Annotated in this window: 50 protein-coding genes and 1 pseudogene (1 of these 51 running past the window's edge); 13 read left to right on the plus strand and 38 right to left on the minus strand. The window is 59.0% G+C overall.

From position 1 onward, the window contains the following. Positions 1–18: 18 nt before the first annotated feature. Entirely contained in the window at positions 19–1,035 is a 1,017-nt protein-coding gene (locus EN990_RS12215) for a sugar ABC transporter substrate-binding protein (RefSeq protein ID WP_024503693.1), read from the minus strand. 228 nt (positions 1,036–1,263) lie between these two features. On the opposite strand from EN990_RS12215, the gene EN990_RS12220 reads away from it, so the two are divergent. The 4 genes from EN990_RS12220 (at position 1,264) to EN990_RS12235 (ending at position 5,246) form a co-directional block, all read left to right on the plus strand. Further along, entirely contained in the window at positions 1,264–2,490 is a 1,227-nt protein-coding gene (locus EN990_RS12220) for an ROK family protein (protein WP_024503692.1), read from the plus strand. Beyond that, positions 2,490–2,936, plus strand: a complete 447-nt coding sequence (locus EN990_RS12225; protein WP_013532706.1) for an RbsD/FucU domain-containing protein — start codon at positions 2,490–2,492, stop codon at positions 2,934–2,936. Before EN990_RS12220 ends, EN990_RS12225 begins: the two co-directional genes overlap by 1 nt. Further along, entirely contained in the window at positions 2,933–3,856 is a 924-nt protein-coding gene (locus EN990_RS12230; RefSeq protein WP_127369947.1) for a carbohydrate kinase, read from the plus strand. The genes EN990_RS12225 and EN990_RS12230 overlap by 4 nt, the downstream gene beginning before the upstream one ends. Before the next feature lie 247 nt (positions 3,857–4,103). Further along, positions 4,104–5,246, plus strand: coding sequence for a DegT/DnrJ/EryC1/StrS aminotransferase family protein (locus EN990_RS12235; protein WP_024503690.1), 1,143 nt, complete (start codon positions 4,104–4,106; stop codon positions 5,244–5,246). A 14-nt stretch (positions 5,247–5,260) separates the two neighbouring features. On the opposite strand, the gene cysQ is transcribed toward EN990_RS12235, so the two are convergent. From cysQ to cysD, 3 genes are read right to left on the minus strand one after another with little or no spacing between them, the layout of a single operon-like run. Beyond that, entirely contained in the window at positions 5,261–6,052 is a 792-nt protein-coding gene (gene cysQ, locus EN990_RS12240) for a 3'(2'),5'-bisphosphate nucleotidase CysQ (protein ID WP_024503689.1), read from the minus strand. A 10-nt stretch (positions 6,053–6,062) separates the two neighbouring features. Continuing rightward, the gene (cysN, locus tag EN990_RS12245) at positions 6,063–8,000 is read right to left on the minus strand and encodes a sulfate adenylyltransferase subunit CysN (protein WP_164766110.1); all 1,938 of its coding nucleotides are present in this window, start codon (positions 7,998–8,000) and stop codon (positions 6,063–6,065) included. Between the two features lie 2 nt (positions 8,001–8,002). Continuing rightward, the gene (gene cysD / locus EN990_RS12250) at positions 8,003–8,908 is read right to left on the minus strand and encodes a sulfate adenylyltransferase subunit CysD (protein WP_013532711.1); all 906 of its coding nucleotides are present in this window, start codon (positions 8,906–8,908) and stop codon (positions 8,003–8,005) included. A 484-nt stretch (positions 8,909–9,392) separates the two neighbouring features. Here cysD and EN990_RS12255 point away from each other — a divergent pair, with 484 nt between their 5' ends. Further along, positions 9,393–10,691 (plus strand): O-antigen ligase, encoded by a 1,299-nt coding sequence (locus EN990_RS12255; protein ID WP_127368213.1) that lies wholly within the window; start codon positions 9,393–9,395, stop codon positions 10,689–10,691. Further along, a complete protein-coding gene (locus EN990_RS12260) occupies positions 10,688–11,623 on the plus strand; it encodes an NAD-dependent epimerase/dehydratase family protein (RefSeq protein WP_127368214.1) in 936 nt (311 codons plus the stop codon). The genes EN990_RS12255 and EN990_RS12260 overlap by 4 nt, the downstream gene beginning before the upstream one ends. Before the next feature lie 35 nt (positions 11,624–11,658). Here the strand turns inward: EN990_RS12260 and EN990_RS12265 are convergent, their stop codons facing one another. The 3 genes from EN990_RS12265 to EN990_RS12275 all read right to left on the minus strand — a co-directional run bounded on the left by EN990_RS12265 (position 11,659) and on the right by EN990_RS12275 (position 15,332). After that, positions 11,659–12,195, minus strand: coding sequence for a sugar transferase (locus tag EN990_RS12265; RefSeq protein ID WP_013532714.1), 537 nt, complete (start codon positions 12,193–12,195; stop codon positions 11,659–11,661). Positions 12,196–12,317: 122 nt separating this feature from the next. Then, positions 12,318–13,253 carry a glycosyltransferase family 2 protein gene (locus EN990_RS12270; protein ID WP_127368215.1) on the minus strand — a complete coding sequence of 312 codons (936 nt, stop codon included), beginning with the start codon at positions 13,251–13,253 and terminating at the stop codon, positions 12,318–12,320. Between the two features lie 93 nt (positions 13,254–13,346). Beyond that, positions 13,347–15,332, minus strand: coding sequence for a nucleoside-diphosphate sugar epimerase/dehydratase (locus EN990_RS12275; protein ID WP_164766111.1), 1,986 nt, complete (start codon positions 15,330–15,332; stop codon positions 13,347–13,349). A 248-nt stretch (positions 15,333–15,580) separates the two neighbouring features. Between EN990_RS12275 and EN990_RS12280 the strand changes: the two genes are divergently transcribed. Together EN990_RS12280 and EN990_RS12285 are read left to right on the plus strand one after the other, a co-directional pair. Next, positions 15,581–16,465, plus strand: a complete 885-nt coding sequence (locus EN990_RS12280; protein WP_127368216.1) for an SAM-dependent methyltransferase — start codon at positions 15,581–15,583, stop codon at positions 16,463–16,465. A gap of 46 nt (positions 16,466–16,511) precedes the next feature. Then, positions 16,512–18,119 (plus strand): polysaccharide pyruvyl transferase family protein, encoded by a 1,608-nt coding sequence (locus EN990_RS12285; protein WP_127368217.1) that lies wholly within the window; start codon positions 16,512–16,514, stop codon positions 18,117–18,119. Here the strand turns inward: EN990_RS12285 and EN990_RS12290 are convergent. The 25 genes from EN990_RS12290 to EN990_RS12410 all read right to left on the minus strand — a co-directional run bounded on the left by EN990_RS12290 (position 18,114) and on the right by EN990_RS12410 (position 47,697). Next, complete coding sequence (locus EN990_RS12290; RefSeq protein ID WP_127368218.1) at positions 18,114–19,568, minus strand: ABC transporter ATP-binding protein; 1,455 nt, start codon at positions 19,566–19,568, stop codon at positions 18,114–18,116. The two genes, EN990_RS12285 and EN990_RS12290, sit on opposite strands and share 6 nt — an antisense overlap. Next, the gene (locus EN990_RS12295) at positions 19,558–20,346 is read right to left on the minus strand and encodes an ABC transporter permease (protein ID WP_127368219.1); all 789 of its coding nucleotides are present in this window, start codon (positions 20,344–20,346) and stop codon (positions 19,558–19,560) included. The genes EN990_RS12290 and EN990_RS12295 overlap by 11 nt, the downstream gene beginning before the upstream one ends. Further along, positions 20,343–21,257: an NAD-dependent epimerase/dehydratase family protein gene (locus EN990_RS12300; protein WP_127368220.1), complete on the minus strand. Its 915-nt coding sequence runs from the start codon at positions 21,255–21,257 to the stop codon at positions 20,343–20,345. Before EN990_RS12300 ends, EN990_RS12295 begins: the two co-directional genes overlap by 4 nt. Positions 21,258–21,360: 103 nt before the next feature. After that, complete coding sequence (locus EN990_RS12305) at positions 21,361–25,659, minus strand: glycosyltransferase (RefSeq protein ID WP_127388306.1); 4,299 nt, start codon at positions 25,657–25,659, stop codon at positions 21,361–21,363. Next, entirely contained in the window at positions 25,656–26,558 is a 903-nt protein-coding gene (rfbD, locus tag EN990_RS12310) for a dTDP-4-dehydrorhamnose reductase (protein WP_127369848.1), read from the minus strand. The genes EN990_RS12305 and rfbD overlap by 4 nt, the downstream gene beginning before the upstream one ends. Beyond that, on the minus strand, positions 26,555–27,625 hold the full coding sequence (gene rfbB, locus EN990_RS12315; RefSeq protein WP_024503667.1) for a dTDP-glucose 4,6-dehydratase: 1,071 nt from the start codon (positions 27,623–27,625) through the stop codon (positions 26,555–26,557). Before rfbB ends, rfbD begins: the two co-directional genes overlap by 4 nt. 22 nt (positions 27,626–27,647) lie before the next feature. Further along, positions 27,648–28,202, minus strand: coding sequence for a dTDP-4-dehydrorhamnose 3,5-epimerase (rfbC, locus tag EN990_RS12320; protein WP_024503666.1), 555 nt, complete (start codon positions 28,200–28,202; stop codon positions 27,648–27,650). Next, a complete protein-coding gene (rfbA, locus tag EN990_RS12325; RefSeq protein ID WP_013532727.1) occupies positions 28,203–29,084 on the minus strand; it encodes a glucose-1-phosphate thymidylyltransferase RfbA in 882 nt (293 codons plus the stop codon). It lies immediately after the preceding gene. Positions 29,085–29,227: 143 nt separating this feature from the next. Further along, a complete protein-coding gene (locus EN990_RS12330; RefSeq protein WP_127388307.1) occupies positions 29,228–30,559 on the minus strand; it encodes an O-antigen ligase family protein in 1,332 nt (443 codons plus the stop codon). After that, entirely contained in the window at positions 30,556–31,815 is a 1,260-nt protein-coding gene (locus EN990_RS12335) for a hypothetical protein (RefSeq protein ID WP_127384805.1), read from the minus strand. The genes EN990_RS12330 and EN990_RS12335 overlap by 4 nt, the downstream gene beginning before the upstream one ends. Next, positions 31,703–34,081, minus strand: a complete 2,379-nt coding sequence (locus EN990_RS12340; RefSeq protein WP_127369994.1) for a polysaccharide biosynthesis tyrosine autokinase — start codon at positions 34,079–34,081, stop codon at positions 31,703–31,705. Before EN990_RS12340 ends, EN990_RS12335 begins: the two co-directional genes overlap by 113 nt. Before the next feature lie 29 nt (positions 34,082–34,110). After that, positions 34,111–34,893 carry a polysaccharide biosynthesis/export family protein gene (locus EN990_RS12345; protein ID WP_024503662.1) on the minus strand — a complete coding sequence of 261 codons (783 nt, stop codon included), beginning with the start codon at positions 34,891–34,893 and terminating at the stop codon, positions 34,111–34,113. After that, on the minus strand, positions 34,893–35,702 hold the full coding sequence (locus EN990_RS12350; RefSeq protein ID WP_127369838.1) for a CpsB/CapC family capsule biosynthesis tyrosine phosphatase: 810 nt from the start codon (positions 35,700–35,702) through the stop codon (positions 34,893–34,895). Before EN990_RS12350 ends, EN990_RS12345 begins: the two co-directional genes overlap by 1 nt. Positions 35,703–35,822: 120 nt before the next feature. After that, positions 35,823–36,143 carry a hypothetical protein gene (locus tag EN990_RS12355; protein ID WP_127369837.1) on the minus strand — a complete coding sequence of 107 codons (321 nt, stop codon included), beginning with the start codon at positions 36,141–36,143 and terminating at the stop codon, positions 35,823–35,825. Positions 36,144–36,474: 331 nt separating this feature from the next. Continuing rightward, a complete protein-coding gene (locus tag EN990_RS12360) occupies positions 36,475–36,960 on the minus strand; it encodes a hypothetical protein (RefSeq protein WP_127365509.1) in 486 nt (161 codons plus the stop codon). A 573-nt stretch (positions 36,961–37,533) separates the two neighbouring features. Beyond that, the gene (locus tag EN990_RS12365) at positions 37,534–37,968 is read right to left on the minus strand and encodes a hypothetical protein (protein ID WP_127365510.1); all 435 of its coding nucleotides are present in this window, start codon (positions 37,966–37,968) and stop codon (positions 37,534–37,536) included. Positions 37,969–38,025: 57 nt separating this feature from the next. Continuing rightward, a complete protein-coding gene (locus EN990_RS12370) occupies positions 38,026–39,168 on the minus strand; it encodes a glycosyltransferase family 4 protein (protein ID WP_127384807.1) in 1,143 nt (380 codons plus the stop codon). Then, positions 39,165–40,322, minus strand: a complete 1,158-nt coding sequence (locus tag EN990_RS12375) for a glycosyltransferase (protein ID WP_164753572.1) — start codon at positions 40,320–40,322, stop codon at positions 39,165–39,167. Before EN990_RS12375 ends, EN990_RS12370 begins: the two co-directional genes overlap by 4 nt. Further along, positions 40,300–41,109 (minus strand): methyltransferase domain-containing protein, encoded by an 810-nt coding sequence (locus tag EN990_RS12380; protein WP_081714306.1) that lies wholly within the window; start codon positions 41,107–41,109, stop codon positions 40,300–40,302. Before EN990_RS12380 ends, EN990_RS12375 begins: the two co-directional genes overlap by 23 nt. 5 nt (positions 41,110–41,114) lie before the next feature. After that, positions 41,115–41,891: a class I SAM-dependent methyltransferase gene (locus tag EN990_RS12385; protein ID WP_164753574.1), complete on the minus strand. Its 777-nt coding sequence runs from the start codon at positions 41,889–41,891 to the stop codon at positions 41,115–41,117. Then, the gene (locus EN990_RS12390; RefSeq protein ID WP_127365514.1) at positions 41,884–43,152 is read right to left on the minus strand and encodes a hypothetical protein; all 1,269 of its coding nucleotides are present in this window, start codon (positions 43,150–43,152) and stop codon (positions 41,884–41,886) included. The genes EN990_RS12385 and EN990_RS12390 overlap by 8 nt, the downstream gene beginning before the upstream one ends. Beyond that, entirely contained in the window at positions 43,149–43,979 is an 831-nt protein-coding gene (locus EN990_RS12395; RefSeq protein ID WP_164753576.1) for a glycosyltransferase, read from the minus strand. The genes EN990_RS12390 and EN990_RS12395 overlap by 4 nt, the downstream gene beginning before the upstream one ends. A gap of 97 nt (positions 43,980–44,076) precedes the next feature. Further along, positions 44,077–45,102: an NAD-dependent epimerase gene (locus EN990_RS12400; RefSeq protein WP_127384809.1), complete on the minus strand. Its 1,026-nt coding sequence runs from the start codon at positions 45,100–45,102 to the stop codon at positions 44,077–44,079. Next, positions 45,102–46,376 carry a nucleotide sugar dehydrogenase gene (locus EN990_RS12405; RefSeq protein WP_127368583.1) on the minus strand — a complete coding sequence of 425 codons (1,275 nt, stop codon included), beginning with the start codon at positions 46,374–46,376 and terminating at the stop codon, positions 45,102–45,104. The genes EN990_RS12400 and EN990_RS12405 overlap by 1 nt, the downstream gene beginning before the upstream one ends. Positions 46,377–46,419: 43 nt before the next feature. Then, entirely contained in the window at positions 46,420–47,697 is a 1,278-nt protein-coding gene (locus EN990_RS12410) for a sugar transferase (RefSeq protein WP_024503648.1), read from the minus strand. A 548-nt stretch (positions 47,698–48,245) separates the two neighbouring features. On the opposite strand from EN990_RS12410, the pseudogene EN990_RS36640 reads away from it, so the two are divergent. Continuing rightward, a pseudogene (locus tag EN990_RS36640) lies at positions 48,246–48,299 on the plus strand (Fic family protein); the annotation flags it as partial. A 6-nt stretch (positions 48,300–48,305) separates the two neighbouring features. Continuing rightward, positions 48,306–48,818 (plus strand): hypothetical protein, encoded by a 513-nt coding sequence (locus EN990_RS12415; RefSeq protein WP_245460925.1) that lies wholly within the window; start codon positions 48,306–48,308, stop codon positions 48,816–48,818. Positions 48,819–48,910: 92 nt separating this feature from the next. Here the strand turns inward: EN990_RS12415 and EN990_RS12420 are convergent, their stop codons facing one another. After that, a complete protein-coding gene (locus tag EN990_RS12420; RefSeq protein WP_027164125.1) occupies positions 48,911–49,501 on the minus strand; it encodes a biotin transporter BioY in 591 nt (196 codons plus the stop codon). A 117-nt stretch (positions 49,502–49,618) separates the two neighbouring features. On the opposite strand from EN990_RS12420, the gene EN990_RS12425 reads away from it, so the two are divergent. After that, positions 49,619–50,527, plus strand: a complete 909-nt coding sequence (locus EN990_RS12425) for an MBL fold metallo-hydrolase (RefSeq protein ID WP_127368584.1) — start codon at positions 49,619–49,621, stop codon at positions 50,525–50,527. Positions 50,528–50,558: 31 nt separating this feature from the next. Here EN990_RS12425 and EN990_RS12430 read toward each other — a convergent pair whose 3' ends face one another. Together EN990_RS12430 and EN990_RS12435 are read right to left on the minus strand one after the other, a co-directional pair. Beyond that, on the minus strand, positions 50,559–51,344 hold the full coding sequence (locus tag EN990_RS12430) for a DUF1499 domain-containing protein (RefSeq protein ID WP_024503644.1): 786 nt from the start codon (positions 51,342–51,344) through the stop codon (positions 50,559–50,561). Positions 51,345–51,424: 80 nt separating this feature from the next. Then, positions 51,425–53,053, minus strand: coding sequence for a fatty-acid--CoA ligase (locus EN990_RS12435; RefSeq protein WP_127368585.1), 1,629 nt, complete (start codon positions 53,051–53,053; stop codon positions 51,425–51,427). Positions 53,054–53,235: 182 nt separating this feature from the next. Between EN990_RS12435 and EN990_RS12440 the strand changes: the two genes are divergently transcribed. Beyond that, positions 53,236–53,592 carry a hypothetical protein gene (locus EN990_RS12440; RefSeq protein ID WP_013532740.1) on the plus strand — a complete coding sequence of 119 codons (357 nt, stop codon included), beginning with the start codon at positions 53,236–53,238 and terminating at the stop codon, positions 53,590–53,592. A gap of 147 nt (positions 53,593–53,739) precedes the next feature. Further along, positions 53,740–54,129 carry a DUF427 domain-containing protein gene (locus EN990_RS12445; RefSeq protein WP_013532741.1) on the plus strand — a complete coding sequence of 130 codons (390 nt, stop codon included), beginning with the start codon at positions 53,740–53,742 and terminating at the stop codon, positions 54,127–54,129. Positions 54,130–54,168: 39 nt separating this feature from the next. Here the strand turns inward: EN990_RS12445 and EN990_RS12450 are convergent, their stop codons facing one another. From EN990_RS12450 to ppdK, 3 genes are all read right to left on the minus strand, one after another. Continuing rightward, positions 54,169–54,909 carry a polysaccharide deacetylase family protein gene (locus tag EN990_RS12450; RefSeq protein WP_127384811.1) on the minus strand — a complete coding sequence of 247 codons (741 nt, stop codon included), beginning with the start codon at positions 54,907–54,909 and terminating at the stop codon, positions 54,169–54,171. A gap of 167 nt (positions 54,910–55,076) precedes the next feature. Beyond that, entirely contained in the window at positions 55,077–56,180 is a 1,104-nt protein-coding gene (locus EN990_RS12455; protein ID WP_127384812.1) for a glycosyltransferase family 9 protein, read from the minus strand. A gap of 118 nt (positions 56,181–56,298) precedes the next feature. Then, positions 56,299–57,671, minus strand: the 3' portion of a protein-coding gene (gene ppdK, locus EN990_RS12460) for a pyruvate, phosphate dikinase (protein ID WP_127384813.1). The gene runs 1,306 nt beyond the window's last position; only the last 1,373 of its 2,679 coding nucleotides appear in the window; the start codon falls outside the window, past its right edge — the gene reads right to left on this strand; its stop codon occupies positions 56,299–56,301.

A 57,671-nucleotide genomic window follows, 5' to 3' on the forward strand; every position in this document is an offset into this window, starting at 1 on the left:
ATGCCGGTCAGAACGGCATCAGCCCCAGCACTTGGCGAGGCCTTCCTTGGTGTCGATGGACTTGACGCCGGTGGCCGGCTTGTCGGTCACCAGGTTGACGCCGGTGTCGAAGAAGTTCTTGCCTTCGGTCGGCTTCGGCTTGGTTCCGTCCTTGGCAAAAGCGGCGATCGCCTCGATGCCGAGTGCAGCCATCTGCAGCGGGTATTGCTGCGAAGTGGCGCCGATGACACCTTCGGCCACCGACTTCACGCCGGGGCAGCCGCCGTCGACGGAAACGATCAGCACCTGGCTTTCGAGGCCGACAGCCTTGAGCGCCTGGTAGGCGCCGACAGCGGCGGGCTCGTTGATGGTGTGGATGACGTTGATGGTGTTGTCCTTCTGCAGGAGGTTCTCCATCGCCTTGCGGCCGCCCTCTTCGTTGCCGTTGGTGACGTCATGGCCGACGATGCGCGGATCGGTCTCGTCGCCGATCTTGTTGGGATCTTTTACATCGATGCCGTAGCCCATCATGAAGCCCTGGTCGCGCAGCACGTCGACAGTCGGCTGCGAAGGCGTCAGGTCAAGGAAGCCGATCTTGGCGTCCTTGGCCTTGTCGCCGAGCGTGGCGGCGGCCCAGGCCCCGATCAGCTTGCCTGCTTCGAGATTGTCCGTCGCGAAGGTCGCATCGGCGGCGTCGATCGGATCGAGCGGCGTGTCGAGCGCGATCACCAGCAGGCCGGCATCACGCGCTTTCTTCACGGTCGGCACGATGCCCTTGGTGTCGGATGCGGTGATCAGGATACCCTTGGCGCCATCGGCGATGCAGCTTTCGATCGCCGCGACCTGGCTCTCGCTGTCGCCGTCGATCTTGCCGGCATAGGTCTTGAGGTCGACGCCGAGTTCCTTGGCCTTCGCGGTCGCGCCTTCCTTCATCTTGACGAAGAAGGGATTGGTGTCGGTCTTGGTGATCAGGCAGGCGCCGACACCGGCCGCGGATGCGGACGAGGCAAACGCCATCAGCCCCAGAGCCGCGGCGGCAAACACGGTCGATTTCAACAATTTTGTATTGGTCACGATTTTCCTCCCAGTGGAACCATTCCGATGCCGGCCAACCGGCACCTGCAGCGCATCCAACGAAATTCTCCCAGCGTGGACGCTGCCTTAACAGACACCAGGCCGAAGCCCGTGTCAATAATTAAATCACTCTTATTTATTATTGACAGCATTGCTTCGTTCACCCATTCTGGCCCAAAAGCATTGAGGGGAAACGACGGGAGGAACAGGGTGGAAACGGCCATTGCGAGGCACGGTTCGCCCGAGGTGAATGACAGCCTCATTCACCGCGGCACCAACCAGAGCGGCATGCGCGACCACAATGAGCGGTTGGTGCTGTCGCTGGTGCGTCAACACGGCAGCCTGGCAAAATCCGACATCGCCCGCATGACCGGACTTTCGGCGCAGACGGTTTCGGTCATCATGCGCGAGTTGGAGGAAGAAAGCCTCCTGCTGCGTCAGGCGCCGTTGCGCGGCAAGATCGGCCAGCCTTCCATCCCGATGGCGCTCAATCCCGAAGGCGCTTTCTTCATCGGCCTGAAGATCGGCCGCCGCAGCGCTGAACTGGTGTTGATCGACTTCCTTGGCAATGTCCGTTCGATGCTGCAGCATTCCTATCGCTACCCGGCGCCGCGCGAGACGGTGGACTTCGTCAGCAACGGCATGCGGCAGATGCGCGGCGAGCTCACGCCCGCGCAAGACAAGCGCATCGCCGGGCTGGGCATCGCCATGCCGTTCGAATTGTGGAACTGGGCCGATACCGCCGGCGCCCCGCGCGACGTGATGGACGAATGGCGTCACCGCGACATCAGGGCCGACATCCAGGCGCAATGCGATTTTCCGGTCTATTTGCAGAACGACGCCACGTCGGCCTGCGGCGCCGAACTCGTCTTCGGGCAGGCGGGCGCTGCGCGTGACTTCGTCTATTTCTATATCGGCGCCTTTGCCGGTGGCGGCATCGTGCTGAACGGCCGGCTTTTTGGCGGCCCGACCGGCAATGCCGGAGCGCTCGGCTCCATGCCCGTGCCCGGGCCGGACGGCAAGCCGACCCAACTGATCGATGTCGCTTCCATCGCCATGCTCGAAAAGGCGCTCAATGCGCGCGGCATCGAGGCCTCGCATCTGTGGACCTCGCCGGAAGACTGGGGCGAGATCGGACCCGAACTCGACGGCTGGATCGCCAGCGCCTCAAGGGCGCTCGCTTACGCCATCGTCGCCGCATCCTCGATCATCGATTTCGAAGCGGCGGTGATCGACGGCTGGATGCCGAAGGCGGTGCGCCGCCAGCTGGTCGACGCCATCATTGCGGCAATCGCCACGATCGACGGCGAAGGCTTGAAGCTGCCCGCCATTCGCGAGGGAACCGTCGGTATCCATGCCCGGGCGCTCGGCGGCGCCAGCCTGCCACTTTCCGAACGCTTCCTGATCGGCTCGACGACGATTTCCAGGAGCGCCTGATGCTGATCGGAATCCCGGCGCTGCTCGGTCCGGAGCTTCTGGCGATCCTGCGCGGCATGGGCCATGGCGACGAAATCGCCCTTGTCGACGGAAACTATCCGGCGGAACAGCAGGCAACCCGACTGGTACGCGCCGATGGCCACCCTCTTATCCCGGTACTCGACGCGATATTGAGTGTCCTGCCTGTCGATGACGCCGTGCCGGAGGCGCTGTTTCGCGCCTCGGTCCGAGGCGATCCCTCGCTTGCCGATCCTGTCCATCATGAGATCGAAGCGATCTGCGCCAAACGGGCGCCAGGCCGCAAGGTGGTTGCGCTGGCCGGCGCCGACTTCTATGCACGGGTCAAATCGGCGCATGCCATCGTCGCGACAAGCGAGCCGCGGCTCTACGCCAACATCATCATACGCAAGGGCGTGATCTATCCGCCGGAGACCAAGAAGCCATGATCCTCTGCTGCGGCGAAGCCCTGATCGACATGCTGCCGCGCACGACGACAGCGGGCGAGCCGGCCTTTGCGCCTTATGTCGGCGGCGCCGTGTTCAACACGGCAATCGCACTTGGCCGGCTCGGCGCGCCGGCCGGCTTCTTTTCCGGCCTGTCGTCGGATCTGTTCGGCGGCCAATTCCGGGATGCGCTTGGGGCGAGCAAGGTCAGTTCCACCTATGCACACACCTCGCCACGGCCAACCACGCTGGCCTTCGTCAAGCTCACCAACGGCCAGGCGACGTACACTTTCTATGACGAGAACACCGCCGGACGCATGCTGACGATCGACGATTTGCCGCAGCTCGGCAACGAGATCGAAGCCATGCTGTTCGGCGCCATCAGCCTGATTTCCGAGCCCGCCGGCAGTGCCTATGAAGAGTTCATGCGGCGCGAGCATGAAAGCCGCGTCATGATGCTCGACCCCAACATCCGGCCGAACTTCATCCCGGACAAGGCCAAGCACCTCAAGCGCATTCGCACCATGATGGCGATGGCCGACATCGTGAAACTGTCGGACGAAGACCTGAACTGGTTCGGCGAAGCCGGCTCGCATGAGGATGTCATCCGCAATTGGCTGGACCGCGGCCCGAAGCTGATCGTCGTCACCCATGGCGGCGAAGGCGCGGTCGGCTATACCAGGGAACATGCGGTTGCCGTCGTGCCCGAAAGGGTCGAGGTGGTCGACACGGTCGGCGCCGGCGACACGTTCAACGCCGGCATCCTCGCCTCGCTGCACGAGCAAGGCCTGCTGACGAAAGCGGCGATTTCCGGACTGTCGGTAGACGCCATCCATAAGGCGCTGGCGCTCGGCGCGAAGGCGGCGGCAGTGACCGTGTCGCGGGCCGGCGCCAATCCACCCTGGCGACATGAAATCGCCTGAGCAACGCTCAACATAAGTTGAGCCCAATCGATCACTTTATGTTTCGCAGGGGCTCTTTCCAAGGCTATAAGGGCGGGATGGCGCCCGACGAAGCCCGGATTTCCGGCATCTGACTGACATTCGCCGGGAAAACTGGTAACGGACTGCGACACTTCCGCAATTTAGGGCTCCGCCTGCCCGGCTTTCTCGGCAAGCGCAACTCTGGTACCAGCGGCCGATTATCTGGCTAACCCATTTTGAGGCCGACATGCAGTTCATCGATCTAGGCGCGCAGCGCGAACGAATCCGCGACCGGCTGAAGGCCGCGATCGACCGTGTCGTCGACGAGGGCCGCTATATTCTTGGCCCGCAAGTCACCGAATTCGAGAACAAGCTTGCCGCCTATATCGGTACCAAGCATGTCGTGGCCTGCGCCAACGGCACCGACGCGCTGCTGTTGCCGCTGTTTGCAGCCGGCGTCGGCCCGGGTGACGCGGTGTTCGTGCCGAGCTTCACGTTCGCCGCCACCGCCGAAGTGGTGGCGCTGGCCAAGGCCGAGCCGGTGTTCGTCGATGTCGACCCGCACAGCTACAACATCGACATTGCCAGCCTCGAAGCGGCCATTGCCATGATCAAGAAGGAAGGAAGGCTGAAGCCGAAGGCAATCATTCCCGTCGATCTGTTTGGCCTTGCCGCCGATTACGAGGCGATCATGGCGATCGCCAACCGCGAAGGCCTGATGGTGATCGAGGATGCCGCCCAGTCGATGGGCGGTTCGCTCGACGGCAAGATGTGCGGCTCCTTCGGTGCGGTCGGCTCGACCAGCTTCTATCCGGCAAAACCGCTTGGCTGCTACGGCGACGGCGGCGCGATGTTCACCAATGACGATGCGCTGGCCGAACAGCTTCGCTCGTTCGCCTTTCATGGCAAGGGCGAGACGCAGTACGACAATGTCCGCGTCGGCATCAATTCGCGGCTCGACACGATACAGGCGGCGATCCTCATCGAGAAGCTGGCCATTCTCGAAGACGAGATGGTCGCCCGGCAGGTCGTGGCAAAGCGCTATGCCGATGGGCTTGGCGACGTCGTTACCGCCGCCCGCAATCTGGACGGCAGCCGTTCGGCCTGGGCGCAATACGCCATCGAGACGCCGAAGCGCGACGGGCTGAGGGCGCATCTCGGCGAAAAGGGCATTCCGTCTGTCATCTACTATGTGAAGCCGCTGCATGCCCAGGTCGCTTATCGCGATTATCCGCGCACGCCGACCGGCCTTGCCGTTTCGGAAGACCTGCCGAAGCGGATCCTGTGCCTGCCGATGCACCCTTATCTCAGCGAAGCCGACCAGGACCGCATCATCGAGACGATCCGCAACTATATAGGCTCGAATTCGGCGCAGGCAGCGGCCGAGTAAGCTACCGGGCCTTCTCAGGCGGGGCTGACCCCTGCCCCGCCGCTGGCAATGAAATGCGGATTGGCGAAATCCTCGTCGTCGCTTTGCCGGCGCTTCCCATAGACCAGAGGCTGGCCATCGAGCGTGCGCGTCATGCCACCGGCGGCGCGCAGGATGGCGTCGCCTGCCGCCGTGTCCCATTCCATGGTGCGGCCGAAGCGCGGATAGACATCAGCCTCGGCACTGGCGAGAAGGCAGAATTTCAAGGACGAACCGACCGAGACGATTTCGGCGGCACCAAGGTCGCGAATATAGGCCTCGGTTTCCGGCGTGTTGTGGGAACGGCTGGCGACGACGGCCAGCGGCGCCACGGCCGTTCTCACCGAGATCGGCCGGCGGCCGACGATCTGGTAGCCGCCATCGATCTCGAGAGATTCCGCCCTTCCCGGCAGGCCGGAAAAGAAGCGGCCCGTGCAGGGCGCAAAGACGACGCCGACCTCCGGCACACCATCGCGAACCAGCGCTATGTTGACGGTGAAATCGGTGCGGCGGTTGACGAATTCCTTGGTGCCGTCGAGCGGATCGATCAGGAAGAAAGCCCCATTTAGGTCGGGCGGCACGATACCGGCGGAAGCTTCTTCCTCGGCCACGCAGGGGATATCGGGAAATGCGGCACGCAGTCCGGCGAGAATGATCTTTTCGCTCTCGCGGTCCGCCTCGGTCACCGGCGAGGCGTCGGACTTGCGGTCAACCGCACAGCCGGCGTGGAACACGCGCATCACCTCGCGCCCGGCCGACAAGGCCAGGCGCTCGAAGATTTCAAGCATCAGCCTGTCGTCAGATGCCGCCGCCGCTATCGTATTGGTCTTCGGCAATGTCGCGCTCGTTCAGCCAGTGTTCCAGGGCGTCGACCATCTCTTCGGCCGATTTGCCGAGTGTCTGCAGATGGATCTCCGGGGTTTCCGGCGCTTCATAAGGGGAATCGACGCCGGTGAAATTCTTGATCTCGCCATTCAGCGCGCGCGCATAGAGGCCCTTCGGATCACGCCTGGCGCATTCCTCGAAGGGCGTATCGACGAACACCTCGACGAATTCTCCGTCGGCCATCAATTCACGTGCCATGCGCCGCTCGGCGCTGAACGGCGAAATGAACGAAACAATGACGATCAACCCGGCATCGGCCATCAAACGCGCCACCTCGGCGACGCGGCGGATGTTCTCGACGCGATCGGCATCGGTAAAGCCAAGATCGCGATTGAGACCGTGACGGACGTTGTCGCCGTCGAGGATATAAGTATGACGGCCGGTGGCGAACAGCTTCTTTTCGAACAGGTTGGCGATGGTCGACTTGCCGGATCCCGACAGCCCGGTGAACCAGAACACGGCGGGCCGCTGGTTCTTCATGTCGGCGCGCACGCGCTTGCCGACATCGAGCGACTGCCAATGGATGTTTTCGGCGCGGCGCAGAGAGTGCAGGATCATGCCGGCGCCGACCGTGGCGTTGGAGATGCGGTCGATCAGGATGAAGGCGCCGGTTGTGCGGTTTTCGGCGAAGGGATCAAAGGCGATCGGCGTCCGCGTCGAGATGTTGCAGATGCCGACTTCGTTCATTTCGAGCGACTTGGCCGCTTCATGGGCAAAGTCGTTGACGTTGATCCGGTATTTCAGATCGGTGACGGTGGCGCTGGTCTGGTCGGTCTCGGTGCGCAGGATGTAGGAGCGGCCCGGCAGCAGCGCATGCTCGTCGAACCAGACGATGTTGGCGGCGAACTGGTCGGCGACCTGCGGCCGTGCGGCAGGCGAAACCAGCATGTTGCCGCGCGAGATTTCGACTTCGTCGTCGAGGACGAGCGTGACGGCCTGTCCGGCAGCCGCCTGGGCGAGATCGCCGCCATACGAGACGATCCGCTTGACGCGCGAGGATTTGCCCGACTTGGCGACAACGACCTCGTCGCCGGGCGCAACCGAGCCGGAAGCGACCGTGCCGGCAAAGCCGCGAAAGTCGAGATTGGGACGATTGACATACTGGACCGGGAAACGGAACGGCAGTTCGACCATCGCTTGGTCGACTGACACGGTTTCGAGATGCTCGATCAGCGTTGGGCCGGAATACCATTCCATGCTTTCCGACCGACGGCTGACATTATCGCCATAACGGGCCGACATCGGGATCGGCGCAATGGTCTGGAAGCCGAGATCGCGCGAGAATTGCCCGTAGTCTTCGACGATCCGGTCGAAAACCGTCTGATCGAAATCGACAAGATCGATCTTGTTGACGGCCAGCACGACGTGGCGGATGCCGAGCAGCGAGGCGATGATCGAATGTCGCCTGGTCTGTCGAAGCACACCCTGCCGGGCATCGATCAGCACGATCGCCAGGTCGGCGGTCGAGGCGCCGGTGGCCATGTTGCGGGTGTATTGCTCGTGGCCAGGTGTGTCGGCGACGATGAATTTGCGCTTCGGCGTGGCAAAGAAACGGTAGGCGACGTCGATGGTGATGCCTTGCTCACGCTCGGCCTCGAGGCCGTCGACCAGCAGTGCGAAATCGATGTCGTCACCCGTCGTGCCATGCTTGCGCGAATCGCGTTCGAGCGCGGCGAGCTGATCCTCGAAAATCTGCTTGGTGTCGGACAGCAGGCGCCCGATCAGCGTCGACTTGCCGTCATCGACCGAGCCGCAGGTCAGGAAGCGCAGCAGCGACTTCTTCTCCTGCGCCGCCAGATAGTCGCGAACGCCGTCGGTGGGGGCGAGGCTCTTTGCCATGATGTGGCGCATGGTCAAAAGTACCCCTCGCGCTTCTTCTTTTCCATCGAGCCGGCTTCATCGCGGTCGATCAGGCGACCCTGCCGTTCGGATGTCCGTGCCGTCAGCATTTCGCCGACGATGGCTTCCAGCGTGTCGGCCTCCGATTCGATGGCGCCAGTCAGCGGATAGCAGCCAAGCGTGCGGAACCGCACGAGCCGGTTCTCCACTGTCTCGTCGGGGCGGAGTTTCATGCGCTCGTCGTCCCGCAGGATCAGCATGCCGTCGCGTTCCACCACCGGCCGTTCCTTGGCGAAATAGAGCGGCACGATCGGGATACTTTCCTGCAGGATGTACTGCCAGATATCCAGCTCGGTCCAGTTCGACAGCGGAAAGACGCGGATCGATTCACCCGATGCGATGCGGGTGTTGAATATCTTCCACATTTCGGGGCGCTGGTTCTTCGGATCCCACACATGCTGGGCATTGCGGAAGGAAAAGATGCGCTCCTTGGCGCGCGATTTCTCCTCGTCGCGACGTGCGCCGCCAAAGGCCGCGTCGAAGCCGTATTTGTCGAGCGCCTGGCGCAGCGCCACGGTCTTCATGACATGGGTGTGGGTGTTCGAACCATGGTCGAACGGATTGATGTTGTCGCGCACGCCGTCTTCGTTGACATGAACCAGGAGATCGAAGCCGAGTTTCTGCGCCATCTGATCGCGAAAGGCGATCATCTCGCGGAACTTCCACGTCGTGTCGACGTGAAGAAAGGGAAATGGCGGCTTGGCGGGATAAAACGCCTTCATCGCCAGATGCATCAACACGGATGAATCCTTGCCGACCGAATAGAGCATGACCGGCTTGGCAAAGGCGGCCGCAACCTCGCGGAATATATGGATGGACTCGGCCTCAAGCCGCTGAAGATGCGTAAGCGCTGTTGTCATGGACCGTGGGCGTTCTTTCGTATTTCCAACAGAAGACCTTGCCTCAAATCATCGAGCTTTTGCGCCCGGTTCGAGCCTTGTTTCTGGACAATCTTCCTCGTGCCGGCGTTCTAGCAGATCGCCGTTGTCAAGAACAATGCAAGACTGGCCCGGCCGCACATGGTTCGAGAATGAATTTTCCACAGATACCATCAAACCCGGAAATTCCTGCCCGCAAGCTCAACAACCGAGAAAACGCGGGGAAAATATTGCTTGAATGACCGGCTACGGCTTTCAAGCGACTTCCCTTGGCCGACCGTCGCCTGCCGCCGATTTTCGGTGGCAATCCACCAGATACACTATCGAAAACGGGGGGCGGCCGCTATACCAGCTTCGGCAGCGGGCAAGCGCGTTATGAGGCCTGGGCAATTTCGAGGCGAGCGCATTCAACTTCGCTAAACAAGATCCGCCGCATGACACTTGCCGAAAACAGCGAGCCCGAAAATTGAGCCGGCTTTCATCCCTCACACAGCAATTCTCGCCTTCGCGGATCAACAACTACTTCTCCATCCTTTGCTTCTTTTTTCCACCGGTTCTGGGGTCGGTGGTCAGCTTTGTGTTCAATGGCGGAGGCCTTTCGTCCGCCCTGCTGATTGCTTTAGGGAAAAGGCGCTTCAACGCCGACCGGCCCATGATCTGGATGACGGTCGCGATCTATGCCTACTGCGCCGCCAATCTCCTGGCGTCCATCGTCAACAACTCGTTTGTCCGGGATGCGCCGCATCTTATCCCGCTCGTCACCTTCCTGTTTTTTCCCGTGTCCTATTCGACATGGAGCAACACGCAGAAAACCACGCTTGCCCGCATCGTCGTGCTTTCCAGCATGGCCGCCTGCTTTGTCGCGCTGCTCATGGCCGTCATCCAGCAATATTGGATTGGCGTCAGGGCGGAGGGGGGAGCCGGAAATCCGATCGTCTTCGCAACCGTCGTCTGCCTTGCCGTGGTGACCTGTGTGGCTGGCGCCTTGTCCAGTATTGAGCAAGCCCGGACACCCCTCTTCTACGCGACACTGGCCGGGACGATCGCCGTCATCTATTCCGGCTCGCGTACCATCTGGCTGGCACTGCTGATCGCCGGCATAGCCGTCATGTTGATCAACCGGCACAGGCTCAGGGGCAGGAATGCCGTTCGCCTGCTGCTGCTGCTGGCGGCAGTCGGCGTCGTGATCGCCGCTTCCAGCTTCCAGGCGATATCCGGGCGGGTCGACTTTTTGCGCTCCGATTGGGGTGCGCTTGGAGCTAGCGGCAACTACGACACCTCGTTGGGAATACGTGTTGCGCTTTGGGAGATCGGCCTCAAAGCATTCCATGACATGCCACTGTTCGGGCACGGTGTGGGTGCAACCCAGCTTCTGATCAAACAGGGCTTTCATGAGCAGTTCGCGATGGACACAGGCTTCAACCATTTCCACAACGGCTTCCTGACCGCCTTGGTGCAAGCAGGAATTCTGGGCGCCGTGACGCTGGCAGCGATCTTTATCGTTGCCGCTGGAAATGCCGCCCGGGTCTTGCGAAACAGCAGCGATCCGAACGAGCGGTTCGGCGCCACCATGATTGTCGTCGTGGTGATCACCTATCTGACGGCCGGAATGACAGGCATCCTGGTCGGCCATGACATTCTGGACTCGGTGCTGATGGTCTTCCTGGTGAGCGGAACATATCTCGCCTCCGGACGCCATGTTCCTTTGCTGGACGAGCCGGCACTTGCACCAGTCACGCAAGACCTGTCTCGGGCAAGGCCATGAAGGTTCTGGTCACGGGCGCGACAGGTTTCATCGGGCGTCTTGTCGTGCGCCACTTACGCGAAGCCGGTGCCGAGCTTCGCCTCGCCTCCCGCCATCCCGAGAGGCTTGCTTCGGAGAACGAGGCTGTGCCGATGCCCGGCTTCGATGCGCCGGCCGCCGCCTTTCTGGAACTGACCCGGCATATGACTGACGTCGTCCATTGCGCTGGCCTCAACAATGATCGGGGAAATGCAACCGAAGCCGATTACCAGGCGGCCAATGTGGAACTGAGCGCAAGGCTGGCGCATGCAGCGGCGGCCCAGATAAGCGGACGTTTCATTCATCTCTCCTCGATCCGGGCGGTGATCGGCGCGCACGTCAGCGCAACGATCGACGAGGACACGCTTCCTGCCCCACAATGCGCCTATGGACGCTCGAAGCGCGAAAGCGAGATCACGGTTTTGGACGCCTATGCGTCGCATGGCCGCTCCGACGCCGCCGTGTTGCGCCTGCCTCCGGTCTATGGAAGTGGCATGAGGGGAAATCTGGCAACGCTGATGCGCCTTGCCGATACGCCGCTGCCGCTGCCGACGGGTGCCTTGACCGGAATCCGCTCGCTGATGTCTTCCGAGGCCGCGGTGCGAGCAGTGTCGCACCTGCTCAGGCATTCCGGGCCGCTTCGCCCGATCTATGTCGGCGCCGATGTGCCGCCGGTCGCCGTCGACGCCGTCATCACCGCCTTTCGCAGAGGTTTGGGGCGGCCTGTGCGCCTGATGGCGGTGCCGGCCGGGCTGATACGGCCGGTGGTGGCCGCACTCGGCAGGCGGGCGTTCTGGGACAGCCTGACCGCCACACAGATATGCGACCCCGCCCTGCTGGTATCGCAGGGGTGGACGCCCGAAGCCGGCACGCTTGAGCGGCTGGCCGAGCTGGCGCGGCTCAGCAGATCCTGACTTTCTTGCTTGACCATGATCTTTTCATGGTCTGCTCAGCGGTAGAGCGTTCCAAACAGGATCCGAAGATCGAGCCAGAACGACGCGGTGCGGAGGTAGGCAGCATCCGTTTGCGCCAAGAGTTCCGGGTTAGACATGTCGATGCCCCTGATCTGGGCCAGGCCGGTTATGCCCGGCAGCGCCGCCAAAACCCCCAGCCGCCTGCGACACTCGATCAATTCCGTCTGGGTCGGCAGGCAGGGCCGCGGCCCGACCAGGCTCATTTCGCCCTTCAAGACGTTCCAGAATTGCGGCAGCTCATCCAGCTTGAACTTCCGCAAGACCTTTCCAACCGATGTCACGGAATCCGCCGGCGCCTCATGCGAGGGTAGCGACGGCGTCCCGACATACATCGTGCGCAACTTGTGGCAGCGGAAAAGCCGACCGTCACGGCCGACCCGCACCTGTGAAAAAATAGCCGGGCCCGGCGACGATGCCCGAACGGCAAGGACGGTGAGCGCCAAGACAGGAGATGTCGCCACCAGCAGCAGAGCCGCACCGGCAAGATCGAAGATTTGCTTGGCTGCCTTCATGAACGGCCGATAGTGCTCCCTGCCGAAGTCCCGAGGCAAAGCCGCAGGCCAATGTCGTCAATCCGGTCGACGTAGCATGAGCCGATCTCTTGACCAAGCGCGCCACGCAGCCGTCGCAATGTTCAGATGCGCCCCAGGATGAAGGCGAGATAGAGCCCCAGGTTTCCGGAAACGGTCTGCCGATAGACGCCGCTTCGGCGCAAGCCTGCCAAGCGGCGGAAAAGGCCGCCGTCGCGCCCGTGGGTGAAAAGGTCGAGGCACACCATCGCGTCCTCGGTCAGGAGGTCGCGATTGACGGCGAGACCGTCAAGGTTGAGGTCCGTCCAGCCGGCGAATTCCCCCTTGAACAGGCGGCCAAGCCGGGACACCCTTGCTTTCCAGGACACGTTGGCGCCGACCAAATTTGCCGCATGCTGCCGGTAGCGCACCAGCGGCCGCGGATCGTAGCGGACGATGCCGCCGGCAGCGGTCACGATGAGATAGGCCCACCAGTCGTGGCTGACGAACCCGGTCCGCATGCAGGCCCTGGCCAGCAGGTCGCGTGCCGCTGCGTTGAGCAGGATGGTGTTGCCGCCGGCGATGCTTTGCACAAGCGCGTTGCGAAAGGTTGGCGGCCGGGCAAACAAAGGCGAATGGCCGACAAGGCTTCCCGTTTCCGTCATGGTCGCGGTTCGCGAACAAAACATCAGCGGGATTTTCGCATCCTGGGTCCGCATCCAGTCGATAGCGCTCTCCAGCCTGTCGGGCTCCCAGATATCGTCCTGGTCGCAGAAGGCATAGCAGTCCGCCTCGATGCGTCGATCGACGATCATGGAGCGGAAATTGGCGGCGAAGCCTTGCCGCGGCCCCTCGACGAGCGTCATTCGACCCTTGGGCCGCCAGCGGGATTTCCATGCCTCGATGATGGCGGTCGTGCCATCGGCGGAGCCATCGTCGGATATCCACAGGTCGACCAGAGGGTGCGACTGCTCGAGCAGGGACTGCAGCTGCTCCTCGATGAAGGCGGCGCCGTCTTTCGTGCCCATCAGGACCGCGATGCGCAGAACATCTTTGCTCACGAGCAAGATCGCTTTCTGATTCTGATTGGATCTATCTCTTTGATTTGGCGCAATTCCCAAAGGTAAGCGCCGTGCGCTTTTCCCGGAATTGTTCTAGGTCGCCTGCCCGGCGGTCTTCGGAATCGGGTCTTGACGTGCACTTGCCCTGGCCTTCTTGGCGCGGTCGAGACCTGCCAATGCGGCGAGCGCGGCAGCCTTGTCCTGGTTTTTCGCCGACTGCTGCAGCGCCGTGAGCGCGACCTGGACATCCGACCATTCCACGACGTCCGTGCTGAGGCCGAAAATCTTCGAGATGCCGAGTTCGACGAGTTCCTCGTCTTCGCCATGCAGCGTTTCGTGGAGTTTTTCACCCGGCCTTATGCCGGTGAACCGGATCGCGACGTCCTTGTATGGGCTCTTTCCGGACAAGCGGATCATCGTTTCGGCCACTTCAAGGATCGGCACCGGCTTGCCCATGTCGAGCATATAGACGGCATAATCGTCTCCGCTCTGCCGCGACGCGGCGTCGGCCGCCGACATGATGACGAGATCGACGGCTTCGGCCACGGTCATGAAATAGCGCGTCATGCGCCGGTCGGTGATGGTGACGGGCCCTCCGGCCTCGATCTGCGCCTGGAATATGGTCGCCACCGATCCATTGCTGCCGAAGACGTTGCCGAACCGCACTGCAATGAACTTGGTGGCCGGGCGACGCCCGCTTGTCTCGCCTGCCGGCGTGCCATGCAAGGCGCTGATGATCTGTTCGGCGGCCCGCTTCGTCATGCCGAGCACTGACGAGGGATCCACCGCCTTGTCGCTCGATATCAGGACAAATTGCGCAACCCCGCACTTGGCGGCGACCTCGGCACAAACGAGCGTTCCGAAGATATTGGTCTGGATGGCCGAATCCCAGTTTTCCTCGAGCAGCGGAACATGCTTGAGGGCCGCGGCATGAAAGATGATGTCCGGCCGGAATTCCGTGACGACACGCGTTATCTGGCGCCGGTCCGCGACATCGACGATGCGGACCTTGAGGCGGTCGTGGTCCTTCTCGTCAACATACTGGCTCAGCTGGAAAATGCCGAACTCGGAGTTGTCGGCGACCAGCACCGCCTCGGCTCCGAGTTCCAGCGACCGCCTGACCAGCGTCTGGCCGATCGAACCGGCGCCGCCGGTCACCAGAACGCGTTTGCCGCCGACAAAGGCGCCGATACGCTGGATATCGGACGCGACCGTCGGCCGGCGCAGGATCGTTTCCATCTCGACGGTGTCGAGAACCAGCTTTCCGTGCTGTTCCAACTCCGAAAGGCCTGAGAACTGCACCACATTTATGTCGCCGTGCCGGGCAATGCGCACAAGTTCCGAATAGTCCTCGATTTCGTGCTCGGCGCCGCTACCGAAAATCAGCAAGTCCAGGCTCTTGGTGCCGGTCGCATAGTCTTCCAGGACATCGATCAGGCGCGGCATTGTCGCCACTACGGGAACACCTTGAATCCGCGTGCCCAACGGTGCGCCGCGCTCGGTGGCCATGATGCCTGCGATGGAATAGTCCGCCGGTTGCGCCGTGCGGGTGAAGCGAATGATCAGGTCGGCCTCGCCGAGCCGGCCGACAAACAGAGCGCGCTTGGCCTGCTGGTCGGTCTTGCGGCTCAGAATCCCCCAGCTCGCGCCGTCACGCAGGAAGCGGTAGAACAGCCGGGGTGCCGATATGATGGTGAAGGAGACGAGGAAGAAGACGATGAACTGACGCTCGTTGAGCCCCGCCACCGGCCGGTAAAAACGCAGCAGCAGCGACGCCATGTAAAGAGTGAACGTCAAAATCGCGCAGCTCTTCAGGATGTTGAAAAAGTCCGGCGTCGAGGCGAAGCGCCACACGGTGGTGTAGAGGCCACTGTAGCGGAACAGCAGATGGCTGATGACGACGATGCCCGCCCATGTCGCCAGACCCTCGTTGGAGAACGCTTCGAACGAAAGATTCGACCGCGAAAGAACAAGGCTGAGTGCCACGGCGACCAAGACCATGACCACGTCCTGGACCATGATGAAGGCGCGCCGCATCTGTGGCCTGAGCCCGAACACAGCTTCAAGGTGGGAATTCATTGGACGGCACTAGACTCCAGGCTCAAGGGCATCGACACCAGCGGAGTGCGAACACGAAGATACTTCGCGACCAATCTACCCTAAGTGCCATCCCCGGCCCCCGCCGTGGTGTATCGCATACTGCGGGGCGGAGGGCATAGCTAGAGGTTTTTTGTGCGAACTAGACCCTACTGTGGATTTGGCCATTCCTACGGATGGGTCCATCGGAACTTCTTGGGTCGCCAAAAAGATTGATGTAAGGGAGTCGGATGCGCAGAGCCGAGATTGCCCAGAAATTCCCGTTCCTTCAGCGGCCAATGGACTTGGTTAGAGAACTTGCAGGCAGGAGCCAAAAAAGCGTGATCAAAACAAATGAAGATGAGACGATAGAGTTTTGGTCAAAACGCTCGCATGACGAGCTTGCTCGGGTAGCGGCGGCTTTGCATCGCGATCGTCGACAGGCCGAAGATAAAGCCGGACTTCATGAGGTCATCGGCGCAAGAGCTGTGGTTTCAAATGCCTTTATTGAAGGAGTCGGCATTGAGGTCGGGGCAGGCAACAGGCCGTTTCCAGTTCCGTCTATGGCCACTGTGATCTACGGCGATATCCGCGACAACGAGACCTTGAAGACTCACTTTGCCGACCCAAACATCACCCAAGGCGGATTTATCGATGCGGAGACTTTTGCTGGGACAAAGCTCGAAAGCCTCGACTTTATCATCTCAGCCCATGTTATCGAGCACCTGGCAAATCCATTCGGCTCAATTAGGGAGGGTCTGGCACGTCTCAAATCCGGCGGGGTTTATGTTTTCGCCGTACCAGACATGAGATTCACTACTGACCGCAACCGCCCGCTGACTACGTTTGAGCATCTAATGGGCGACCTCCAAACAGGCGGAGGTCCAACTCTTCTTGACTCTTACATAGAACACTGTCGCTTCGTTCACCCTTTATCGCAGCCAAAATTTTCGGAGGACCAGTTAGTAGCTGCGGCAGAACATGGGCTAAAACACCGGATAGACATCCACGTTCATGCATGGACAAAGGAAGCATTTTCAGATCATCTTAGCCGCCTGCAGAAGCTATTTGGATTTACCAAACACTTCGAATCGTCGATCCAAAATGAATCTCTATTTGTCATTAAAAAAAATTAATAGTCAAATATCGATCAATTTCACGAGAAAGAGATAACCTTCACGCATGATACCTCTAAATTACTTCCTTAGAATAAACAACGTTGGGGATAAATTTTCCCCCGAAATAGTCCGCGCCGTATCGGGAAAAGAAACAAAATGGACTTCTAATTTAAGCTCCAAGCACTTGTTGGGTGCCGGAAGTATTCTTGCAAGCGCCACCGAACATTCATACGTTTGGGGTAGTGGAATCATGAACCCTAGATTGGGGATAGGAAATCCAGCACCATCTCGGGTTTTGGCTTTGCGTGGGAAACTTTCCTATACCGAATTATCACGGGCCCTGCGGAGCAGATTATCCGACATTCCGCTCGGAGACCCAGGTTTCCTGTCTAACATATTGGTGGACAAACCACAGTTGGGAGATCGATTTGATCTGGCCGTCATTCCTCACTACGTGGATCAAACAAACCCGTACGTACAGAGCCTGTCTGCATTGGATGGCGTGAGAGTTCTAGATGTACACCAAGAGCCAAAAGCATTCATTTCGGCGCTTGCGCAGTGCCAGTACGCGATCAGTTCTTCGCTCCATGGCTTGATCTTCTCCGAATCACTCGGGATTCCTAATGCTTGGGTTGAGTTCTCCAACCAGGTAGCGGGTGAGGGCTTCAAATTTCGTGATTGGTTTTCATTAGCAAAAAGACCTCAGGCAGATGCAGTTTCCATCAATCGCACGTGGTCAAGATCGGATCTTGCCGACCTCTGCCAAATCCATGAAATGGAAATTGATACCGACGCCCTGTCTGCAGCACTGGTTAAAAGAGTAGATGATATAGATATATTTTCCGATCGGAAAATATATACTTTTGACAAATGTCGGTCTAGACCAGTACCAATTTTCATAATCTCGTTTAACCGAGGCGATCAATTACTTAAAGTGGTAGATTCCTACAACCGACTCAGCACAGATGTTGACATCGTTATTCACGACAACGGAAGTTTCGATCATCGCACATTGTCGATACTTGATAATTTAGAGAGATCTGGCGTAACAATCATTAGATCGACAGCGATCAACTCACCTGAAGAGCTGGACAACATCAATACCACGATTGAGATGTACTTTTCCAATTGGGCCGAGCCTGGCAGGTATGTGGTAACGGATGGCGACGTCGATCTCAGCGGCGCGGCTCCGGATATATTGTCTGTTTTTGACCTCTTGTTGGATAATTTCAGAGACATCGCCTGCGTGGGGCCAATGCTAAGGATACATGATATCCCTTCCACCTATTCCCTTTACAATCATGCGATGAATCGCCACATTGATCAGTTCTGGCACAAAGAGCCTTCTTGGTTCACGCGCGACGAAATTAAGATCGCTTACCAACGAGCGCCAATCGACACAACCTTTGCTCTCTATCGCGCTGGAGAGCGTTTCCATCGACTGCAGAAGGGATTGCGAATTTACTATCCCTATGATGCCAGGCATCTGGATTGGTACGAAGACGAGAGTGAGGGCGAGGCATATCGCATGACATCGTCCCCGGCCATTTCACATTGGAACTCACAGAAGCCGATCGATGCAATGAGAGATGAGCCGTTGAGATTTTTCGACTATATACGGGTGCTGCGATCGCCCGACGGCACCTTAACTATGAAAAAGGAAATACTATAGAATTTCTGTCTTTATAGAGGTCCCTAAATCAAAATGCCCAGATGAAAGAAGGTCCACTTCCGGCGCTACACGAAATGCAACAGCATCGATGACTCTGTGCAGCGGACTGCTACCAGATGTAGTTTTTCCAAAAACTGAACTTCCAATAAAATAAGTACCCGGGAGCATCAAACAATTAAACTCAAAGGAGACCATAACGGTATCCCCAGATTTTACTTTCTTTATCCTGAAAATATCTTTGTCGACATTGTTTGCCCCAGCTAATATCAAGCCAGAAACGGTTTTCAAAGCCATGCCGAAAGCTACATTGGCCGCATCGACTGAAAAGTTCACTTTAAACTTGAACGCGTACCGCTTGCCTAACTGAAGAACATTCACCTGACTGCCAACCATTGTTGTTAGGCGAAGTTCGTGAATACGTGCACCGTGTTCTTCCGTTGCCGTTGCAGATTGCGTCTGTAAACTCTTGTCGAAATAATCCGAAAACTCTTCTTGGCCGTGCAAGGACGATGACGCCAACGGAAGCGCGGAGTAATCAACTTCATAGACGGTCTTCGCTATGTCTTCGGCACTCTCCCTTTCAACATTTACACCTGCCGCGCTGTGCGGTCGGACGGCAGCCAAGCGTACAATGCTCGCTCGCATTTGTGCTGCCGTATCCCCAGAAGCATTTACTAGCCGCTGATATTGATTGACTACGGCTTTGGGTCTGCCTTGAGAAATCAGTTCTCCGGTATCGATTAGCATTGCTTTCGAACACAGCTGCACAATTGTCTGAGCGGCATGGCTCACAAACAGGATAGTGCCACCCTTATCCTTAATGTCCTCAATGCGGGCGAAGCATTTTCGCTGGAAGGCCTCATCCCCCACAGACAGAGCTTCATCCACCACCAAGATGTCCGGGTCGACATTGATGGCCGTGGCGAATGCCAGACGCACATACATACCGGACGAATAGGTTTTCACGGGTTGATCAATGAACGGTCCGATATCGGCGAAGCGGGCGATGTCGTCGAACCGCCACTCCATCTCCCTGCGCGGCACGCCGAGAATTGAGGCGTTGAGGAAGACGTTCTCGCGTCCGGTGAATTCGGGATTGAATCCTGCGCCAAGTTCCAACAGCGCGGCAATACGGCCGTTGACTTCGACCGAGCCGCTCGTCGGCTGCAGTGTGCCGCAAATGATCTGTAGCAGGGTCGACTTGCCGGAGCCGTTGCGGCCGATAATACCGACGGTTTCGCCGCGGCCAACTTCAAGCGAAATTCCGGAGAGCGCGGCGAAATCGCGAAAATAGCGGCGCGGCGGGCGACCGATCAGCCGCTCCAACCGCGGGACTATCATTTGCTTGAAGCGGTCTTCAGGTCGCTCGAACATGACATAGTGCTTGGACACATCGCGCACGCGAATTGCTATGTCGGAAGCGCGGTTGCCTGACCTGTCAGAGGACATCTGCAAATCCTCTTCGGGTTTTCTGGAAGAATTGATAGCCGAAAAATGCAGTTGCAATCGCCACCATGGAGTAATTGCCAAGGGCGGCCCAATTTGGCTGCACACCGAAAAGAACCACGTCGCGGAAGCTCTCAACGGGAATCGCGAGCGGATTGAGCGAAAGCCAAGGTTGTAGCCAGGTTGGCAGCGACGTTCTCTGAAAGAAGACCGGCGAGAGGAACATAGTGGCGGTCACCAGCGGTGTTACTATCTGGCTCATGTCACGGAAATAGACGCCGATCGATGCCAATATCCAAGCCATGCCGAGCACTAGGACAATCAGCGGTGCGAAAACCACGGGCGCCAAGATCACCGTTGCTGGGATACCGCCGAAGACGATGTAGGCGAAAGCCAGCAGCACCAACAAGCTGACGGCCGCATGGAACAATGCTGCACCAGATGCAACCACCGGCAGTATCTGGATCGGAAACACGATCTTCTTCACATAATTGGCATTGCCTACGATTAGGCTGGGCGACAGCGAAATCACCTCGGCGAAAAATTGAAAGACAATCAGCCCGCAGAATAGGACAACCGCAAACTCGCCGGTGGAATGTGTTGCGCTCTGCTGGTCTGGCATCGTCCAGCGCGACTTCATCACCACGCCGAACACAAACGTGTAGACAGCCAGCATGAATAGCGGGTTGAGCAGCGACCACAGCAATCCCAAGGCAGAGCCACGATAGCGACCGACCACCTCCCGGCGAATGAGCGAAACACTAAGTTGAGTAAAATTCATGATGCGGCTTGAATCTTCTTCCTGTAATCCCACACAAAATCTTGTATTGCACCGGAAATATCAAAATCTGCTTTCCATCCAGTATCTCGCGTTATTGCATCGCAGTTTAATTCAACATCCTTGACGAGAAATGACTTTTCAGGGACGTAATTGCGGCGAATATGGCGACCACAAGCATATGCACAAAGATCTATTACCTCATTTACGCTAAGCGACCTCCCAGAACCAACGTTGTAAATTGCTCTTTTCTGTCCTTTCGGCTTTAGAACGGCATCAATGGCGGCACAAAGATCTCGCACGTCGATATAGTCGCGCAATGCCTGCCCGTTGCCCCATATATCAATCGGAGCACCTAGAAAGGCGGCCCGAACGGCGGCGGCTACCACACCTTGACCCTTTTCGGGCGACTGGTATTTTCCAATTGGGTTCGAAGCACGAAGAATCGAGTAACTCCACCCCTCTGCTACAGACAACGTCCTAATGGCGTTCTCGACCATCAACTTGCCGCATCCATAGGTGCTTATAGGCAGGGTTGGATGCTCTTCACTGATTTTTGGCTGCTGGGGGACCCCATAGATCGTCCCGCCAGACGAAAGATAAACTACGTGCTGGATCGAACTTCCGCGCATACTCTGCAGAAATTTGACATGCGGGATAACATTTCGGTCCACCTCAGACACGAGGTCATTAGCAAACGTGGCTGGCACAGATGCACTAACGAGCAGCACTGCAGCGCTTAACCCTTCGAAGTGGTGGCGATAGGTTGCAGGATCATCGAAATCAATAATCGCCATATTGGCGAGTTGAAGACCTTGCCGCCGAACAAACGCACGAAAGGGGATTTCTCTCTGATTGAAATGGTCAATCAGGTTCCGCCCGATAAATCCGGACGCTCCGAAAATGCCGATCATTCGTGTCCCCTTTTTCGAGGGCGAAGAAGTCCACCTCGTCCGTGCGGCTCGAGGCTGCCAATTTCCTTACACAACCTCCGATGGGACAAGATTTCACCTCGCCTCATGCCGCACGGTTCCGATCACCGTCCCGCGTCGATTCCAAATGGCGCAATATTTCTGCCGCGAAGGCTTCGGACGAGAAACTAGCCTCGAAAACTGCCTTGGCGGCATCCCCGATCTCGCGCCATTTGTCTCTGTCACTGATCGCTTTTCTTAAAGCGGCCGCAAGGCTAATCGGGCTGGCATCTTTCGCCACATAGCCGGATACACCATCCTCGATGAAGTCAGCGGTTCCCACAGCGGTGGAGCAAACCAGAATCTTGCCCGACCTTAGGGCATCGATGGAAACGAGGGGGAGGGTGTCGTCGCGTGACGAGACAAGAAGTATATCCGTTTCATGCAATGCTCTTTCGTAGTCAGCGTGGCTGAGGGCTCCCTCCATGGAAACCCCAACTCTGATGTCTGCCATTTGCTTGATCTGACCGTGATACGCCACATTTAGAATTCGCCCGGCCAATCGCAATTCGCACATACGCCGAACGCTCTTTTCCAGTTCGTCCAGCGCCAGGATCGCCAGATCCTGGCCTTTGCGTGGCTCGTATGAGCCCAGCACCGAGACGACGATGTTTTTGTCATCACCTAGGCTTGACTGAAATGGCTCTGAAACCGGGCCAATCGTTGACGTGCCATACGGAACAATGGAATAGCCCCGGAAGAATGGCTCCACCGCGCCGCCAGCAATCTTACTACCAACCCAGACACCAGCCGCTTTCTCAAGCGCGTACCTAGCATCGAGGTTCGATGAAAAAAGATCCTTCGCAAATTCGCTTTCGTGAATATACCAGAATGTTGGAACCAGTTCCGCAAGCTGAGATATTATCGGCCATCCGAGTACAGTGTTAACAATTACCGTATCGAAATTTCTGCCAAATTTGAGAACGGTGTCATGCCGTTCAAACAGAAGCTCGTCGACAATGACGGTAACGCCCAGTTCATTGATATATTTTCGCATCGGGCCATCTGCCGGCGCCATCACAACAACAAAATTGCCAGCAGATGAAAGCGCCCTCGCCATGTCGAGAACCACGCGTGGTGCACCGCTTTCCGTCATATCATGGGAAACGATCAATATATCCTTCCCGGCTTCGTAATTGTGGCTCCAAGAGTCCACAATTCCAGCAGGCGGATGCACCTGATATTCCTCCTGAGAGTCGTGATAAAGCAAGTCTCGCATCTTCTTTGGATAAAATGGATCCCGAGAAATTGCGGTCGGCCACCTCTTCAGAAGATTTATATCAGCCTTATCGCGCTTAAATAGCTTTGAATTCTTCCTTTTCTTTTCAACTTCACCTATTGACGCATGACCAATGTGATATAGGCGGGAGTAGGGAGAATATACGCAGTCATACCCTCTTTCTCGTACCTTCAAGCATAAGTCGACGTCAGAGTGAGAGACCGGAAAATTCTCCGCGTCAAATCCCCCAATTTCGGCAAATACATCACGGCTTACCATCAAGCATGCGCCGCAAATGAGCGATACATCGCGAACGGACTGCGCAAAATTGTAGTGATCCGATGTCATATCGGGAAGACAATGAAATGCCGTTCCCACCAACCCTCGAACACCAGTGACCATTCCCGCATGCTGAATCAAATTGTTTTCATAAAGCAACTTCGGACCAACAATACCGACATTCTCCAAGGTCGCAACTTCGAGGAGGCACGTAAGCCAGTCTTTCGAAATTACCCGCACGTCATCATTGAAAAAAACCACGTACTTGCCCATCGCTTCGTGGGCACCCTGATTACATTTGTCAGAGAAATTAAACGGCTTGTCATACGTCGAAAACTTAACCTTCTCCGAAATTGAGCCAAGGCTTTTTATTATCTCTCCGTTGGTTACCACGATCACCTCGAACGAGTGGTGGTCCGTCCCGTTCAATATTGAATTGATCGAAGCTCTAATATTCTCAATATTATCGGACGGGACTACAATCGACACGAAATTCCCAGAAACCAGATCCGAACCTCGATGGACCCTATTCGCATAGGGTAAGGCCAAGGCTTCCCCCCCATATCGCCGGCGACGGATTGCATCTTCCAGCGCCATAATATTTGAGGTTCGAGCATGGTCTTTCCCGCCCACGGCCGCAGAGCCCTCAATCATCCGCCAACCGTACAGGACACGCTCTATGTGCACGACCTTGGTGAAACGCTCGGCCGCCCGCAACGCGAGATCGTAGTCTTGAGAGAAATCGTATTCGCTTCGGAACCCCCCAACTTGCTGAACTAAGCTCTTCCGGTAGGCAGTTAGATGAGCGGTATACATGCAGTTGAACAGGAGATGAGGGCTCCAATCCGGCTTACAGAATATCTCTACCGGTTGATCGTTCGCGTCAACCTTACATTCATCCGAATATATAAAGTCAACGAGAGGATTTCCTACTACGACTTCTGCAATTCTCAGAAGTGCGTCCTTCGTAAGGATGTCATCGTGATCCAAAAGAGCGATGTACTCTCCAGATGACCGGCTTAGCGCTTGATTGGTTGCCTTTGATATTCCACCATTCTCCAACAATCTATCGATCTTTACTCTCTTGTCGGCAGATGCGTATCTATCTAAAAGGCTTTTTATTTCCTCATCCTGCGAGCAGTCGTCGACAATAACGAGTTCCCAATTTTGGTATTCCTGCGCTATCACCGACAAGATCGCCCGCTCCAGAAAGCGGATCGGCGGCCTGTAAACCGGCATCAAAATGGATATGGTGGGACCGTCAAAGCTGGAGATAGAAAACGTGGCCAGCGAAAAGCGCGATGCCACATCTTCCCTCTCCCTGGACAAGTTTCCTGCAATGCGCTGATCCGGAACACGAAGAAGAGCGACACCGTCAAGCGTTACCTGCCTCACCCCCTTCAAAGCCACCCGGCTGTAGATGGCTTTTGCAACATTTAGCCAGCTACCGCGCTGGACACGGGACTGCCTAAGACGCTGAACCAGCTTGGTGGAAACCAATTGGTCAATCCACATCATTCGCATCGATTCCGCCGCCACCTCAGAACTATCTGGAGTGCTGTCCGTCTCGGCATATATTTTCGACATTTCCTGCGATCTTTCCGCTAGGAACCGTCTTTTTTCCTCCTTCAGCTCCAACCTTGTCTTCTCCAGCATTTCCGTCAGTCTCGTATTGTGCTCGACCGCAGTCGATAGCTGAGAATGAACTAGCCTTCTCTCTTCGAGACTGCCTTCTAAAGTCTTCTCCGCTGCGGCGCGTTCGTCCGCCAGGCTACGGCGATACGCAGCTATTTCTGTATCTTTCTGCTGAAGCTCAGCTGCCAGCTGAGTAGCCCTGTTCGCTTGCTCTTCGACGGCGCGCTGCAAACTCAATTGCGCTTCAGACGAGATTTGCTGTCGAGCTCGAAGTTCAGGGAAAAATGCTTCGCCAAATATTGGCGCGACCGCATCGAACTCCGCTTTGACGCGGTCAAGATCAGCCATGGCTTTAGCGTCATTCGCGTCGCTCTCCAGAGCCTTGAGTGCCGAGTAGGTGTCTTTTACCCAGCTGGCGATTCGTTCGTCGGCGAAGAGCGCACCGTCTGTCGCTGCGTGGTGCCGATAATCCGTTGAGATATGAGCATCGATGTCAACTGCAGCCGCCGCCATGGACCGTGGCCAAGCCACCGAAAGCGCTGCCGCGATCTTGTCCAGCCTTGGTCGCCAGCCCTGCATCATCCCTTCATAAGAGACAAATGCACGTGGCGCGCCGCGCGTCGAGTGTTCAGCGTCCAGTTCATGGCGGAGCCAAAGCAGAGCACCGAAGCCGGGGGTTGACCGATCCCTTTTGCTGAGCGAGGCGATGACCGCAAGCGGATTACGGCTTGCAAGAACGTATCGCAAGTCGATTTTCATAGATTCAAAAATATCCGCGTAGAGCTGTACGAACCGCGAGATACGCGGTTCCTTCAAGACGAATAGCGAAGCGCCACCGTATTCTTTATCGATCAGATGAGCGATTTCGGCCTTGTAGAATTGAGATCGCGCCCTCGACAAGTCGCTAAGATCAAAGCGCCGCCAGTCGTCCCACCTGCTGCCAGCCTCTGCAAGCATCTGGTCGTGTAAGGCGATCAGCTTCGAGGGCTCCCAGTGGCCCGTTGGATTCGTTGGATTGGCGCCTAGCAGATTCTTCGGTAGCTCCGCGCCAAGCAGGCTAATCGCCCTCGTCAGCGCGCTGGTGCCAGAGCGATGCATGCCGAGCACCATGATGCAGGTGCGCCTGGCTGCTTTCGGCTTTGCCTTGCGTGCCTTCGGCTCGTCGACAGGAGCGGCATCGCGCGTGTTTTCCGCTGCAGGGTGCTTGTTCATGCCGTCAATGCCTGCTTCGTCTCACCGTCGAGAAGCCGGCGCACCACTGCCTCCGTCGATTGACGCCAGTCCGGTGCATTCCAGCCGAACACGTCGGCGAATTTCGCGCTCGATAGCCGGGAATTGGCGGGGCGGCGCGCCTTGGTTGGGTAGTCCATCGTAGCAATGTCCCGTACCCGCGCCCAGGGACCACCCAACACGCGGCTTGTGTCGAGGATATGGCGGGCAAAGCCGCTCCAGTTGGCCTCGCCGGTTCCGGCCAGATGATAGATGCCGGATGTGGCGGCGCCCTCGTGCAGCCGTGCCGCCGCATGCAGGATTGCGTCGGCGATATCAAGTGCCGATGTTGGATTTCCCCACTGATCGGCCACAACCGAAATCTCGTCGCGGTCGGCGGCCAGCCGCAGCATGGTTTTCACGAAATTCTTGCCGAACGGGCTGTAGACCCATGCCGTGCGCAGGATCAGATGGCGCGGATTGGCCGATGCAACCGCCTGTTCGCCGGCAAGCTTGGAGGCGCCATAGACGCTGCGCGGTGCAGTGGCGTCGGTCTCGACATAGGCGCCAGGGGCGGTGCCGTCGAAGACATAGTCGGTCGAAAGATGGATGATGGGAACGCCAAGCAGCGCCGCCGCTTGCGCCACCTTGCCGGCGCCGACGGCGTTCACCGCGAATGCCAGATCGGGCTCGTCCTCGGCCTGATCCACCGCCGTGTAGGCGGCAGCCGACACGACGATATCCGGCTTCGCGGCCGCGATGGCTTCGATCACCGTGTCGGGTCTTGCAAGGTCGAGTTGCGGACGGCCAATGGCGATGACCTCAACGCCGGCGGCCGCCTGGGCGGCCTCCAGGAGGCTTGCCGCGACTTGCCCGTCGCGTCCGGTGACAACCAGCCTCACGCCGCCCCCTTGCGTGCTTCGCCCAGCCGTTCACCGGCATAGCGCTGCTCGCGGATCGGTCCCCACCACCATTTGTTGTCGAGAAACCAGTCGACGGTCTTGGCAAGGCCGCTGTCGAAATTCTCATTGGGCGTCCAGCCCAGGTCCCGGCCTATCTTCGAGGCGTCAATGGCATAGCGGCGATCATGACCGGGGCGGTCGGTGACGAAGGAAATCAGGTCGCGATAGCTCTTGCCCCCTGCCCGCGGCCGCCTGCTGTCGAGGAGATCGCAGATCGTCTCGACGACGCCCAGGTTCGTCCGCTCGGAATTGCCGCCGACATTGTAGCTTTCGCCGGGCAGTCCCCTGGTCGCGACAAGTTCCAGCGCGCGTGCGTGATCCTCGACGAACAGCCAGTCGCGCACATTGGCGCCGGCGCCATAGACCGGCAGCGGCTTTTCGTCGAGCGCATTGAGGATGACCAGCGGGATCAGCTTTTCGGGAAAGTGATAGGGTCCGTAGTTGTTCGAGCAATTGGAAAGCACGACCGGCAGGCCATAGGTTTCGTGCCAAGCCCGCACCAGATGGTCCGAGGCCGCTTTCGAGGCGGAATAGGGCGAGGATGGCGCGTAGGGCGTTTCCTCGACGAACATGCCGCCATCGAAGGGAAGATCGCCGAACACCTCATCGGTCGAGACATGATGGAAGCGGAAATGGCTCTTCCTGTCCTCGGGCAGGCCGCGCCAGTACTCCAGCGCGGCATTGAGCATCTTGTAGGTGCCGACGATGTTGGTCTCGATAAAAGTGCCCGGCCCATCGATCGAGCGGTCGACATGGCTCTCGGCGGCAAGGTTCATGACGATGTCGATATCGTCGCGCCGGAGGATATCGAGCACGGCCCTTTCGTCGCAGATATCGGCCTGCGCGAAGCGATAATTGTGTGCGTTCTCGATCGGCCGCAGCGAGGCGAGGTTTCCCGCATAGGTCAGCTTGTCGAGATTGGTCACCCGATAGGCCGGGTTGGCGCATAGATGCCGGCACACCGCCGAACCGATAAAGCCAGCACCGCCCGTCACCAGAAAATTCATGCCGCTGTCCTCAAATAACCCATCAGGCGAACACCTCGGCGGCAGCCAGCAGCGGCGCCTTCAGGTCCTTGTCCGAGAGCTGGAACCCGCCGGTCAATGACGGCCATTCGATGCCGATGGCGGGATCGTCGAAACGGATCGACCGGTCATGCGCCTGCGAATAGGTGTCGGTCACCTTGTACAGGACCTCGGTGTCGGGCACGAGCGTCACGAAGCCGTGCGCGAAGCCTTTCGGCACCAGAATCTGGTTGCCCTTTTCGGCCGACACTTCGAGAGCGACCCATTTTCCGAAGGTTTTCGAACCGCGGCGAATGTCGACCGCGACATCGAGAATGCTGCCCCGGATGACGCGCAGCAGCTTGTCCTGGGCGCGCGGCGCAAGCTGATAGTGAAGCCCTCGCAAGACGCCCGCCGCGGCGGAATAGGAATGATTGTCCTGCACGAAAGCCAAGTCTATGCCGGCCTGCGAAAAGCGCTCGGCATTGTAGGTTTCGACGAAGAAGCCGCGCGCGTCGCCATGTCGCTTCGGAACGATTTCCAGAACGCCATCGATGCCAAGGGGCCTGACTTCCAGCACCTAGGCCTCCGACAGGTCGACGACACGCCGGCGCAGATAGGCGGCATATTCGTTCTTGCCCAGGTGATCGGCGCGACGCAGAACCTGGTCCACAGTCAGCCAACCCTGTTCAAAGGCGATCTCTTCGGGACAGGCGACCTTGATGCCCTGGCGGTGCTCGATGGTGCGCACGAAGGACGAGGCCTCATGCAGGCTGTCATGGGTGCCGGTGTCGAGCCAGGCATAGCCGCGCCCCAACCGATGCACATGCAACTGGCCGCGCTCGAGGTAGACGTTGTTGACCGCCGTGATCTCGAGCTCACCGCGCGCCGAGGGACGGATGGCAGGGGCGATGTCGACGACATCGTTGTCATAGAAGTAGAGACCGGTGACCGCCCAGTTGGATTTCGGCACCTGCGGCTTTTCCTCGATCGTCAGCGCCGTTCCCGTGGCCTTGTCGAAGGAAACCACGCCATAACGCTGGGGATCCTCGACATGATAGGCGAACACCGAAGCGCCCTTTTCGCGCGAGGCAGCGTCGCGGCAAAGCTGCGACAGCCCATCGCCGAAATAGATGTTGTCGCCGAGGATCATCGACACGTTGTCCTTGCCGATAAAATTGCGGCCGATGATGAACGCTTCCGCCAGCCCGTTGGGCTGCGGCTGCTCGGCATAGGACAGGTCGAGCCCGAACTCCGATCCATCGCCAAGCAGATCGCGAAAAACCGGCAGGTCACGCGGCGTCGAAATGATCAGAATCTCTCGGATACCCGCGAGCATCAGAACGCTCAGCGGATAATAGATCATCGGCTTGTCGTATATCGGCAGAATTTGCTTAGAGACTGCTAATGTTAGTGGATAAAGACGCGTTCCACTGCCTCCAGCAAGGATAATTCCTTTCAAGAAGCTCTCCTTGACATGCCTGAACCCCCCGGCCCTAGCCGCCCGTGCTTAGGTTCCATGCACTGGCTTGTCAATCTCGGCGTTCGTCAAATGACTGGGTCACGATCCGGCGCCAATCCATGGCCAATTCAGGCGACGCATTGCTATCGTCTTGCCAAAGCCGGCCTGACGGGAACAAGCAGATTGTCATCATGGGCGGCGGTCGACTCGCCTCTCTGGCTCAGCCGCTCAGCAAGTCCCTTGTGAAAGATAACGCCATTCATATAGGCGAAGGTCATCGCCAGTGCCGCCGTTCGCAAGGGATAATCGACCAGAGAATGAACGAGCAGAAACGATACTGAGAGAAACGCCATTTTCTGCAGCGGATCTCGCCGTGCCGTAACGGAAAACGCAAAAAGCAATATCGCGTAAGCTGCGACCAGAAAGACAACAGGAGCGCCACCTTCAAGTGCCAATTCTAGATAATCATTGTGGGCGTGATTGACGTAGGGCTTGAAGATCATCTCTCCCTTTTCGTAAATCTGATAGACCTTCGGAAAACTCCCAAAGCCGACGCCCGTCGCCCAGTTCTCTTCAATTCCCGCGATCGTCGTGCGGGCAAATTCGGCCCGTCCAAAGGCCGGGTCAACCACTTCCGCATCGATCTTCGTCCACGCCCCGATCGTGTAGAGCGAAAGCCCGATGAAGACAGCGGGTATTCCATACCCGCCCAGCCTCGAGCGCGCGGACAGAAAGAGGACTGATACCATGGTGATCGCCAGCCCTATCAGAATACCGGCGCGCGAACCGGCGGCCAGAAGCAACAGCAGCAGCGTTATCAAGCCGAGCGACCCGGACAGAAGGTGCCCGCGAAACAGGCCGTAGTAGACAACGAAGGGAATGGAGACGAAGAGCAGAGCCGAAAAATGGTTCTGGTTGGCAAACAGTCCCGCATTGATCGTGAACGGCAACAAACCCTGTATGGCAACCGTATCGGAGAGCGAATACTGGATCGCCGCAGCCAGTCCGTTACAGATGACACCCATGAAAAAGAAGGGCAGAAGGCCGTAGACCTGATCTGGGCGCAAGCGGGTGACGCTCAGAAAGAATGCAGCCATCGCCACGAAATACAACAGACACTCGATCGTACGTCCCACGCCGACACTGACGAAACGCAGCCCGGTTTCACCGCTCAGCCACGGATTTGCAAGTAGAACCTCAGGCCGCAATCCGCTCAACAGGGCGGCGGGCAGCGGCACGATTTGAAAACAGAACACGGCAAGGCCCAGAGCAAGCAACCACAGGGCCGAGCGAGGGATGCCGCGTTCCGACGGCCTTGAAAAGACGGCCGCGGCCGAGACGATCGCCGCCACCTCGATCAGCGCTTCGGTGTAGAGACCGCTCGCGGTGCCGCCGCCAATCAGCACCGACAGGAAGAGAACCGACCCAAGCAGATATTTTTCCCATTCCGTGGACCGGGTTGACCGCTCTCTCAAGATGAAACTCTTTCGATGCTCAATTTGTGCATGACCAACGTGCCAACGTACCGAAATCGCCAACTCTCAGCGATGGCAGCTGTTTCCAGCCGCAACAATTGCATGGGACACGCGCTTGGTCCGATCGCGAAATCCAGGCTCAACTCCCGCCGATTGAACGTGCCTTCCGGAATGTCGAACCGAGCTATTTCGCCCGCCGGATCCGCGCATCTGATGGACCAGAACAGCTGCTTGGGCAGCTTCAGGTTTCTCGCGGAGGCGATCAGGGAAATCCTGTAGGAGCCGGGAGGCAGTTCGACATATTGCTGGAGCGCGGCGTTCTTCACCGGCGTATTCAGGAATCGGACAGTCGCTCCGCTATCGCCTTCGCCGACATCGCGCGCCCCGGCAAAGGTAATTTCCAGACCGGAGCGGTCGCGAACCTGCCAGTCGAATGGCTTGCCGCTGAGGATCTGTTCAAAGCCGCCGTTGAAAATGTATCCGGCCAGTGTCCGCTCCTGATCGGACAGACTGAACAGGAACAGCCGGTAAGCCGCCTCGTATTCCTTCTGCCTGATATATCCGTTGATTACGGCAGACAGTTCCTTCGACGTCGGTTGTGAACTCGATCCGGCAAGGTCCAGCAACAGTTGATTTGCGACGCGCAGGCCCCGCGGATCCTTACCAAGGGCGGTGAAAAGACTGGATCTCCACGGCGCCTCGATCCTCAAGGCTGCCAGGACAGCCTGGTATCCGTCCGGGTTTGAAAGAATAGCCGGCAAGCCCGCCGCAATGACTGGAAATCTGTCGGGCCACCGGCGCAGCAACGTGTCGATCTCGGCAACGGCCTTTGACAGATCGCCCACCTCGATCGAGCGATCGATCGATCTCTGAAGCGAATGGATTTCAGTCTTGGACAGCTTTCGAGCCTGGTCGAAGAGTTCGAAAGCCTCATCTTTTTCGCCTTGTCGATACTCAATCTCGCCTATCAGGCTGTAGAGCCGGGCATCCGCGACATTGAAACGAAGCGCGCCCTTCGCCTTTGTTGCCAAGACATCGAGATCAGCACCGTCGCCTGTTTCGCTCAACCGACCGGCAATTTCGCCTATCAAGGCATCTACGTTGAACGGATCGAGCGCAAGCGAGACGGCCGGCGTTTCCGACTCAAGAAGCCGACTTAGCCCTACCGACGAAACCGCCAACACCAGAACGGAGGCGACGAACCAAACGCCTGAACGCCGGAGATTTCGCGTGAGCGGGCTGGCCTGCTCCGTCATCGACTTTGCCCTCAATTTTCGGGGTACTCGCGCCATAGTCGTAGTACTGATAGTTCATGTATTTATAGGCGTAATTGTAATCGAACTTGTTGACTGTAAATTTCGACATCGCCGCTCCGATCACATTCGCACCGGCTGAGCGCAGACGCTTGAGTGCCGTTTTGGCTGACTTGCGTGTGACCTGATTGGTCGAAACGACCATCAATGTGCCTTCGGCAAGCCGGCTGAGGATTGGTGCGTCGGAAAGACCGACGACCGGCGGGGCGTCAATGATGACCAGATCGAAGCGTTTGCCTAGATTGGTCAAGATCAACGCCATCTTCGGCGACGAGAGCAGGTCGGCCGGATTCGGCGGAATCGTTCCGGACGTCAGCACGGTGACATTGGGGTATTTCGTCGGTCTGAAAATGCCTGGCAGATCGTCCTTGCGAACGGTATTTGTCAGCAGGTTGCTCAACCCGATCGCATTGTCGAGGCCGAACAGCCGGTGCAGGTTGGGTTTGCGGAGATCGCCGTCAACAAGCAGAACCCTTGCGCCGAGTGCCGCGAAATCCTGGCCAAGCTTGAACGACGTGGTCGACTTGCCTTCCGACGGTTCCGAACTGGTCACCAGCAGCGATCGCGGCGCGCCCTCCACACCGGAGAACTGCAGCGATGTTCGCAGCGAACGATAGGCCTCGGAGAGCCCGGATTTTTGATCGGCGATGCTGGCTATGAGTTCGCGATCACCAACAAGCGGCAGGATGCCGAGCATCGTCAGTCCCAGCTCTTTCTCGATCTGCTCCGGGTTGGTGAAAGTGTTGTTCAGCAACTCGATGATGTAGATGATCGATGCAGCCAGGGCCATGAAAAGCGCGAGAGCGACTGCAAGATTGATGCTCAGACGTGGAGAATAGGGGGCTGTGGGCAGCGAAGCGAAATCGACTATCGCAGCGCTTTGCGTCTTGAGTTCCGAGCTAACACCGACTTCATTCAGCTTGGCGATAAGGCTGTCATACTGCGACCGGTTGGAGTCGACTTCGCGCTTCAGGATCGTGTATTTGATATTCTTGTCGTTGAAGACAACCTGCTGCCTCTCCATCTCCGCGAGCTTGGACTTGAGGTCGGTTTCCTTGTTCTGCGCTTCCTGATATTTCAGCCGCAACGAATCGGTTATCGCCAGCACGCCGTTGTTGTAGAGTCGCTGCAGTTCCTTGATCTGCGATTGCAATTGCTGCATTTCCGGAAAACCGGGTTTCAGGATGCCCAATTTCTGCTGATACTGGCTGGTCAGATCCGCCAGTTTATCGCTAAGCTTCTGCAGACCTTCGCTTTCCAGAACCGGACCGAGGCTCGACCCGCGGCCCTTTTCTATCTGATCGACCACCCGTCCCGCATCAAGACGCTCCTGGATTGCCGTGGCCAGGGCGGTGTTCAGGGCTTCGATGTTCGAGCCGATCAGCGATTTGTCGTCGCCGGTAACAGTGATGCCGGCATCTTTTGCATAGGTGACCAGTTCCTTTTCGGAGGTCTGCAGCTTTTGCTTCACCTGCAAAACCTGCTCCTGGATGAACTGCCGTGCCAGATCGGAGGTCTCGCTGGTCTGATCGAGACGTTGATCGATAAAACTCTGCGCGACCTGATTGGCAACGTCGCTTGCATATTTCGGCTTTTGATCGACGAAGGTGATCGATAACAGGCTTGTATTGGTGACCAGATTGACCGTTAGATCTTCCTGGATGCGCTTGATGGCAATTGCCTCGCGCTCTTCGGGCGTTTTCTCCTCAATGGAAGGTGATTTGGACATCCCGAACGCACGGTAAACAATATTGCTCGGGGAGAAGCTCGGCGTCGGAAACAGAAAGTCCGGCCTTTCGCCAAGCCCAAGCTGGAACACCACGCGCTGAGCCAATGCCCGGCTCTTCAGCTTCTCCCGCGCGGTCAGGAAGGCCCGGACGTCGCTGTTTTCGGAAACAACCTCAATGTCCTGAAACACTTTCGCCGAAGGCACCAGAACTTCGAGCTGTGTCGTCGCCTGGTATTTTGGTGTCTGCATCATCGTCACGATAACGCCGGCAACGAGCCCGGCGGCCGCCATCATGACGATCAGCCAGCGATACTGGACGATGTATAAAAGCAGCTTGAGCGGGTTGAACCCCTCATCCTGGCCCGCATAGTCGCGACCATAGGGACCGTAGTTTTGCGGCACGTCGTAATAGGAGTCCGCGGACAGGGCCTGACCATGTCCGGGTCCGGCAAGTTGGGGCTGCCTGTTGCGATCGAGCATGCGCGAGGTGATCCTGGGGTTGTCCGTGTCTACGGAATGACCGCAATGCGGGCAGCGCTGGAGGCGAGGCCCAGCGCATCCTTCAAATTGTTCATCGCGATTTTCGACTTCGAAGCAAAAACGACGACCACGTCGCCGCCATAGATGCGCGGGTTGCGGTTCTTGCCGGCGCGGATTTCCTCGACATTGTAATTTGCGACCAGCTTGTTTTGGCCGACATTGCGATAGACGAAGACCTTGCCGGCATCACCGACCGGATTGAACCCTCCGGCAAGGGCGATCGCGTCGAGCAAGGAAGCGCTGCTGGACACCGGATAAATGCCGGCCTTGTTGACCTCACCATCGACCGTGATGCGCTGGCCAATCGACTCCTTGACGAAAATCGTCACGTCAGGCGACTGCAAGTACTTTTCACCGTAGGCAGTCTCGATTTCCTTCTCGAGCTGACGAACGGTCTTGCCGGCTGCAGTCATGGTTCCAATCAGCGGAAGCGAAATCTGCCCGCCTGCGTCGACCTGAACTGTTCTGTTCAAATTATCGACCTGAAACACACTGACCTCGAGCACATCGTTGGCGGACAGCGGCTGCTCGCTGCCATTCTGGGTATTCTGCGGCGGCGGAAGATCCTTGACCACCTGCAGCGTACCACCGCCAGAGAGCGCCGATGAAGACGCCGTCGGCTGCAGCGCATCGACAGAACTGGTGGTGGACGTCGATGTCGACGACGTGCTTGCGCAAGCAGATATCGCTAGCGATGCGAGTAAGGCGGGCACGGTGCCCGCACGACTTCTTGCAAGATCGAAAATGCCCATCAAAGAGCCCCGCTCTTGAACAACCGGCCCAATCCGCCAAACCGCCCCGCACTGCTGCCGCCCGACTTTCTCGCGCTTTGCTTTCCGATGGGCACGAGCGGCCGATCCTGCAATATCGCGTCCGGGCGTTTCACTGCCATGTTGTAAGCCTCATCTTCCCCACACCGGTTCGCGATGGCGACAACCGCCTGCGAAAGCCCTGGCCGCCGGCGGCTGGCGCCGTGCGTATCGGAGGCGACAATATCCACCCTGCCCTCATCCAGCAGCTTCTCCGAGTAGTACAGCGCCGTACGTCCAAAGACCCCCGTCACAGAATCAGCCGTGAGCTGAATAAGGCAGCCTAGCGTATTCAACCTCTCGATGACGTCGTAATTCGCCTTGATCCAGGTCAACCGTTCTGGATGAGTGAGGATCGGCACGAAGCCGGCGCCTATGAGACGGGCGGCGAAGTCTTCGAGCCGCGGAGGCAGAATGTGATGTGGCGGCTCGAACAGGAAATAGCGGGATCCGTTCAGAGTGGGCACCGTACCTAGCCTCAATCGATCGGGAAGATCAGGCGCGAGATGAACATCAGCGCCAATGTATAAGGTAAGCGGTATGGCAGCGCGATGAAGCTCCAGTTCCAACGCCTGAACAGCCTCGGCAATGTTTGGCGTGGCGTTCTCATAAACCCCAGGCATCACATGCGGCGTACATGCCATATGCGTTGTACCGTCGGCGACTGCCAGCCGTGCCATCTCCAGCGACATGGCCAAGTCAGGAGAACCGTCATCGAGACCGGGCAGGATATGTGAATGCAGGTCGATCATTGGCGTTTCTGGTTGAGAGGAGGCAAAGCTTCGCCTCGACAAAATAGAAATGCGTCACCCGCATGAAGGCGAATGACGCATTTGACAAATTTACACAAAACAACGGGTGTCGTATCCCGCCTACCGGCTGACCGCGTCGTCGTCATCCTGCAGGCCGATAATAAGGGCGGCGGCACCACCGACGGCGGCGCCGCCCAAGAGAACCGGCAGCATGCCAGGTTCTGAGCTGGCGGGTACGATCGTCGCAGTTGGTGTCTCAAGCGAAACGCACATGCCGCCTTCGATAGGGTCGACCTTGACGGTGGCATTGGCTGGAATATCGAGCGCGCAATTGGCTCCGATAGCCAGCGAAGCAGACGCCTGCGCCCCGGTCATGATGCGAGCGCCCGCATACACCGGCGCCTCGGCATCCACCCCTGCATAGCCGCCGGCCTGGGACATCTGGACATCACCCCGGACCTGCGTAAGCCGACCTATCGCGTCTGCGGACGCCGGCACGGACGCAAGACAGGAACAGGTTTGCTGAGCTACAGCCTCGGGCGCGGCCAACAGGACACCCCCTGCGACGAATGCAACAAAAGCAAAAGCAGCCCCGAACCGATGGTAACTCATCATTTTTACCCCACCAAAACCTGCAACTCGCCCTGTTGGTACGAATCACACCCACCCCACCCCAAGCAATAAAGCAAATGGTTAACGAATCCAGTAAACTAGCCGGGCCGCCGACCGATCCAGCACTTTCACTACAGCGGCCAACACCGCTTAATCTTCGTCAGCGGCTGACGCCGTTGTCGTCGTCCTGCGTCGCCGCGAGCACGCCAGACGTCAGAAGCGCGCCCGTGAAAATCGCCTCCGGCGGACCGAACCCGGCGCCGCCACCGGAGGGCTGAATAGCAGCAGTCTGCTCAGAGCCGACAAGCTTGAGGCAGATGTTGTTGCCAAGGCGGGAAACGTCGAGGCTCGAATTGGCCGAAACCTCCAGACTGCAGCCGCCGACCAGAACGGAGGCCGCGCCCTTGGCGCCAACCACCACACGGCTACCAAAATCGAGCGCGCTTCCGACCTTGGCAGCGCCATAGCCCGTTGTTTGCGACACCATCACATCACCGATGGCGGAATGAATGGATCCGATCGGGCTTGCCGAACCTTGATAGGGTGTCGCGCAGCTGCACGAAGCATCCTGGGCAAACGATGAAGCTGAACCAAACCCGATTGACACGACAAATACGGCAAGCGCAGTTTTAACCACAAGGTTCATCAGTCTTCGATCCCCTCTTGCTGCACCGCTTCCGGCGCACCCAGTCCAAGGCAGTTCATTAGCGCGTACCAGTTTTTGGCCACAATTCCAACCTGTTTCGCGCGCGCGAGGCGATTTAAGCTGATGCGTGTCTGTCCGAGCACAGTACTTTAGTGAGAAGGCATGAGCAATTTAGCTGGCCAGCGCACGTTTATTATTAACAGACAGAAATTGAGGTTTCCTTTCCGTCGCCATTGTTCCTAAGGACAGGCCGATCAGAGTCGCGGAGAAATTAGGCACGCTAAATGCGCAAGAAGCCCCACAGCCTGTACTAGCCAAGCGTCAGACGGCATTCGTGTTCGATACTCACTGAGGCAGTGTTACCATTCGGCGGAACCTCTGCCTCTTCAGGATCTTCCCCAAGAAGCTCGGAAGGCGCATATGCATCCTTCTGTTTGCCGTTGCGGACGGACGCGATCTCTATGCCACTCTTGCCCTGACGGATCGTCAAAACGAACGGATTGAGCACTATGCGTCGAGTTCCGGGAAAGAGCGGTACGCATCGCATCGCTGCGGCGGCCCCGAAAATCCCGCTCAGCAAGGTTTGTACGTTGCGCCGGCCTGAACCGGCTGGCCGCAGAGAATTCCGCCCTGCGTAAGTATGGTGGCCAAATCTTCCCCCTCAGCCGTCAGGCACTGCACAACAAGGGTATCGCCAACCCTGGAAGCGATCTTGCCGTCGCAAGGTGTTCCGGCACCTACAGGTTTGCAGGCCAGGACGAGCCCCTGATAGTCTCGGCGCGCCGCTTCCGTCACCAGGAGGCGCATAGCCTGAGGCCTGGAAAACGCCGCCCCGCACAGCAGGATCTTGCGACCGCCGACGCGCAGATCATCGACCGATGGAATGGCGAGCTTGCCGTCAAACGGCTCGAGCGCGGCTACCGGCTTCGCGGGGGACGGGCCGCCCCTCTGCATGACGATTATGCCCAGAAAGCCAACACCAAACAAAACAGCCACGACGGCAAGCAACGCTATGCTCCTGACTGACAAAACCATCCTCCATCCGACCCGGTGCGGCCGGTCCGCTCATTTCGTCGCAAGGGCGCTCAGTCTTTCTATCTGCTGCATGTACTTCTCGATGACGATCGTTTCCGAAAACTGCCGCTCGACCTTGTTTCTGCTCCGGGCCCCCATCCTGTCCCTGGACGAGCCGTCCAGCCGCGCAAACTCGACCATCTTGTTCGCAAGGTCATCAGGGTCCCTCACCTTGCACAGGAAGCCATTGACGGCGTGGTCCACCACTTCCCTGCATCCTGGCACGTCGGTTGCGATCAGCGGCTTGCCCATCGCAGCCGCCTCAAGCAGCGAGCGCGGCGTTCCCTCCCTGTAGGAGGGCAACACGACACAATCGGCGGCACGCATGAAAGGCCGCACATCGTCGGTGGAACCGAGATATTCGACCAATCCCTCGGCAACCCATTTTTCCACGTGCTCGCGGCTGACCGCAGTCCGGTTTTCGACATCAAGAAAGCCGAGCAGTTGGAAACGCACTCCGGGCACCTCACGGCAAACCCGACGGGCCGCCGTGATGAACTCGCCGACACCCTTGTCCCAGAGAAGCCGGGCCACGAGAAGAAAGACGATGGCGCCAGACCCGGTGCGCGCTTCGGACGACGGGGCAAAACGCACGAGGTCGATGCCGGAGCCAGGCAAGAGCGCGGTTCGATCCTTGCGAACCAGGCGTTCATCGACGAACAGCATCCGGTCATCGTCGTTCTGGAAGAAAACCATTTTGGAACGGGCCAACGCCACCCGGTACAAGACCTTGGCAATCCTGAGCAGCAGACCACCGCGGACGAACGCCGTCCCCAATCCCGAAATGTTGTTGATGACGGGAATGCCGTTCAGATTGGCCGCGATGGAGCCGAACACGTTGGGCTTGATCGTGAAGCCGACAAACGCCAGCGGTCTCTCGCGCCGCAAGAGACGCCAGTAGCGCCACAGAAGGACCAGATCCCGCAACGGTGACGTGCCGGAATTGTCCATGTCGAGTTCGACATAGCGGCAGCCCATGGCCGCAATCAGCGAAGAATACGCGTCTCTCGGCGCGACGACGACCACCTCATAGCCACGGCTCCGCAGCGCCTCGATCAATCCCTTGCGGAAATTGACGACATTCCAGGATGTGTTTATCGAGACGATTATCTTGTCGCGAGCAACGGGCGTCATCTCTGCCCACCCGGATATGACGACGGCGCTCTCAACAGCATATCCGCAAACCGATCCGGCGATCTTTCCGACAAGGTCTTTCCGTACAAGGCCGACCGATCGCCGCCTTGGATGACCTTCAGCAGTGCTTCCGCAACTTCCGACGCGCCAAAGCCGGCTGAAATCTCCAGGCCCGACAGCATGTCCAGATCTCCCGCACAGGGGGTGGTGACGATGCCAGGAATCCGGCAAGCCATCATTTCCAGAAGGACGTTGGGAAATCCCTCCGTCGCCGACGTGAGCATGCCGACACGCGCTGCGCGAAACAGTGGAAACGGGTTGTCTCTCTGGCCGAGCAGATTTAGTCGCGAGGCCAGCTCAAGCTCGCCAGCGCGGGCTCTCAACTCCGCTTCCATGGGTCCAGAGCCAACCATGGTCAGCTCATAATCCTCGCCGGTCCTTCGTCTGACCTCGGCCAGCACATCAACCGCGATCGTCGGACGCTTCACATCAATCAGCCGACCGCACCAGACTATCTGCGGACGGCGGGAAAGTATCTCGGCGTCGTGCCCGGGCAATGCCTCCATGGACATTTTGACGATGAGATCTTCATCGACCGGGTTGGGCAAAGTACGCAGCTTGGCGATTGCTCGGCGGGGCAATACGTCACGCAGGCGTTCATTCATATAGCTCGTTTGCGCGACTATCATGTCCTGGCTGCCATAGGCAGCGTAGAGCGCCTTGTAAGCGAGCGCGCGAAGACCCTTGAAGCGGTCCAGAAGCACCGTGGACTCGCGGGCGACCAGCCTATGGCTGCGGAGAAGTCCCACGCTTCGCGCGGCAGCCAGAAACGAGTTTACCCGTGCGTGGCTCGAGAACACCAAATCGTACCGATGCCGGATCAGCCGCGGAGCGAGCAAAAACTCGCTCATGGCCTTACCGCCGCCAAAGCCGTAGCTGCACCGAATTCCCTTCTGGTGTGATCCAGCGGCCTCGCCCGCCGCCTGGCCACCCAAGAAGCCGATTTCGACGTCCCAGTCGGGTCGTCTCGCGAGTGCGCGCGCAACAAGTTTCAAGATGGTTTCGGCACCGCCTCTTCTGTCGAGCGGAATGGCGATCAGCGCGAGCTTCCTTTTCATGAGCCGCGGGAACTCACTGTTTTCGCCGAAAGACATAGGCGTAGGTTTCAGCGGCATCCTTGCGGAGAAGCAGGGCCGAAACGCCTAACCAGATGCGCCAGGCAAGAAAGGCCGGCACGAAAAAATAGAAGTAGGAGCTTTTCCAGAACAGACGGCGCTCGACAAGTTCCAGGTCGTTCCGTTTTGCGATTGTCTCGACGTCACTGGGCAAGCACTTGTCGTAGAAGGCCGGAAACCCGTCATGACCCATGCCCTTTTCAGGATAGATCGCAAAAAGCAGCCGTCGTTTCATCCCCTCCGGCAGGACCCGATTCAATCTGGCAAAAACGGCGTTGCGCGAGGGCGAGAAAATGGCAACCACGCCTCCCGGCTTCACGCAACTGGCAATGCCGCGCAAGGCACCCTCGCCATCACGGACGTGTTCGAGCGTTGCCTGGCAAATGACGACGTCAGCATCGCCCCTCCCCCTAAACGAGGTAAGGTCCGCTTCAATCTCCTCGTCGTATATTCCGCGCGGCGCTTTCGACAACTCTTCCGCGTCGAGGTCGAGCCCAACGACAAAAAGCCTCAGGCGCCGCTTCTCCGAAAGACTGACGAACGGCCTGGCACCCCCGCCAAGGTCGTAAACCCGTGCATTTGAGGTAAGTAAGGGAGGTGCTATCTCCGTCGCAAAGGTCCGGTTGCCGTCGATGCGAAGGCGTCGCGGCAGAGCTCTGTCCAGGAACTCGGAAACAGCCACATTCGCACGAACAAACTTTCGCAATATCGATACTGCTTCACCACCGGTTTCGTTTGGCGATCTGCGCCCACTCGGATTGGACATCCGCGCTATATCCTGTGGAAGACGTAGAGCCGCGTATGATGCGAAAATGGCCCGAGCAACCGGTCCGCGGCAGCACGCAAACCTCTCAGGATTCCATTCTTGCTGTCGTACCAGGCCTGCATCGGCTTGGAGAAAAATGTCTCGTCCTTCAGCCCCTTGAAGCCTCCCCTTGGCTGGGATCCCAGAAGCTTGAAGCCGTGCTGTTCGAAACTGGAAACAATCGAAGACGGCCCAAGAACGAACTGGTAAAATCCGGCCTGTTCACCTGAAAACCTGGGATAGAGACCCATTCTGATCTTCAACTGTCGGAGAGGAGAAATGCTCGGCACTGTCACGAAGGCAACTCCTCCTGATCGGATGATGCGCCTCATCTCCAATGCGATCTCATCGTAACCGTCGAAGAAGTGCTCGATCACCCCCAGGGACCACACCCCATCGAAGAATCCGTCCGCGAAGCCCGTTGCTCGAACATCCCCCACGGTCACTTGCAAATGGGGCGCGGCACGGTTCACCATCCCCACGGTCTTCTGCGCGAAGTCGATCCCGTAGGCGGAAAAGCCTGCCTGGTGGAGGCCATGGACCGTATTGGCCAAGCCACATCCAGCGTCCAGGACCTTGGCCGATCCGGTCAGATATCGCTTGGTGGTTTCAACGACAAAGCGATCCGGCCTCAAGACAATCCCGTCGGCCCAGTGAGAATCCCAATAGTCGTCATCAGCCACCGTGCCGACATGGACGATGCGCCTGTTTTTCTCGTCGTAAAATGCTTTCTTCTCATTCATTTCTGGCATCCGGCCCGACCATCAAAACCGTGCGCTGTTTCGCACCAGGCCCTTGGTCTGCAATCACATTCCTCAATGCGAAAAAGGAACAGGCCGCGGCAACGACATATCCGAACAAAAATGCCATTTCACTGCCAAGCGGCACCCGCCACCAAAGGCCCAATGCCGCCAGACAACAGCAAGCCAACGCCCCTATCGCGTAGGAATAAGTCAACGTCATCGCTTTGTTCGACCGAAGCGCAAACGGGTCGATGATCACTTTTTTGGTCCTGTTGACCAGAACAGCACAAGAAACGATCCCGAACACCGCAGGATCAAAAGACTTCCCCAGCCATCCGGAGGCATGGCCCGAGAAAAACAGGCCAACTATTCCGGCCGCAGCCGCAGCCGCAAAAATGAGTGCGATGGCCGCTCCTTCGAACAGTCCGCGCCGAAACTCCCTGACGTTTCCATTTGCGGCACTGAGAAACGCCCTTGGCACGAAAACGAAGCTGGCCGCATTCATGAAGAAGCCGACAGACCGTTGTGAAAGATCGACACAAAACGAGAAGACACCGAGATGGGTCTCGGAGCCAAGCAACAAAACAATGTATCGAATGCCGACAAACACGCCGCTCTCGGCCAGATTGCTCAACACAAATCCCCAGCCTGTGACCAGAGACCCGGCAAGATAGGAAAAGCCAGGTCGTCTCAGATTCCTAGGTCCCAGCAAGGCAAATGAAATCAGCGCTCCGACGAAATAGGAGAGCGAAAAGGCGGCAAGAGCCGATCCTACTTTCGCATCGCCGACAAGCAGGATTATGGCTCCTGCCTGGTATGCTACGGCCTGGCCAATCGCCGACCAACCGTACGCCCACAAACGCAGTTGTGACCTCAAAATCTCTTGAAGTGCGGTGTGCAAGCCGAAAGAAATGATGATGGTCGCGGCAACGGCATTGCCAAATCCCAGCCACGTCAGTGCCAGCCCAGCCAGGACGACAAACAACGCCACAACTGCAAGCACGGTCAAAATGGACGACACGTACTCTCTACCCATTCCCGCGGCATGCATTTTTGCGGAAACCGGCATTATCGAATAGGTCGCGACTCCAAAAACAAGTGTCGAAATAAATGAAACTGTCGCAATCGTCGTGCTGAAAATACCGTACTGTCCAGTCTCCAGATGGCTTCCGATGTACAGCAATGTCGCTATGTTCAGAAGACCAGGAACAATTCGTATTACGATGGCTTCCACCAACTTCCACAGGCTGGCTTCTTTCATGAAGTCACCCGCACGAATGATCTCTTGACCAAGAACGGGAAACTCAAGATACCAAAGCTCAAACAGGCAAGAACCGCCTTACCCAGGAACCGAACCGACCGATATCGTCCTAGCCAGAATGCCTTGATGTAGATCAAGTTCAGCAACAACATCGGGTATGCATTTTGTCGCTGAAGAAGCCGAATCCTTGCCGTCATCCCCTCCGGCAAATATCGTTTTCGTCCAATCTCGACATTGACACAGATAACGTCGTATTCGATCGCCAATCTGGACCAGAGAAGAGATGTTGGAACACGGCGGAACCGCCCCGCAGGGGGCACGGCAACCCGTTTAAGCAAAGGAGTTCTGATGACCTCCTTCTTGTCGCCGACCACCCGTTCGTCGGCCCGCATCTTTATCAGGTTTGTCCGTTCCAACGGAAACGGCTCTGCTGCCGTCTCTGGGTGGCCAAGAGCCATCGAGAACACAAAACCCGCAATCTTCTCATCGACACCTCTCTGCGAAAGGTGCTCACAGACTTCCGGCAAGCGATCGGCGAAGAGATCGTCGTCATCATCGAAGACCATGCAATAGTCGCCAGTGGCGGAAGCAATCGCCGAAAACATTGCGCGGCCTCTGCCGTCATTCGGGCCAGTGGTGACCACCAAACTGGAATCGCGAGACGCGATTTTCGCAAGCGCTTCGTTCGTTCCGTCGGTCGAACCGTCGACATGGACGCATATCTGCAATGGGCAGTCCGCACGTAGCAGTTGCTGAACCAGCGCGGCAACGCGATCCCGCCGATTGAACGTGGGGATGCAGACGCTCAATAGCGCCTTGGACTGCAATGGATTGCAGACTGCCTGTTTGCGAGCCGTGTCGATTCCATCTGCTCCTGGTTACGTGATCATGGAACAGCGCGGATCAGCCGAGAAACGCCGAGCCTTATCCCCGCCCGAAATAAGCCTTGTACCACTCGACGAACCGCCCGACGCCCTCGGTCACTGTCGTCGTCGGGCGGTAGCCGACCGCCTGCTCCAGCGCCGAGGTGTCGGCGAAGGTATCGGGCACATCGCCGGGCTGCAGCGGCAAGAGTTCGACGATGGCTTTGCGGCCGAGCGCGTTTTCCAGCGCCTCGACATAGGCGGTCAACTTAACCGGGTTGTTGTTGCCGATGTTGAAGATGCGCCAGGGGGCGCTGCTTGTGGCCGGATCCGGACGGCTGGAGTCCCAGGCGGCATTGCCCGTGGCCGGGCTGTCGCTGGCACGGATCACGCCTTCGGCGATGTCGTCGACATAGGTGAAGTCGCGCGTGTGGTTGCCGTTGTTGAACAGTTTGATCGGCTCGCCAGCAAGAATGTTTTTGGTGAACAGGAACAGCGCCATGTCCGGGCGCCCCCAGGGGCCATAGACGGTGAAGAAGCGAAGCCCGGTCGTCGGCAGCCCGAACAGATGGCTGTAGCTGTGCGCCATCAGCTCGTTGGCGCGCTTGGTCGCGGCGTAGAACTGCAGCGGGTGGTCGGCCGGACGATGCTCGGAAAACGGCATGTCGGTGTTGGCGCCGTAGACACTCGAGGTGCTGGCATAGGTCAGGTGCGCGACGGCGCTGTTGCGGCAGGCCTCCAGCATGTTGGTGTAGGCGATGATGTTGCTTTCGACATAGGCATGCGGATTTTCCAGGCTGTAGCGAACCCCGGCCTGGGCGGCGAGATGGATCACCCGGTCGAATGCGTGGTCGGCAAAGCAGGCGTCGACCACGCTCTTGTCGGCGAGATTGCCGCGGATGAAATGGTATCCGGCATTGGTCTTGCGGCTCGCTTCGTCCAGGAGCCGCAGTCTCGCCTCCTTGATTTCCGGATCGTAGTAGTCGTTGACGTTGTCGATGCCGACGACCTCGTCACCGCGCTCCAGCAGCCGCTTGGCTACGTGATACCCTATGAAGCCGGCCGCGCCGGTGACCAGAACCTTCATCAGAAGCGCCCATCCGTGACATGCCTGGGAAACAGACCCTTGATGTCGTAAATGACGCCGGGGGTCTTGCAAAGAGCCTGCAGGCCGTCGACGCCCAGAGCGCGGAACTGCCTGTGGCCGACGGCCACGATAACGCCGTCATAGCGCTGGTCGGGAATGTCCTTCATGCTCGCTACGCCGAAGGCACGCGCGCATTCCTGCGCGTCGACCCAGGGGTCCCATATGTCGATGCCGGCATTGTATTCCTTCAGTTGGGCAACGATATCGGCGACCTTGGAATTCCTCAGGTCCGGACAATTTTCCTTGAAGGCCGCGCCCATCACCAGAATCCGGCTGCCAACGACAGGTATTCCCTTGCGCATCATCAGGCGGGCCGTCTGATCCGCCGCATGCTGACCCATGCCGTCATTGATACGGCGGCCGGCAAGAATCACCTCCGGATGATAGCCGAGTTCCTGGGCCTTGTGGGTGAGATAGTAGGGATCGACGCCGATGCAGTGGCCGCCGACCAGACCAGGCGTGAAGCGAAGGAAATTCCATTTGGTGCCGGCGGCTTCCAGCACTTCGGAGGTGTCGATGCCGAGCTTGCCGAAGATAAGCGACAGCTCGTTCATCAGCGCGATGTTGAGGTCGCGCTGAGTGTTCTCGATGACCTTGGCCGCTTCGGCGACCGCAATGCTCGAGGTACGGTGTGTGCCTGCCGGCACGATCGAGGCATAGAGCGCATCGATACCTTTGGCCGCTTCCGGCGTCGAGCCGCTGGTGACCTTGACGATCGTTTGCAACCGATGCTCCCGGTCGCCCGGGTTGATGCGCTCGGGACTGTAGCCGAGGAAGAACCCCTCATTGTAGCGCAGGCCCGAATGTTTCTCGATCAGCGGAGCGCACACCTCTTCCGTGCAGCCGGGGTAGACCGTTGATTCGAAGATCACCACCGCGCCTGGCGAGATGACCTCACCGACCAAAGTCGAGGCCATGATCAGCGGTTTCAGATCCGGACGGTTGGCCCTGTCGATCGGCGTCGGAACCGTAACGATGAAAATCCCGCAATCGCGCAGATCAGCCTTGTCGGTGGTGAATGTCAGCCGCGACGCAGCACTGATCTCATCGCTGCTGGCTTCCAGCGTATGGTCGTCGCCACGCTTCAGCGCGTCCACCCTCGGCTGGTTGATGTCGAAGCCGACGACATCCCTGGTGACGCCGAAGGCGACCGCCAGCGGCAGACCGACATAGCCAAGCCCGATGATTGCTATTTTCCTGGAGGCGAGATCCATCTGCTTCCTGCGCTTGCTATTCCAGAGCCATACTTCGCATTGGTCATCTCGCACCAAAGCCGGTAAGCATCGTTTTCATTGTCTTGAGAGTTATCAAAACATCCAGCCAAGGCGAAAAGTTCTTTATGTAATAGAAATCATAGTGCAATTTTTCCATAACGTCATCGACAGCAGCCACATGCCCCTGATTTACTTGTGCCCACCCGCTTATGCCTGGCCTGACGATATGTCTGTAGCGATAGAATGGCAGCTCAGCCTCGTACCACTGTGACAGCACGACAGCTTCCGGTCGCGGTCCGATCCAACTCATTTCGCCACGCAGGATGTTGATGACCTGCGGCAGTTCGTCGATCCTGGATTTTCGCAGAAAACGCCCGACTCGGGTGATGCGATCATCGTCGTGCCTGGTGATCGCCCTCTCCTTGTCGCTGCCGGCGCCAGAGTGCTGGCGCATCGAGCGAAACTTGTAGACCGTGCAGATCTTGCCCCGGTAGCCCATGCGTTGCTGGCGAAACAGCGCGGGACCATCGGAATCCAGCCGGATCAGCAGCGCAATCAACGCCAGAACGGGGGAAAGAACGATAGTCAAGACAAGTGCCGAGACCCAGTCGACCGCCTGCTTGATCTTGAGGTAGGCCTGGTTCGGATTGAGCGAACCAAGCGTGTTTTCCGACAGGTGCTCGATCTCGACCCGACCGGTCAGCGACTCGCTGACCTGCTTGACGTGGTATACGGGCGTTCCCGAAAGGGCCCGATCCGCGATGTATCGTTCCCACTCCGCGCCAAGATCGGCACGCAGATCAACGACCACGCCGCTGGCTCTTTCGATTATCGTACTGGTCGACTTGATCCAAAACCAATGCACACCCGGTAATGTCTTGAGGCGCTCGACATCTCCGCCGGGAATCACGACGAGCCGGTACGGATCGAGACGCCGCGTCAACAGGCTCAGGCCGAAATACCAGAGCGTGGACTGCGTGAAACTGGCGGCGGCCTGAAACCGGCTGTACTCGAACCGAAAAAAGAAGATGGTCAGGAAAACAGCCCCGTAGGACAGGGCAAATGTCGGCAAGATGTAACTTGCCGCGGCCACGCCCGGGAAATTTCCGATGCGGCGATAAGATAAGAAGCCCACAAGGTGAGCGATGACCGCAGCGGCTACTGTTACCTGAAGATTGGCCGAATAGATAAATTCAGGATTGAAGACAATCCGGATAATCGCCGGCGCAAAAATCGCGAATGTCAGTCCGCCAAGCAGTTGAAACCGAATCCTGAACAGGAAGTGCCGGCTTCCGACGATAGTCGACGCTGCGACATTCAATGTCTTCCCCCCTTCCCCAAGGCTGCCGTGTCGGCGACAGACCAGCGCGATAGTGGATCTGACCTGCTCGCGCACAAAAACGAATCGGACGTCTCGCCCCCCGGCGATTCGATACAGTCGGAGACCAAGAGCTACGACAGCGCGGCTGCTCCAGCAAGCATCTATTTCTCGGATCAACAGTGCGGGAACTTTTGATCAACAGCATTGCTTGATGCGATTGAAAAGATACCGTCTGCAACGCACCGACGCCGAACGATAGGGCCAATAATGCGATGTAATTTCCAGCACCGCTTCGGCGATCAACCCCTTGGCAAGTCGCCTGGGAGCCGAGACAGATCGATCTAGAGAGCGGAGATATTGCGTTCCGAAGCAGCTGTATGTTGGTGTCGTCGGGACGGCAACCTAGTCAGATGCGTATGGCCGGCGGAAGCCGGCACGGTACCGATCATCGGCCAAAAGATCGGCCAAATATCCTGGAAAATTCGAAATATATCTTTATACGTATTTAGCAGAAGCCAAGATCGGCCAGACATGGAAGAAACCGTTTCAACTACATTCACCCGTTCCCCGACGGCAATGGCCGCGTCAGCCGTTTGATGAGCCACGCCATGGCCCTTGAGGCTGGGATCGCCGCGCACGGGCTGTGGTCGATCTCACGCGGTCTAGCGCGCGGCGTGAAAAGCCGCACGGACTACAAGCGCATGATGGATCATGCCGATATGCCCCGCCAGGGTGATCTCGACGGACGGGGCAACCTCTCCGAGCGCGCACTCGGCGACTTTACGCTATGGTTCATGCAGGTGTGCATCGATCAGGTGAACTTAATGACCGGCTTGTTCGATCTCGACACGCTCGCGAAGCGGCTGCGTCGCTACGTCGAGCGCAGTGGCCTCAAACCCGAAGCCGCCCGCCTCCTGGAGGAAGCGCTAATGCGCGGCGAATTTGAACGCGGCGAAGCGTCTCGCATTAGCGGACTGCCCGAACGCACGGCGCGTCGCGTGTTCAATGAGGTGATCGCGCTCGGTCTGTTGGCGTCGGAAACACCCAAAGGTCCGGTGTCGCTACGCTTTCCGGCCGACGCATTGGATTCACTGTTTCCGAAGCTGTTTCCAGAAACCTAAGTGTGATTACTTGGCAGACGCCACGCTGAAATCCGCCAATCACCCCATGCCAGCCAAGGCTTGATTGCTCAAGCCGCTGGTCTGCTCGGGCTTCAGCCGCGCTTGAGCAGCGTCCAGACGGCCGGCACCAGGCTTGCCGCGAGAGCCACCTTGATCAGGTCGCCGACGATGAACGGCACGACGCCGAACTGCCACGACTTTTCCGGACCGATGAGCAGCGCCAGCCAGGCAAAGCCCATCGCCATCATGACGACTTCGCCAACCAGCATGGCGTTGAAAAGCTTGATCGGGTGGCGGTCCCAGCCGCGATCCGCCGCCCAGCCGACAATGGCCGCCATGACCACGAAGCCGGCGAGATAGCCGCCGGTCGAGCCGAGCATGTAGGCAATGCCGAGACCCTTTTCAGGCGTGCTCTGGAAGACGGGGAAGCCCATGGCGCCCTCGGCCATGTAGAGCAGCAGGGTGGCGACGCCGAGACGCATGCCGAAGGCGGCGGCAATCAGCAGCACGGCCAGCGTCTGCATCGAAATGTCGACCGGCCCGAGCATCACCTTGGTCTTGGCCGACAGTGTCAGCACAAGCGTTCCGGCGATGGCCAGGAAAAGCTGCGTTGCCAGCCGCGCCGCGCCGCTTTGCGGCAGAGCCAGAGAAACAAGCGGACGCATCGTAGTTGCAATTGCCATGGTATTTCCCCAATCCGACTGCCGCTACCAGATGTTCGCGGCCTCATATCCTCCTATATTGGCTTGCGTGTTATGCGGCAATCGGTTTTGCCGTTTCCCGAAACAAGGCACCGATGCATGGCACTGAAGTTCGATACCGGCTTCGACCCCCTCTATGGCCAGGGGGTGAGCGTCGCCCCCGATGTCCAGCGCATCACGGCCCGCAATCCAAGCCCCTTCACCTTTCACGGCACCAACAGCTACATTGTTGGCCGCGATACGCTGGCGGTGATCGATCCGGGGCCGGATGACGAGGCGCATCTGCGGACCCTGCTCGAGGTGATCGCAGGCCGGCCGGTCAGCCATATCTTCGTCAGCCATACGCATCGCGACCACTCCCCGCTGGCGGCCCGGCTGAAAGAGCGCACCGGCGCCATCGTGCTGGCCGAGGGGCCGCACCGGCCGGCAAGAGCCCTGCATATCGGCGAGACCAATGCGCTCGACGCCAGTGCAGACATGGCTTTCGTTCCCGACATCGCCCTTTCCGACGGCGAGGCGGTCGATGGCGACGGCTGGTCGATCAGGACGGTTCTGACCCCGGGCCACACCGCCAATCATGCGGCATTCGCGCTGGAAGGAACCGGCATCCTGTTTTCGGCCGATCATGTCATGGCCTGGGCAACCTCCATCGTCGCCCCGCCGGATGGAGCGATGGCCGATTACATGGCCTCGCTGGACCGGCTGATCGACCGCGAAGACCGCTTGCTGCTGCCCGGACATGGCGGGCCGGTGACGGCACCGCGCGCTTTCATGCGCGGGCTGAAGACGCACCGCAAGATGCGCGAGCGCGCCATCCTGGAGCGGGTCCGGGCCGGCGACCGGACGATCGTGGACATGGTCAAGGCGATCTACAGGGATACCGATCCGCGGCTGCATGGCGCCGCCGGATTGTCGGTGCTTGCCCATCTCGAGGATCTGACGGCGCGCGGTCTGGTTGTGACCGATGCCGCACCGGCCATCGACGGCATTTTCACGCCGGCCGGATAGGCAATGCAGCCCACTGCCAAGTGCCCGTGCCTCACTCGGCCGGCGCGGCGCCAACCTGACCGGCGACTTCCTGGTCGAGCTCGGCAAGGAAATCGACAATGCGCGCGGCATTGTCGCCAAGGTCGTAGCGACCGTAGCGGGACGCCGACCGCATGTCGACGATGACCGTATCGCCATCGTCCGTCACGCGGATCGCCACATCGGCGGGAAGGCCGATCACGAAGCCCTTGGCGACGGCGGTGATGGTCACCTCGCTTTGCCCGGCGAGATCAGGATAGGGTTCCGATAGATCCCAGTCGCGCCGGTCGAGTACAGTTTCGACGGCATTGACGACAGTCTCGAACGGCAGGTCGTAGCTGCGTGCGCTGACCAGCGGATAGCTATCGGTCTGCAGCCGCTGTTCCCCAGGCGTCGACGGCGCAAGCACGTTCATATCCTTCGTGCGGTCGCTCACGTCGAGCGCCGGCGGTTCGTCGAAATCCGTCGAGATATCCCTGAGCGGCGGATAGATCGTCGCCCAGTAGGCGGCGACGCCGTAGGGTGCGAGCACCAGCAGCGCCAGCAGCGCGCCGACCGTCAGGTCGCGACCGCCGCGGTCGCCGAAATTCCAGAGCCGCGAAAAGGCAAATCCGGCAAACAACAGCGCCATCGCCGCCAGCAGCGCGACAATGCCGAGCACCCACAGAAAGACAGGTGTTTCGACGAGATCGAAGCGATGGCCGACAAAGACCGTCAGCAGCAGCACCAACGAAAAAGCGGCCGTGCGCCGCGACCATCCGGCTGCCCTCGACGTTTGCCGTTCAGGAATACTTGCCATCGATTGCCGTACCACCCCAACCCGAACGGAGACTTAGAACCTTTTTGCGATGCCATGAAGCCGAAACATGCGACATCGCGTCAATCCGTCGGCAGGCGATAATCCTTGAACTGCTGGCGCAAGGTGATCTTCTGGATCTTGCCGGTGGCGGTGTGCGGAATTTCACCGACGAAGGCGACATCGTCCGGCATCCACCATTTGGCCACCTTGCCGTCCATGAAGTCGAGAATATCGGCCTTGCTCGGTTCCTTGCCCGGTTTGCGGACGACGACCAGCAGCGGCCGTTCGCCCCATTTCGAATGGTGGACGCCGATGGCTGCCGCCTCGGCGACATCGGGATGGCCGACAGCCAGGTTCTCGAGGTCGATGGTCGAAATCCATTCGCCGCCGGACTTGATGACGTCCTTGGCGCGATCGGTGATCTGCATATAGCCGCCCGCGTCGATGTGGGCGACGTCGCCGGTATCGAACCAGCCATCCCCGTCGAACTGCTCCACGCCGGCGCCGCCATAATAGGCACGGGCAACGGCCGGCCCACGCACTTTCAGGCGGCCAAATGTCTTGCCGTCCCAGGGTTGCGCATTGTTGTCGTCGTCGGTCACCTTCATTTCGACGCCGAACGGCGGATAGCCCTGTTTCTGCTGGACATCGAGCCGGGCTTCGCCCTCAAGACCAGCATAGTCCGGCTTCAGGGTGCACAGCGTGCCGAGCGGCGACATTTCGGTCATGCCCCAGGCATGGATGACCTGGACATCGTAGTTCTGCTGAAACTTCGTCATGATCGCGCGCGGGCAGGACGAGCCGCCGATGACGACCTTATTGAGATAGGGAAGCTTCTTGCCGGTCTCCTCCAGGTGCTGCAGCAGCATCATCCAGACGGTCGGCACGGCCGCACTGAAGGTCACCTTCTCGGTGTCGAGCAGTTCATAGATCGAGGCGCCGTCCATCTTGCAACCGGGCATGACCAGCTTGGCGCCGATCATCGGCCCGCTCTGGCCAAGGCCCCAGGCATTGGCGTGAAACATCGGCACGACAGGCAGGATCGTGTCGCGCGACGACAACCCCATGGCGTCGGGCATGGCGGCGATCATGGCGTGCAGCACGTTCGAACGGTGGCTGTAGACGACGCCCTTGGGATCGCCCGTGGTCCCGGAGGTGTAACACATGCCTGCGGCGGTGCTTTCGTCGAAGGTCTTCCAGGCGAAGTCGCCATCCGCCTCCTCAAGCCAGTCTTCATAGGCGACCACATTGGGCAACGTCGTCTGCGGCATGTGTGCCTTGTCGGTCAGCACGATCACCTGTTTCAGCGACTTGACGGCGCCGGCGATCTTCTCGAGCAGCGGCACGAAAGTTAGGTCGACGAAGACTGCCTTGTCCTCGGCATGGTTCATGATCCAGACGATCTGCTCGGGAAACAGCCGCGGATTGAGCGTGTGGTAGATGGCGCCGATGCCCATGATGCCGTACCAGGCCTCGATGTGGCGGGCGGTGTTCCAGGCCAGCGTCGCGATGCGGTCGCCCAACCCATAGCCGTCGCGTTCCAGCCGCTGGGCGACCTTCAGGGCGCGACGATGGATGTCGGCGTAGGTGGTGCGCACGATCGGCCCTTCGATCGAGCGTGACACGATCTCGCGCACGCCATGCTGCCGCTCGGCATTGTCGATGAGCTTATGGCAAAGCAGCGGCCATTCCTGCATCAGTCCCAGCATTCGGTCCTCCCTCACGCTTTTGCGTTGTGCTTTTTGTCCCATTGTGGAGCGAACCGACGGATTGTCCAGCCGCCAATACGGCCGAGCACTGCATTGGGAACAACCGCCACAATCCGGCCATCGTCGGCGTTAAGCTTCGTTAACGGGCAAAGGGGTGCGATTGGCGACTGAAAGAGGTTCGCATGGACGCGCAGCTCGACGACAAGGCTCTCGAGAGTACGCTTGCCGAAAGTCTGGCCGATCTGGTGCCGGACACAAAGACTGTTTCCGAAGATGAATTTGTTGAAGTTGTCGGCGGCGCGCTGGAAGCGGTCGGCGGCACGTTGCTGTTCAAGATGTGCGTCCAGAACCAGGGCGAGGACCAGCACGTCGCAGCCGCGTCAGTCGGCGATGGCGGAAACCGCCAGTTCCTGCTGCTCACCTTGCCGACCGGCGGTGGTTCCCTGAAGGTCGAGACCGTATCGAGAAGCAGCAACCCGGTCGCCGGTATTGCTGCCGCCTATGCCGGTCTCATGGACGTGTTCAAGGCCGCTGCCTGACAGCTGACGACAAGTATCGAGGATATTCGGAGGCGCGATCCGGCAGTGCCGGCCTGGGCAGGTGTTTGCGTGTTGCATGGCGACGGCAGGCCTTGAACAATGCGTTTGCGCGACACATCTCAAAGTCGACGCAAGGAGAGCCGCCGCATGGATCAGATCGCCAACCCCGCACCCGGTTTCCAACGCAACCCGGACAAAATCATCACCATCGAGCCCTATGCCGGCACCGTTACCGTGCGCGCCGGAGACGTGGTCATCGCTTCAACAGCGAAGGCCAAGGTGCTGACCGAAGCTCCCTATCCGGCGGCCTTCTACATTCCGTTCGCCGACATCGATTTCGGCAAGCTTGGCCGCACCGACCACTCGACCCATTGCCCCTACAAGGGCGATGCAAGCTATTGGAGCGTGCTGCCTGCCGGCGAGACCGGCCAGAACGCCATGTGGGCCTATGAACGGCCTTTCGACGAGATGGCTGAAATCGGCAACCACGGCGCATTCTACGCCAGCAAGGTCACGATCGAAGCCAAACCGGACTGAGCCAACGCCGAAGGCATCGGGATACGCTCGGCTGGCCACTCACTCCGTGGTGCCGTTATTGCCCATGCCCTCGGCATCGTCGAGCCGCACAAAGGTCAAGCCCTTGGCCTTGAGCGCCAGCAGCCCCTGCACCACGCCTTCGCCGGCCGCATGGGTCGGCTGGTTGATATGCGAGATAATGACGTCGCCGTCCTTGGCCGCCGCGATGCGCCGCGCGGTTTCCTTGGCGCCGAGCAAGGAGCCGCCGTCGCCGTTTATCGAGAATCCCGCGACCTTGAAGCCAAGCTTGCGGATCATGGCGATTGCCGACGGGCTGTATTCGGCGGTTGCGCCACGAAACCATTTCGGCGCCGGCTCGCCGGTCCCGGCAAGAGCGGCGGCCCCCGATTCGACCTCGGCCAGCACCGCATCCGGGCTGCCGGCGCTGCGGATGCCGTAGATTTTCCGCGGCGTGTCGACCGCCGGGATGTGGTGGCCGCCGTGATTTTCCAGTTCGAACAGATCGGGATGCGCCCGCATGATCTCGACGGCGGCGGCGTTTCGCTTCAGCCAGATGCCGGTCACGAAAATGGTGGCGGGGATCTTGTTGTCCACCAGCGCCGAAAGGATCCGGCTGTCGGTCTGTCCGCCGCAGGCATCGAGCGTGAGTGCCACACGGCCGGCGCCGCTCGCCTGCGGCCTGATGTGCAGCGTCGGCTCGACGAGCGGCGCGGCATGGCCGGCGGATGCCATCGCCAACGACATGGCGATCATGCAGAGATTTTTTTGCAGCAGGCGCATCAAACCGATTTCCTGACCCGTCATTTCAAGCAGGCATCCCAAAGACCCGCATGAAGGCGGAAATCAGGATGATGCATAGCAGAAAAGCGCTCCACGCGACAATGTGACCGTTCCTGCGGCGAACGTGTCTTCTACCGCGTCGAGAGTCGTGCATGCGATGCATGATCTCAGATGACGCGTTCCAGCTGCATTTCGGTGCGCGAAAGAACCTCGCGCACCGCCTCGACCACCGGCTTGACCTCCAGGCCCCAGACGCAGCATGCCTTGCTGGGATCCGGCGCGCGGCAAAGGTCCTCTGCCATGCAGGCGCAAGGCATCGGCGGCTGGAGCGAGATGCTGGGCACGCCGACGGGACCCCAGCGCGACGGCTCCGTCAGACCGAACAGCCCGACAACCGGGGTCCCAGTGGCTGCCGCCATGTGCATCGGGCCGCTCTCATTGCCGAGAAACAGCCGGGCCTGTTTCAGCACCGCCAGCAGGCTTTCAAGCGACAGGTCACCGACGAGATTGACGACCGGCGGCGCGGTCCTGGCGACGATGCGTTCGGCGATCTCGCGCTCGTCCGGGCCGCCCACCAGCACGACGTCCAGGCCGGTCTCGCCGGCAATCTCGACGATCGCTGCTGCAAACCGCTCCGGCTGCCAACGTCGCCCCTCGAAGCTTGCACCCGCATGCACGGCGATGAAGGCATTTGGCCGCAGATGGTGCTTATCCAGCAGCGCCAATGCTTTCGCCGTCTCCAACGGCAGCGGCTGAAGGTTCGGAATCACCGTGCGAAGTTCAATGCCGAGCGCTTCGAGCGGCGAGAGGTAGCGGTACAGGAAATGCTGGCCATCAAAGCCGTAGGGCTTGGCAAGGACGTTGGCGGGCTGCCGCTCCAGCATACGCAAGGGTCTTTCGGAGGGATTGTATCCGACACGGGTCTTTGCGTTGACGAGCCCGGTGAGGATGCGCGACGTCTTCGAATCGGTCAGGTCGATGGTCAGGTCGAAGCGGAAGCGGCGCAACGCCCGCACCATGGCGTAGAGCTCCTTCCCGCGCTCCAAGGGCGTGCCGCGCATGCGGTCGCGCCTGAATGCGACCACCTCGGAAGCGATACCATGGGCGATCACGAAGCTCTCGAAGCGGGCCTCGCACAGAAAGACGATGCTGGCGCCGGGGAATTCGAGCCGCAGGTTCTTGGCGAGCGCCGAGGCGAGGACGAGATCTCCTATGAACTTGGTTTGAATGACCAGGATCGAGCGGAGCGGCGCGGGAGAGATCTGCAGCATCTGTTTCCGGGAGCAATTTGCGGATGGCCGCAAATTGGGCAGGAACAATGTCGAGATTACGCGACGCCGCCAGCACGTTCGCGTGAATTGTCTTACAAAACGGTAAGCTGGATGGATCCTATCCGCGGCCTGTTTTCGCAACCAGCACCGCTGCCTGCGCTGCCGCCAGCCTGGCGATCGGCACGCGATAGGGCGAACAGGACACGTAGTCGAGGCCGACCTCTTCGCAAAAGCGGATCGAGGCCGGATCGCCGCCATGTTCGCCGCAAATGCCGAGCTTGATGTCGGGCCGCGTCGCCTTGCCCTTTTGCGCGGCCATGCGCACCAGTTCGCCGACGCCCTCGATGTCGAGCGAGACGAACGGGTCCTGATCGATAATGCCCTTCTGGCGGTAGGTTTCCAGGAACGAGGCCGCATCGTCGCGCGAAATGCCGAAGGTCGTCTGGGTCAGGTCGTTGGTGCCGAAGGAGAAGAATTCGGCTGATTCTGCAATGACATGCGCGCGGATGGCGGCGCGGGGAAGCTCGATCATCGTGCCAGTGAGATAGTCGATCTTGACGCCGGTTTCCTCCATGACGCTCTTGGCAACCGCATCGATGCGCGCCTTGACGTAATCGAGCTCCTTCACCAGGCCGACGAGCGGCACCATGATCTCGGGGACCACCAGGGCGCCGGCCTTCCTGCCGGCCTCCACGGCCGCCTCGAAAATGGCCCGTGCCTGCATCTCGGCGATCTCGGGGTAGGAGACGGCCAGGCGGCAGCCACGATGGCCGAGCATCGGGTTGAACTCGTGCAGCGCCTCGGTGCGCTGCCTGAGCTTGTCGGGCGACACGTTCATGGCGGCGGCGACCTCGGCGATTTCAGCCTCGGTCTTGGGCAGGAATTCGTGCAGCGGCGGATCGAGCAGTCGGATCGTCACCGGCAGGCCGGCCATGATCTCGAACAGTTCGAGGAAATCCGAGCGCTGCATGGGCAGAAGCTTGGCGAGTGCGGCGCGCCGGTCCTTTTCGGTGTCGGCCAGGATCATCTCGCGCATGGCGACGATGCGGTCGCCGTCGAAGAACATGTGCTCCGTGCGGCAAAGCCCGATGCCTTCGGCGCCGAAGGAGCGCGCCATGCGCGCATCGAGCGGTGTTTCGGCATTGGTGCGCACCTTCATGCGCCGCACCGCGTCCGCCCATTCCATGATGGCGGCAAAATCGCCTGACAGTTCAGGCTGCAGCATGGCAACCGCGCCCTTCAGCACCTGGCCGTTGCCGCCATCGATGGTGATGATGTCGCCTTTGCGGAAGGTCTGCCCCATCGAGAGCAGCGTGCCGGCCCTGTAGTCGACGCGCAGCGAGCCGGCACCCGAGACGCAAGGCTTGCCCATGCCGCGCGCCACCACCGCGGCGTGGCTGGTCATGCCGCCGCGCGTGGTCAGGATGCCTTCCGCCGCATGCATGCCGTGGATGTCTTCGGGACTGGTTTCGATGCGCACCAGGATCGCCT

It is taken from the genome of Mesorhizobium sp. M7A.F.Ca.US.005.03.1.1 (genome assembly GCF_003997975.1).
GTDB classification, from domain to species: Bacteria; Pseudomonadota; Alphaproteobacteria; order Rhizobiales; family Rhizobiaceae; genus Mesorhizobium; species Mesorhizobium ciceri.

What these genes read in the sequence shown, in the direction of transcription:
- EN990_RS12225 (WP_013532706.1), top strand. Translation starts at nt 2,490, where the DNA reads ATGCTGATCGGAATCCCGGCGCTGCTCGGTCCGGAGCTTCTGGCGATC.
- EN990_RS12230 (WP_127369947.1), top strand. Translation starts at nt 2,933, where the DNA reads ATGATCCTCTGCTGCGGCGAAGCCCTGATCGACATGCTGCCGCGCACG.
- EN990_RS12235 (WP_024503690.1), top strand. Translation starts at nt 4,104, where the DNA reads ATGCAGTTCATCGATCTAGGCGCGCAGCGCGAACGAATCCGCGACCGG.
- cysQ (WP_024503689.1), bottom strand. Translation starts at nt 6,052, where the DNA reads ATGCTTGAAATCTTCGAGCGCCTGGCCTTGTCGGCCGGGCGCGAGGTG.
- cysN (WP_164766110.1), bottom strand. Translation starts at nt 8,000, where the DNA reads ATGCGCCACATCATGGCAAAGAGCCTCGCCCCCACCGACGGCGTTCGC.
- cysD (WP_013532711.1), bottom strand. Translation starts at nt 8,908, where the DNA reads ATGACAACAGCGCTTACGCATCTTCAGCGGCTTGAGGCCGAGTCCATC.
- EN990_RS12260 (WP_127368214.1), top strand. Translation starts at nt 10,688, where the DNA reads ATGAAGGTTCTGGTCACGGGCGCGACAGGTTTCATCGGGCGTCTTGTC.
- EN990_RS12265 (WP_013532714.1), bottom strand. Translation starts at nt 12,195, where the DNA reads ATGAAGGCAGCCAAGCAAATCTTCGATCTTGCCGGTGCGGCTCTGCTG.
- EN990_RS12275 (WP_164766111.1), bottom strand. Translation starts at nt 15,332, where the DNA reads ATGAATTCCCACCTTGAAGCTGTGTTCGGGCTCAGGCCACAGATGCGG.
- EN990_RS12280 (WP_127368216.1), top strand. Translation starts at nt 15,581, where the DNA reads ATGCGCAGAGCCGAGATTGCCCAGAAATTCCCGTTCCTTCAGCGGCCA.
- EN990_RS12285 (WP_127368217.1), top strand. Translation starts at nt 16,512, where the DNA reads ATGATACCTCTAAATTACTTCCTTAGAATAAACAACGTTGGGGATAAA.
- EN990_RS12290 (WP_127368218.1), bottom strand. Translation starts at nt 19,568, where the DNA reads ATGTCCTCTGACAGGTCAGGCAACCGCGCTTCCGACATAGCAATTCGC.
- EN990_RS12295 (WP_127368219.1), bottom strand. Translation starts at nt 20,346, where the DNA reads ATGAATTTTACTCAACTTAGTGTTTCGCTCATTCGCCGGGAGGTGGTC.
- EN990_RS12300 (WP_127368220.1), bottom strand. Translation starts at nt 21,257, where the DNA reads ATGATCGGCATTTTCGGAGCGTCCGGATTTATCGGGCGGAACCTGATT.
- EN990_RS12305 (WP_127388306.1), bottom strand. Translation starts at nt 25,659, where the DNA reads ATGAACAAGCACCCTGCAGCGGAAAACACGCGCGATGCCGCTCCTGTC.
- rfbB (WP_024503667.1), bottom strand. Translation starts at nt 27,625, where the DNA reads ATGAATTTTCTGGTGACGGGCGGTGCTGGCTTTATCGGTTCGGCGGTG.
- EN990_RS12335 (WP_127384805.1), bottom strand. Translation starts at nt 31,815, where the DNA reads ATGACGGAGCAGGCCAGCCCGCTCACGCGAAATCTCCGGCGTTCAGGC.
- EN990_RS12340 (WP_127369994.1), bottom strand. Translation starts at nt 34,081, where the DNA reads ATGCTCGATCGCAACAGGCAGCCCCAACTTGCCGGACCCGGACATGGT.
- EN990_RS12345 (WP_024503662.1), bottom strand. Translation starts at nt 34,893, where the DNA reads ATGGGCATTTTCGATCTTGCAAGAAGTCGTGCGGGCACCGTGCCCGCC.
- EN990_RS12350 (WP_127369838.1), bottom strand. Translation starts at nt 35,702, where the DNA reads ATGATCGACCTGCATTCACATATCCTGCCCGGTCTCGATGACGGTTCT.
- EN990_RS12355 (WP_127369837.1), bottom strand. Translation starts at nt 36,143, where the DNA reads ATGTCCCAGGCCGGCGGCTATGCAGGGGTGGATGCCGAGGCGCCGGTG.
- EN990_RS12360 (WP_127365509.1), bottom strand. Translation starts at nt 36,960, where the DNA reads ATGAACCTTGTGGTTAAAACTGCGCTTGCCGTATTTGTCGTGTCAATC.
- EN990_RS12370 (WP_127384807.1), bottom strand. Translation starts at nt 39,168, where the DNA reads ATGACGCCCGTTGCTCGCGACAAGATAATCGTCTCGATAAACACATCC.
- EN990_RS12375 (WP_164753572.1), bottom strand. Translation starts at nt 40,322, where the DNA reads ATGTCTTTCGGCGAAAACAGTGAGTTCCCGCGGCTCATGAAAAGGAAG.
- EN990_RS12380 (WP_081714306.1), bottom strand. Translation starts at nt 41,109, where the DNA reads ATGTCCAATCCGAGTGGGCGCAGATCGCCAAACGAAACCGGTGGTGAA.
- EN990_RS12385 (WP_164753574.1), bottom strand. Translation starts at nt 41,891, where the DNA reads ATGAATGAGAAGAAAGCATTTTACGACGAGAAAAACAGGCGCATCGTC.
- EN990_RS12390 (WP_127365514.1), bottom strand. Translation starts at nt 43,152, where the DNA reads ATGAAAGAAGCCAGCCTGTGGAAGTTGGTGGAAGCCATCGTAATACGA.
- EN990_RS12400 (WP_127384809.1), bottom strand. Translation starts at nt 45,102, where the DNA reads ATGAAGGTTCTGGTCACCGGCGCGGCCGGCTTCATAGGGTATCACGTA.
- EN990_RS12405 (WP_127368583.1), bottom strand. Translation starts at nt 46,376, where the DNA reads ATGGATCTCGCCTCCAGGAAAATAGCAATCATCGGGCTTGGCTATGTC.
- EN990_RS12415 (WP_245460925.1), top strand. Translation starts at nt 48,306, where the DNA reads ATGGCCCTTGAGGCTGGGATCGCCGCGCACGGGCTGTGGTCGATCTCA.
- EN990_RS12420 (WP_027164125.1), bottom strand. Translation starts at nt 49,501, where the DNA reads ATGGCAATTGCAACTACGATGCGTCCGCTTGTTTCTCTGGCTCTGCCG.
- EN990_RS12425 (WP_127368584.1), top strand. Translation starts at nt 49,619, where the DNA reads ATGGCACTGAAGTTCGATACCGGCTTCGACCCCCTCTATGGCCAGGGG.
- EN990_RS12430 (WP_024503644.1), bottom strand. Translation starts at nt 51,344, where the DNA reads ATGGCAAGTATTCCTGAACGGCAAACGTCGAGGGCAGCCGGATGGTCG.
- EN990_RS12435 (WP_127368585.1), bottom strand. Translation starts at nt 53,053, where the DNA reads ATGCTGGGACTGATGCAGGAATGGCCGCTGCTTTGCCATAAGCTCATC.
- EN990_RS12440 (WP_013532740.1), top strand. Translation starts at nt 53,236, where the DNA reads ATGGACGCGCAGCTCGACGACAAGGCTCTCGAGAGTACGCTTGCCGAA.
- EN990_RS12445 (WP_013532741.1), top strand. Translation starts at nt 53,740, where the DNA reads ATGGATCAGATCGCCAACCCCGCACCCGGTTTCCAACGCAACCCGGAC.
- EN990_RS12450 (WP_127384811.1), bottom strand. Translation starts at nt 54,909, where the DNA reads ATGCGCCTGCTGCAAAAAAATCTCTGCATGATCGCCATGTCGTTGGCG.
- EN990_RS12455 (WP_127384812.1), bottom strand. Translation starts at nt 56,180, where the DNA reads ATGCTGCAGATCTCTCCCGCGCCGCTCCGCTCGATCCTGGTCATTCAA.